This is a genomic window from Geothrix edaphica, assembly GCF_030268045.1.
GTDB classification, from domain to species: domain Bacteria; phylum Acidobacteriota; class Holophagae; order Holophagales; family Holophagaceae; genus Geothrix; species Geothrix edaphica.
Genome location: NZ_BSDC01000003.1, coordinates 1 through 55785 on the forward strand (window position 1 = coordinate 1; position 55785 = coordinate 55785).

The window sequence follows — 55785 nt, forward strand, 5'->3', positions numbered from 1 at the left end:
CCCCCTCGGGCCAATGTTCTGGTCGAAAAATTGTTCTGAATCCCATGCACCGTCCTTAGACGACACACGGAACCCTCAAAGGCTTCCTATCTTCTATCCGGTTTTCAAAGACGCCCACCACGCTTCCGCATGGTCCGAAGTTGCCTTCCGGCACCCTCCAGCACCTCGCAGCCTCAACTGCGCAGGAAATTCAGACTACCACCGCGCAGCCCGCATGCAAGGGAAAATTTCAGGGGATGTCCGGAAACAGAATGGTCCAGCCCGTCCGGAGCCCTGCCGGGGTCTCGAACCCCGAGGGTCCCAGGAGGCCCTGACGTAGAATCAACCTCTCGGGGAGGATGCGTGATCCACATCATCGGGGCGGGTCTCGCCGGCTCGGAAGCCGCATGGCAGTTGGCCTCGCGGGGCCACGAAGTCCGGATCTCAGAGATGCGGCCGACCTGGACGACCCCGGCCCACACCACGGCGCGGGCCGCGGAGATGGTCTGCTCCAACTCCTTCAAGAGCGACGACCCGGATTCCGCGACCGGAATCCTCAAGGCCGAGATGCGCCGAATGGACTCCCTGATCCTGCGCTGTGCCGAGGCCGCCCGGGTACCCGCCGGGAACAGTCTCGCTGTGGACCGCGACGCCTTTTCAGAGGCCGTCACCTCCACCCTGAAGGGGCACCCGCGGATCCACTGGGATGTCACCCGCATCGAATCACCGGAACCCGGGATCCCGACCATCCTCGCCACGGGCCCGCTCACCGCCGAGCCACTGGCGGAGTGGCTTGCCGACATCACGGGCAGCGATCGGCTCCACTTCTACGATGCCATCGCCCCGATCGTGGAGCGCGACAGCGTGGACATGGACATCGCCTGGATGGCCGCGCGTTACGACAAAGGTGGCGCCGACTTCATCAACTGCCCCATGGACCAGCCGCAGTACGAGCGGTTCCTGGACGCGCTGCTCACGGCAGAGCGCGTACCCCTCCACGAGGTGGACACGCCCTACTTCGAGGCCTGCCTGCCCATCGAGGTGATGGCGGACCGCGGCCGCGAGACCCTCCGCCACGGGCCCATGAAGCCCATGGGTCTGGACAACCCGCGCACCGGACGATGGGCCCACGCGGTGGTCCAGCTTCGCCAGGACACACTCGCGGGCGACCTCTTCAACCTGGTGGGCTTCCAGACCCGCCTGAAGTGGGGAGCCCAGAAGGAGGTCTTCCGCCTGATCCCCGGCCTGGAAAAGGCCGAATTCGCCCGCCTCGGCAGCATCCACCGGAACACATACATCCAGGCGCCGAAGGTGCTCGATGCGACACTCGCTGTCAAATCCGTTCCGGGGCTCTGGATCGCGGGACAGCTCTCAGGCGTGGAGGGCTACCTCGAATCCGCCGCAGGAGGCCTGGCCGCGGGCTTCGCCGTGGATCGCGCCATGCGGAGCCTCGCGCCGCTGCCCTTCCCGGCGGACACGGTGCTGGGCAGCCTCCTTCACTATCTGGCCCATGCGGCCAGCGCCGATTTCGGCCCGACCAACGCCATGCTGGGACTGCTGCCGCCCCTGCCGGAGGGTCTCCTGGACCTGCGCGGCCTCAAGCGCGCCGGGGGAACCCGGGCCGTGAAGTCCGCCAAGGGGCGTGCCCACCGGGAGAGGGCCCTCCAGTCACTGGAGGAGCACTTGAGACTCGCAGGAGACCTGCCATGACCCGCCCCACCGCCTTCCTGGGCGTCGCTGTCCTGACCCTCGCCCTCGGATCCGGGGGCTGGTGGCTGTCCCGCCGGAACCCGGGAGCTCCTCCCCAGGAGGAGCTCCTCGAGCCCTTCCGGGCCTCGGCTTCGGGAGCGGGTCAGCTCATCGAGCTCCAGCCCCCGCCCGTGCCGCTGAGGGGGGTCCGGTGGACACTCCCGCTGCCTGGCGGCGCGGCGGTGGCCCAGATCCTGACGCAGACCGGTCGGCAGCAGGTGGTCCTCTTCCTCCAAGGCGTACCTGGCCCTGCCTTCTCCCTGCCCAAGCCCGGGGGTGTTCCCGATGCGTTCTTCCAGTTCGCGGATCTGGTGGACGCGGCTCTGGTCCCTGACGACACCCTGGTCCTGCTCTATCGGAACTCGGATGGCGCCGCCACGCCGGGACTGGTCCTGGCCTGGGATCTGCACGGCCAGCAGCTCCGCTGGTCCCACCGGGCACCTGGGGAGCATCTGGCCCTGGCCCCGGATCGGCACAGCGTGTTCCTCTTCGGCCTGGGAACGCCCGTCAGCATCCTTGATCTGGCGGATCGTTCCGGAACCCAGAAGGCCAAGACGACGACCGTGGAACTCCCCCCAGAGATCAAGGGTGGTTGCAGCCTGCTGCCGCTCGGCTCGCGTGCCTTCCTGCTGGCGCATGATTCGGGGTTGTCGACCTGGCGCAACGGCGGGTGGTCCCATGTGCAGGCCCCGCCCCCGTCGCCCCTGGGCTTCGCCCGCGGGCTCGTTCAGGTCGGCGGCCGAGCAAAGGCAGCCTGGTGGCAGCCCGAACCAGGCGTCCTGATCCCGCTCGGCCCGGATGGGAAGCCCGGCACCCCCCGCGACCTGAAGGTGCTCTTTCCCGAGGCGGACAGCCTGGATGCGAGCCTGCTCCGTCTGATCGGCGAGGAGGCGGACGGACGCCTGTGGTTCGGGCTGGCGCGGCCGACCCTGCCGGCGCCCACGCCGGCAGCGGGCCCAGCACCCGTCCCAGCAGCCGTCCCGGGGGCAACTCCGGCTCCGGAGGCCTCGGATCCCAACCTGCCGGAGGCCGCGGCCCTTCCTCCTCCCCCTGCGATCCTGCCCTCCCGGGAGGCCTGGGAAGCCCACCTCGGCAAGGGACTGGAGCGCCTCTATTGCTGGAAACCCGGCGAGGATCGCATGAAGGCGGTCTCCCTGCGGGAGGCCTGGAAGCGGCTGGCTCCGCCCCCGGGAATCCCCGGCCCTCCGGCCGAGGGGAACCTGCACCCGGAAGCTGGGGCGCTCTTCTGCGGCGGCCCGGATCGGGTGTGGTGGCTCCCCCTGAAAGCCCTTCAGCCCTGATCGTCCTGCCGATCAGTCTTCGACAGGTATTCGCGGATCACGCCTTCAGCGACCGCCCCTTCGTCGGGATGGTAGGTGCCGGCCTCCAGCTGGCGCTTGAGGGCCTTGAGCTTCTCGGTCCGGATGTCGGGTGTTTCGGCCAGCACCTCGTGCGCCACGGCCACGAGATGGTCGGCCGCGGACTCTTTCAACGCCATGGCCTTCCTGAGGTCACCACCACTGTGTGATTTGCCGCCGCCACTCATCTCCACCTCGACAACACCCTATCGGCAGTCCCCCGGGAACTCTCAAGCCCCAGGGGGCCACATTTTCACCAGGGCCCTGGGGGGACGGATCCGCCCGCTGCCGACGACTCAGGCCAGAGCCACGAGGATTCGATCGTGGCCCGCAAAATCCTGATGCACCATGGCCTTCCCCCAGCCCGCCCCGTGGGCCCGGCGACACAGCTCGCCCCCCTGGCCGGCCCCGATCTCCAACAGACAGGCCGGCGCCCGGCGCGCCTTGGCGGAGGTCAGCAGCTCCGCCGACAGGGCCAGTCCCCGGTCGGGAGCGAAGAGGGCCGAAGCCGGCTCGAAGGCCAGTTCCCTCTGCAGCCCCGGCTCGTCCGCGGGGTCGACATAGGGCAGGTTGGCCACCACCAGGCCCAGGGGATCCGGGACAGAATCCAGCAAGTGCCCCTCGAAAAAGGCCACCCTGGCGCCCAGGGCCCTGGCGTTCTCTCTGGCGACGGCCAGGGCACCCGGGCTCAGGTCCGTGGCCGATACCTGCCAGTCCGTCTCCAGCGCCAGGCTCGTGGCGATGATGCCGCTGCCCGTGCCCACATCCACACAGCGATCCACGCCCAACCGCCCCCCCACCTCCAGGGCCGCCTCCACCAGAAGATCCGTTTCCGGACGGGGGATCAGCGTATCGACCGTGACCCGGAAGCGGCGGTCGCGGAACAGGCTCCAACCCAGGATGTAGGCCCAGGGCTCGCCCGTCTTCCTCCGGCGCGTCCAGGCTCCTACCTGCCGCCGGACGGATTCCGGGGCCAGGTCACCCCCGTGGGCCGCCATCCAGCTGCGCGACAGGTCGAGTCCCTCCTCGAACCAGCGGACACTCTCCGCGTGGGCCTCGGAGGGATCGAGGAACCCGGCAAGGGCCGCGCCCAGATCGAGGCGGAGCTGTCGGTACGTCTGGACCATCTCTCCAGCCTAGCAAGGGAGGGCCGATTCCAGAACGCCGGGCGGCTCAGGCCATCAGGGCCTTGGCGCGCTCCTGGCTTTGCTGGGCGACGATCTCGTGGAGGCTGCCGCCGTGGCTGTCCATGGTGACGACCAGGGGGAAATCCTCCACCTCGATGATCCAGAAGGCCTCGGGGCTGCCGAACTCCTCCAGCATCTTGACGTCCACCACGCGCTTGCAGCGCTCGGCCAGCAGGCTGCCGGCGCCGCCCGTGGCGTGGAGGTAGACGGCCCCGGTCTTCTGGAGGCCCTCGCTGGTCTTCTTGCCCATGCCGCCCTTGCCGATGACGCCGCGAACCTTGTAGGTCTCGATGACATCGGCCTGATAGGGCTCCTCGCGGATGGAGGTGGTGGGGCCCGCGGCCACGAAGCTGTAGTGGCCGTCCTCGTGCTTCTTCACGACTGGGCCGCAGTGGTAGATGACCATGTTCTCGAGGATGGGCTTCAGCCACTCGGGCTTCTGCTCTTTCATGTACTTGTGGCCCATGTCACGGCTGAGGACGACGCGGCCGTTGAGCAGCACTTCGTCGCCGACCTTGAGCTGGCGGATCTGGTCTTCGGTGATGGGGGTGGTGAGACGGATCATGTTGAGCCTCGTCGTCGCGGATCAGTCGAAGGACACTTCGCCGTTGGTCTTGAGCGTGATCGAGCCCCGGCGGCTGCTCCAGCACATGTAGCTGATGGAGACATAGAAGCTGGCGGGGTGGCGATACATCTCCTCCGCCATGACGCCCAGCACGGTGGTGTTGCCGCCGTAGCCCATGGGGCCGATGCCCAGGGTGTTGAGATCGTTCGTGATCTCCTTCTCGAAGGCGTCCATCTTCGGGTCGGGGTTCGGGGTGCCGAGCTTGCGGAGGATCAGCTCCTTGCTCTTCTCGTAGCTGGAGACGCGATCCCCGCCGATGGCCACGCCGAGGATGCCCGGGCTGCAGCCCTGGCCCTGGGCCTTCACGACGGCGTCGATGATGCACTTGCGCACCCCCTTGATGTCACGGCCCGCACCGATGGCGGCGTCCGGCAGGCGGTACTGGGCCCCCACGTTCTCACAGCCCCCGCCTTTCTGCATGACGGCGATCTCGACTTCCGGCTTGTCCCACTCCTCGAAGTGGACGGCCGGGTGACCCTCATGGAAGGGATCCATGTTGGTGCCCGTGTTCTTGCCGCTGAGGGCCTCGACGCAGTTGGGGCGCAGCCAGGACCGCTTGGTGGCCTCGGCCACCGCCGCCCGGATCTGCTGCTTGGCGGCGCGCTGGCTCAGCCCGAAGGGATGGCGCACCCAGACGATGATGGTGCCCGTGTCCTGGCAGAGGGGCGAGACGTTGCCATCCGCGAGGATGATGTTCCGCACCATGTCGTTGAGCGTGTTGAAGGCCCGGCTGCCTTCCTCCTCGGCGTCGCGGCCCTTCACCAGGGCGTCGATCACATCCTGGGGCAGGCGGCTGGTGGACCGGCGTAGCAGCTCCAGCATGGGCAGGGTGAGGTCCAGGGACTTGAGGTCCTTGAGATTGGGTTTCCATCCGGCGGGCAACACGGACTTGGACGCCACCACCTCATTGGAGGTCAGGGTGGGAATGACGCACTCAGACATGGGCCCTCCGGAATCCAGACCCCCATCATCCGCCCGCCGAAGCTCACGCTCAAGTGATCAATGCCCGCTTCTGCTGCCATCGGCCTGGAACACGCGCCAAGCCAGCCTGGAGGTTCTTCAGCGAGGCTTCCGTCAGTCCCATCCTGGAGAGCCTGCGGGCCGAATGGGAGGCCACCGGCCGCCTGGGGGAGGTGGTGAAGGCCGCGCAGGTGATCAGGGAATCTACCGCCCCCAGGCCCGGCAAAGCGAAAGCGTGAGATCCAGCAGGGGCGCCTCGCTGCGGGACAGGGCCATGCCCTTGAGGTCCCGTTCGCACTGGTTCAGGCGCCCCAGGAGGCCCTTCACGCCCTTCGGCTTCAGCTTCTCGTAGGCATTGCGGTAGCCGTCCAGCAGGAAGGCCTGCTTGGGGGACAGGCCCAGGGCGGACGTCAGCTCAGCCCCTTTCAGTCCGGCCGCCTGGGCTTCGGCGTAGCGCAGGAGCCGGTCCACCTCACGGCGGGCCTGGCCGAGCATCATCAGAGGCTCGTCACCATCTTCCAGGGCCCCGCGAAGGGCCTTGAGGGCGCTCGCGGCATCCCCCTTCTGCCAGGCCCCGGACCAGGCAAAGGCCTTCTGCTCCGCCAGCCGGAAGGTCACCTGGTCCACCATGTCCTCGGTGACACGCCGATCCTCCGCCAGCAGGTCCAGCACCTCCAGAGCCCGCTTGAGCAGCCCGGGGTTCCCGCCCTGCCGCTGGGCCAGCAGGGTGCTGGCGGCGCCCTGGAGCGACAGCCCGAGCCGCCGGGCTTCGGCCTCGATGAATCCGGGGATCTCGAGGGCCTCCAAGGCCCCCACCTTGAGAATCCGGCCGGCCTTGGTCCAGTCTGTCCAGGGCTTGGCGCCCAGGGCCTTCCCCGGTGCCGCCGGCAGCGTGTTCCAGGCCACCAGCAGCAGGTTCACGCCCTGGGGCGGCTTCTCCAGCAGCGCCTTCACGGCGCCCGGCAGTTCCTTGGCGCGGGTGAACAGGTTGTCCGCCACGGGCACGATCACCGTGCGGGCCTCGGCGCCCAAGGGTGCCGCTTCCTGCAGGGCGGCCATCACCTCGGGCCAGGGACAACCCTCCGCGCAGACGGTCAGGCTGAAGTCCGCCCATTCCGGATCCACATGGCGCCGAGTCCATTCCGCCACGGCCTTCCGGCGGCCATCGCCGTCTTCGCCGTGGACCAGTGCGAAGGTATGGTCCAGCCAGACCTGGGCTGCGGCCATCAGTCCGTGCCTTCCAGCAGCTGGGTGAGGAAGCTTTCCGCGAAATCATCCGCGAGGCTCTCCAGCACCTGGAGCTCCCGGCTGTCAAAGCTGGCGAAGTTCTGGTCCACCCGGTACTGGTTGGAGAAGGTCAGACCCCGCCGGGACAGCACCACGGCGCCGGTCTGCCCATCCAGCAACTCCACGCTGGCCACCACGGCCACCTCGACCCGGGAGGCGGATCCGGCGCTGGCCTTCAGCCGGTCGTTGCCCAGGGACAACCCCAGGGGACGGGAGGTGTAGCCCTCCAGCGTGCCCTGGAGCACCCAGCGGGAGGGCTCGCCCGTCCCCACCAGGCGCCAGGGGCTGGCCGCGACGATGCGGTTCTCGAGGGCCTTGGTGAAGCGGTCCTCCAGCCCCAGCCGGGGGGTCAGGTTGCGGAACCGTGCCAGGCGGATCGTCTCGCCCTGCTTGGCCCACGCCGCCGACCGCGGCTGCCGGTCCAGGCGGTGGTACCCGCAGCCGGCACAGACCGCAACCATGATGGCGACAAGGGACAAGCGCAGGGCAGCAGGCACGAAGATCCTACGGATGATAAACACCGACATAAGGCAGGTTGCGGAGCTTGCCGTCGAAGTCGAGGCCGTAGCCCACCACGAAGTGGTCCTCAATGGTGAAGCCGATGTAGTCCACGGACACCTCCACCTTGCGGCGGCTGGGCTTGTCCAGCAGGGTGCAGATCTTCAGGCTCAGGGGCTCCCGGTCCTGGAGCAGGTTGCGGACCTTGAACAGGGTGAGCCCGGTGTCCACGATGTCCTCGACCACCAGGGCGTGCCTCCCCTGGATGGAGCGGTCGAGGTCCTTGAGGATGTGCACTTCCCCCGTGCTTTCGGTGCCTGCGCCGTAACTGGAGACCTGCATGAAGCTCACGTCGATGTCCAGGTCCATGGCCCGCACCAGATCCGCGAAGAAGGGGAACACGCCGTTCAGGAGGCCGATCACCACCACGTCCTGCCCCGCATAGTCCCGGGTCAGCTGGGCGCCCAGCTCCTGGACCCGGGTCCGGATCTGGGCCTCCGTGAGCAGCGGGGTGATGCGGTCGCGCATGGAAACTCCTGAGGGCTGAAGACTGAGGACTTGCACCATTTCCATTCAACCCCAGAAGGGCTTCCCGGGTCCATCCATGGACGGCGTTTCTCCTCCACTGTCCCCGGCGCCGGAGCCTAACATGATGGCGGAAGCCACCTTGAACGAACCCCTGATGCCCCAGACGGCGCTCCGCGCCTCCGATCGGATCCCCGATCCGGCTTCGCCGTACCACACGCCCGAAGTGCTGGGATGGGTCGAGTCTGCCCAGGAAGGCGACCAGGCGGCCTTTGCCAACCTGGTCCGCCTGTTCTCCCGGGACGTCTACGGCAAGGCCTATTCCATCGTCAGGAACCATCAGGACGCCGACGATGTGGTACAGGAGACCTTCATCCGCGTCTTCCGGGCCCTGCCCGGCTTCCGCTTCGAGTCCTCCTTCCGCACCTGGCTGATCACCATCGCCACCCGCCAGGCTTTGAATTTCCGCGAGCGCATGGCCCGGGAACACGAGAGCCTCGAAGGACCGGAGGGCACGCTGGAGCATCCGGCCCTGCGGGTGGAGGAGACCCAGGTGTCCTCCTTGTTGGATCAGGAGGCCAGGCGGCTCCTGCATGAGGCGCTCCCGAAGCTGCCCCGCCGCCAGAAGGAAGCCCTCACCCTGAAGCTGCAGCACGACTGGAAATACGAGCAGATCGCCCAGCAGATGGGCACCTCCGTGGGCAGCGTGAAGGCCCACATCTTCCACGCCATCCAGAACCTCACCCGCCACGTCAAAGGAGGCCGCCCATGAACCCCGGGCCCCTTCCCCTCCCAGCAGCCTGTGCCGCCGCCCTTGCGGACATCGAGACCGATCCCCTGGATCCCGGTCCCGCCGCCGAGGCCCACCTGAAGGTCTGCACCGCCTGTTCCGAGGCCCGGGTGGTCTTCCTGGCCCAGGAGGACAGCCCGGACGCGCTGGCGCCGGTGGGCTATTTCGACCACCTCCCGGGCCGGATCCTCCGGAAGCTGCCTGCCCGCCCCACCCTGCGCCGCCACCTGGGTCCCCTGGGCTGGGCCGCCGCGGCGGTGGTGCTCATGGCCGTGGGCACCGGCGCCTTCCTGGCCGGCCGCGCGAACCGGACGCCCTACGTGGAGGCCACCCTGCCGCGACAGCCCGACATTCTCGAGGTATCCACCTCCGACACCCCCTTCCACAACCGCGAGGAGGAGGCCGCCCAGATCCAGGCCCTCAGCCCCGAGGAAATGAAGGCACTCTTGAAGCGCCTGGATGCGGCTCCGGCCCCGACGAGGTGATCCCCATGTTCCGCCACCCCCTGATGATGTCTCTCCTCCTGCTGCTCGTCGGCTTGCCGGTCCGCGCCCAGATGGAAGACGAACGCCCCCTGGTCCGATTCCGCATGGAGCAGCTCCAGCAGACGGTGGGCCTGCCCGAGGACCAGGCCCGCACGGTGGTGGAGCGCTGGTCGCGCTATGACCGGGAACAGTTCGAAAAGACCCGGCAGATCCAGCAAATCCGGCGCCGCTTCAACGACATCCTGATGGGTCCGGGCTCGGAGGAGGAGAAGAACGCCAAGGTCCGCCCCCTGCTGGAGCAGTTCGTGGAGCTGCGCCGCCAGCAGGCGGAGCTCAAGTTCAAGTTCGAGGAGGACATCCGCGCCCGGCTGAGTCCCGCCCAGCAGGTGCGCCTCATCACCCATGTCGAGGAAATGCAGCGGCGCATGGTGGAGGCCATCCGGCAAGGCCTTGGCAATCGGGCCGAACCCGGCCTTCGTCCCGGAGCAGCCATCCGTCGCGGCCGTCGATAACCGCTAGGACTGGGGCGCCTCCAGGATCACCGGAATGACCAGGGGACGGGTCTGGGTGGTCTTGCGGATGACCCGCCGCAGGGCCAGGCGCAGGGTGTCCCGCAGGGCCTCGCCATCCTTGCGGACCGACGGCGGTGCCTCGTCGTAGGTCTTGCGGGCCACGCCTGCCAGCAGCTCGGCGTAGGCCTCGTCATCGGACAGCACCACGAATCCTCGGCTGAGGATGGTGGGCTCCGCCGCGAGCTCGCCGGTCTGCGGATCCACCAGCAGCGTGGCGAACACCACGCCATCTTCCTGGAGGATGAGGCGATCCTTCACCACGCGGGCATCCACCATGTGGTCCACGCCCTCGCTCACGAAGCACTTGCCCACGGGCACCGCGCCCGGCATGTCCACCCGGCCGTCCAGGAACAGGCGCAGGCAGAGCCCGCCATCCAGCAGGGAGATGCGCTCCGGCGTCCAGCCCAGCGACGCGGCCAGCTTGCCGTGGGCCCGCAGGTTCCGATAGGTCCCGTGTACGGGCACCATCTGGGCCGGCCGCACCGCCCGGATGAGGTCTGCCAGTTCATCGCGGCTGCCGTGGCCCGAAGCGTGGACGGGCCCCAACCCCTCCAGCGAGGTCTCCGCGCCCAGGCGCTCGGCCTCATCCAGCATCCGCGAGATGGCCACCTCATTGCCGGGAATGGAGCGCGCGCTCACCACCAGGCGATCGCCCGGTTCGATGCGGAGGCCCTTCACCTCCCGGCGCAGCAGTCGCGCCAGGCCGCTCATGGGCTCTCCCTGGCTGCCGGTGCAGAGGATGAGCAGATCCTCGGGATCGAAGAGCTGCGCGTCTTTGACATCGATGAGGATGTCGTCGGGCAGCGACAGCCGCTTCAGAGACCGGGCCAGTGTGAGGTTGCGGTCGAGGCTCCGCCCCAGGAGCACCACGCGACGGCGGAACTCGTAGGCCAGGTCGATCAAGGTCTGGAGGCGGTGGATGTTGGAGCTGAAGGTGGTGACGAAGAGCCGCCCCTTGGTCTGCTCGAAGGCGGCCTCCAGTCCCTCGCGGCAGGCTGATTCCGAAGGGGACCGGCCCGGGCGGCCCACGTTGGTGGAGTCTGCCATGAGCAGCCGGACGCCGGCATCGCCCAGGGCCGTCAGTCGCTCCATGCCCGTGAGCCGACCGTCCAGGGGCTCGGGATCGATCTTGAAGTCGCCGGAATGCACCAGCACACCCTGCGGGGTGTGGAGCGCCAACGCACAGGCGTCCGGAAGGCTGTGGGTGACCGGGATCCACTCGGCCTCGATCTCCCCGTCACCCACCTTCACGCGGCCGTAGTCCCGCACCACATGGAGCAGGCCCGGATCCAGGCCGTGCTCACGCAGCTTGCCTTCCACCAGGCCCAAGGTGAAGGCCGTGCCATAGACGGGCACCGGCCAGCGGCGCAGGAAATAAGGCAGCGCGCCGATGTGGTCCTCGTGGCCGTGCGTGAGCAGCACGGCTTGGAGGCGGTCTGCGAAGGGCTCCAGGTAGGCGAAGTCCGGCACGATGGAATCGATGCCCGGCTGGTCATCCGAAGGGAAGAGCTGGCCGCAATCCACCAGGAAGAGACTGCGGGCGCTGTGCACCACCAGCGCGTTCATGCCGAACTCGCCGAGCCCGCCGATGGGGATCAGCCGGAGTTCACCGGCAGCGGGGACCTCCGTCCAGGTTTCAAATTCGGGAGCGACGGGCATTACGATGGGAACACCTCCGGGTGGTGGATCAACAAGTGGCGCGTGGCCGAGAGCCAGTCGGATGGCGTGATCACTTCGGCGCGCAGCATCGGGGCCAGCCCCGCCTCAGCCAGTGCCTCGGCCGGCAGGCAGCCCTGCCAGTTGTTGGCCAGGGTCTTGCGGCGATGAGCGAAGGAACGGTGCAGCACGCTGAGCAGCGCCCTGCGCTCGGCGAGGCTGGGCGCATCTGGTCGGGGTTCAAACTGAACCACCGCCGAATCCACCTTGGGGGCGGGCCGGAAGGAACCGGGCCCGAGCTTCACCAGGCGGGTCAGGCGGGCGCAGAGCTGGGCCAGCACCGACAGCGGCCCATAAGCCTTGGTGCCGGGCTCACCCATGAGCTTCTGGGCCACTTCCAGCTGGAACATCAGGGCCATGCGGTTCCAGGGAATGCCTTCCGTGAGCAGCCGCGCCAGGATGGGGGTGGCGGCGTTGTAGGGCAGGTTGCCCACCACCGACCAGGGCTCGCCCTCAGGAAGGCGGATGCGCACCGCATCGCCTTCCTCCAGGTGGAAGTGGGGCGTGGTGGCGAAGCGCTCCCTTAGCAGCACACAAGCTTCGGGATCCAGGTCCACCGCCCACAGCGGGCGTCCATCCGCCAGCAGGCGCTCTGTCAGCACGCCAGGACCCGGACCGATCTCCAGAAGCCGGGGTGCCGTCGAACCCAGCGCCGCGCCCACGATGGTGGCGATGGCCCCCTCGTTCACCAGGAAGTTCTGGCCGAGCCGCTTTTTTGCCCGGAGTCTGGGAAGCTGGGCGGAATCGGACACGCTTCAGGTTAGCACGTGCATTCCCGGGCGCAGGTCTCCGTTGAAGGTGTGTGTATACTTTTTATACACTCTTTTTGCCAGCCCGGTTTTTTCACCACAGGTCTTCTCTCTACCAATTCATTCGATTCAACTTAAAATTTCCGCCGGCCACCGCATTCCCTTCCTACCATTTCCTACCGAGGCGCCTATGGAACCCATGCCGCACGACACCTCTCCCAGTCGGGGGTACACCTTGATTGAACTGCTGGTGGTGCTGGTCATCATAGCGGTGCTCGCCGTGGTGGGAGCAAGCACTCTCCAGCCGAAATCCCCTAGAGCGACTCAGAACGGCCTCACCGAAATTCGCGGTGTCTTCATTCATGCCAGAAACTTGGCCATGAGTTCAGGCAGGACCGTGGTCATCACGGGCGACTGGTCAACGGGCCCCCTGCAATTCCGCCAAATGGCCGATGACCTCACACTTATCACCCCTCCGATGGGTCAAATGGCCTTCGAAAGCACTTGGCAGCGCTACGCCCAGATGAAAACCACCGCTGATGGAACTGGGCTGGTAACTGGTGAAATTTCGAAGCCTACCCTCGTCGCTGGAATCACGACCGTATTTAAGAGTGCTGGATGGTCGTCACCCGTGCAGAGTGCCAATGGCAGCTATGGATTCAGCCCTTCGGGGGTCCCGCTGCTACTTGCTAACGGTGGTGCTGGAACAACGCTTACGACCCTTACCAATGGCGCTTGGTTGGGAGTTGTAGGCAAAACCCCCAAGGACAGCGGCCCCCCTTATGGGGTCGTGATTATCACTCCCCAGGGAAACGTCCTGGCTTTCTACAAACCCGATTCGAAACTCGACACACCCGCGGAGAACCAATGGAGACGCCTCGATTGAAGCTCACAAGACGACCATCGCCCATTCAAGGTGGCTTCAGCATGATCGAGTTGCTGATAGCAGCCTTCATCCTGTCCATAGGCTTACTTGGCCTGCTTTCACTTCAACTTGCGGCCACCGCCCAATCTGGCAATAGTCGCGAGCGTGGAACCGCGGTTTTGCTGGCCCACAATCTGCTGGATCGAATTGCCGCTGAAGGTGCTTTGAGTGCGGGAGAGCGGATGGATAGCTCGACCGGAACGGTAACTTCCAGCGGGTTCACTTACATTGATCCAGATTTGTCAGAAAAATCTGATGGCAGCAATCTCTACTTCGACATTGGTGGAATTCCCGTCATCGCCACTGCTCCCAACAAAATCTTCACCGTGGGTTGGATCCGAAAGCAGGGGTCACTAGCCGGACCGTACAACGCAACGGCAGAATTCATTGTAAATATCCAATGGGACGAATCGGTCTCAAAGACGAACGTAAAACAAACAAGGTATTTCTCGGTAAGCCGCAATGTCCGACTCTAATCGCACCCTTTTATCACGTCGCTGTCGCGGCTTCTCCCTAGTCGAAATGCTGGTGGCAGTGGTGTTCACCTCCATTCTAATGGCGGGGATGTTCCGCGTCTTCGCGTCGTCCACAGCCTCTTTTGCGGCATCGACGGAAACCCTTTCTGTACAAAGGAAGGCTCGCTGGGGCCTTACCCTTCTTCAGGATGAAGTACTCGAAGCGGGGCATCTTTTTTTCAAGCGAGTCGTCGGCGAACTCATTCCCAATAGCGATACAGCTCAGCCCCCCATCCTAATGCGCACCACAGACTTCACGCCACCAGGTGGTGTCAGTCCCGTCGATGAGTTGCAATTCGTCATGGATCTTCCCTTGAATGTCCAAGGGACTCTCAGAACTGCCCCCGTGATTGGAGACTCTAAGCTGTCGGTCAATGTGCTTTATGGGGGCGACTCCTTAAAGAAGGATGACTTGATCTTCATCCAGGATTCCAACTGGGAGGTTTACCGAATAAGCGCAGATCCATCCACCTCAGGTAATACGAATTTCGATATTGATATTGTGGGGACGCAATCCGCGCTTGTGGATCAATACGGCAACGAAACAAGCAGCATCGTTCACGCCCTTGTACAAAAAACTCACCGAGCAAAGGCACAATTTACGGCATTCAGGCCTCTTCAAGTGGTCCGATACGCTGTAGTCCCAAGGAAACTGGATCCAGCTAGCCCCACAGCAACTGTCCCCTGTTTGGTGCGACAGACCCAGCCCTTGGCCGGCAACGCGAACGTCATCTTTTCGCCTGCCCAAGCTACCGAAGTCAACGGAGAGCAGATCCTTTTGGAGAACGTCTCCGGATTCTACGTGAACTGGAGCCTCGACGGCGGAAATACGTGGCTTCGAACCAGTGCGACTGCGGGGAGTACAGAACCCCCCTGGGCCGCAAGCACCGATTGGGGAACCCTTCGTGCCGCCTTGAACGCCAAGCTTGCATCGAGTTCGAGCCCACTTACCCAGCAAGCGCTCGGGGGCACAAGCACTGAGGATCCGTTCTGGATGAACTACACCCCCGTGCTGATTCGGATCGACATCGAAACCCGTTCTGAAATCCAAAGGACGGAATTCAATGCGTCTTCTTCAGCGACCAATCCTCAACTCGCCTTCCGTAAGAGACGGGAAACCCTTTACTTGTCTCCCAGGAATTTTTCCCTGGGCCGTCCTTAGAGAAACCTATGATCCAGCATCGAGCCAACCACCAGCGCGAATCAGGGGGCATCACCATCATCCTTGCCCTTATTTTGCTCACCACGGTCACCGTGGCGGCTTTCGGCTTAGGCCGTACCTCCCTGCGGGAAATCATGATCACCGGCAACGAGTCCACCGGACGTAAGGCATTTGAAACGGCGGACTCCGGGCTCGACTGGGTGATCACCTGGGGCAGCCCTTACGCCACCACCACCACAGGGTCCGCTGCAGCTACCCTCCATGCCCAGATGTCTGGCCTCATCAGCGCCATTGATACCGTCGATGCACGCACTGCCAGCTACATGGATCCAGATACTGGAACCATGCGCGTTCATCTCGACTCGGCCACGATTGGCGACGCCCTTACCCCTTCCCGTGCAGATTGGCTCCAGTTCACAAAGGGTGCCACCGAAGTTGTCCCTGCCTTCGACTTGGAAGTGCGCTACCTCGGTCCCAATGAACTTGCAAACACGGGTCGCGGGGCGCTCATCAAGAGCAATCGCAGCCTGTGGCTCGTCCGATCCACCGGGCGCGCCAACATCGGCACCACGGGGCAAAGCTTTGTTTCCCGCCGCGAAGCAATTGTCGAATACATCAACTAACTGGAGAATCCGCCATGAACATGCGCTCCGCTCTCCATCGCGGCCTCCGAGGCATCTTGGTCGCCTTCCTGTTTGTCCCGTTTGCCCAGGCTCAAATCGAGCCTCAGCTCATGACCAAGACCGATCTGCTCGATGTCTATCAGGCAGATGCCGGCCATCCCCAGTTGGTCACCGTGCTCGACTTCACCACGGGAAGCCGGGCCGTCTTCGAACCTGGGAAATACCTTACCCAACCCACCCGCACCGGTTGGTTGGGGGGGGTCCAGTCCTTTGGTGATCCCATCGGCCTAGGTGCGGCAGGCATTACGGACGGCAAGGATTACGGGTTCATTTTTGTCATGAAGTCCGGCACTCACGAGGTCTACCTCCAACGTTGGCCTAATTCGAAGCAAATTTACGGCACCACCGCGGGTGTTCCCTACGTGGGTGTTCCCTACGATTTCCGGTCCTCCTTCGTCGGGACCCCCGTCACGGACACAGATCCCGCTGTGGCCATCCCGAAGATCACTCATGTCCGCTTCACCATTAACGGCCGCAGCGTGGACCTTCCCTGCCCAAGCCGACTGTTCGACAGCCCCTACACCTTCACCTCGAAGGATGCCTACACCCTCGGCACCTCCACCAATGTTTCGAAACACGCGAATGGCACGGTCATCTACGACAAATGGTCAGATTCCCACCCGACCCTCACGGACGATGACCCCGCCCTGGCCCTTGCCCTTAACGGAACAGTCCTTACTGGTTACACCGCCATCGGGAATTTTTTCTACACTTACGACTACCTCAGCTGGATCTTTGGAGCAACACAGGTCCGGAATGCCGATGGCACAGGCGTGGTTAACGCCCCCACAAGTGGGGTCTACGCCTCTCCAAGGGGATATGCCGTCCCGGACACAACTGAAAATGTCAGCTACCCGACAGGACTGGCATTGACTTATGACACAAATGGAAAAGTCGTCAGCGGCACTGTTCAGACCTCTGTTGGTAGCGCAGAAGGTTGGAAGAATGGCCTACCTGTCATGACCCGCTACCAATCGGAAAAAGTGGCGGGGATCAACGTATTCCTCAACATCGGGTCAGACAGCAATGTCGATTGGATCTACCGTTTCCTTGATCCCTATGTGGACAATGCTTTGGGTTCCGAAGAAGGCGGCTCTTCCAACTCCGCCGGCATCCCGGCCAATCCGAACCAGAGCGCCATCTGGAATGACGCGACCAGGGGCAACCGGAAATTCGTCCGCAAATTGCTGAGCGCCGACCTCGCCAGCAATGACACGGCCCTCCAGAAAATGGGGCCCAGCGGATGGTTCAGCATCGGAACAACGGTCAAGGTTAGGGGAGTAGATGTAACCACCTACGACGCCATGGACCTCTTCAACTTTGGAGGTCGCAGCAACCCTGACCCCCGCACACCCCAGCCTTGGGCTTATGCCTTGGCCAACACTTACTACCGGGCCACCGTCGAGAAGAACAGCAGCATCTTTACTGCGGGCTCTAACGCTTGCCCTGGAAAAGCCTATGTTCTTATATTCCCGACGTTGGGGGTCACGGATTCCTACGGGACCGCGAGTGTTCCCCTCACTACGACGAATGTTAACCAAGCCGCAGCGGCGGCTTACATCACCTACACGGAGCACGGCAACAAGTATCTGATGGGCGGGTCTTACCTGGCGATGCCCACCGCCTCCTCCCTCCTCCCAGGGACGGAGTTTTTCCATCCGCAAGCCCTCGCCAGCGTCGCTGCCTACCAGGATGGTTCCGCTAACAGCGGGCCTTGGGGTGCAGCCTGGGAAGTGAACCCGGCCACCACTCGTGGGCCTTCCAATCCAGGCACACAAACGATGGTGATCAGCCTAGGCATCCCAGGGTCCTACAAGCTGAAAGCTGGAAACAATGCCCGCAACCCTGAGGAGGCCTATTTCCGCATCGCCCAGGCCTCTGACCCTTCCAGAACGGATCTGGGTTATGGAAAATGGCAGAGTGCAAACGGCAGACCTGATGATGCTTCCGTCCTGGACGGAGGGAAGGTCTACTACTACTACTCCACGGATCCCGCTGCCCTGGAAAAGAATTGGGATGACGTGCTCCAAAAGATCGTGGCTGGTTCAGCTTCCCTGTCCGCCCCTGCCACCCCATCAACTGGCGCCCGTACTACCACCCAGGCTTACTTTGGGATTTTTAAAACCAGCCGCACCCCTGTCTGGTCGGGCAACCTCTATTCGGTCGGCATCAAACGCGTCATCGACCCAACGACCAAGAAGGAAGTCTTTTCCTTCTATGGAAACACGGGTGAGAGCACCATTGGTTGCGTCCCCCTATTTGACACCGACGGCAATCCAATCCTGGATGCAAGCGGCAAACCTGTGACTCAATGTGGCCTCAATAATTTTGATGATCACCATCTCTGGTCCGCATTCGACATCTTTGGCAATTACCTGGCGACCGAACTCCCCGCAGGCACCACAGTCCATACTGAAAACGTCCTTGGATCTCCCAAACTTTGGAGCAACCGAACGATCTTCACCCTGCTGCCAGGTTCCACCCCCACCAAGGTATCGTTCGAGTCGAATTACACCAGCCCAGACAGTGATCCCTTGATCAGTGCACTCCGAACAACCTTTGCGGGCCTCTTCCCGGCTGGTACCTCGGACACGGACAAGAACACGGCCATCAATGGATTCATCGACTTCTATAGGGGCAAAAACATCACCGACCCGTCGAAGAATCGTATTGGCATCTTCGGAGACATCATCAACTCGGCACCTCTGGCGGTGGAGCTCAGTAGTGACAACCTTCCTTCCGGCGTTGCTTGGCCATCCACGGCGATCATTAATAGCAGCCCGGTCTCAACGAAAGACCCACACGTTCGCCTCCTTCTGGTGGGCACGAATGGGGGAATGCTTCATTGCTTCGTCGAGCAAGCCTATGCCCTTCCCACCGCAGACCCGACGTTCGATCAGGTCACGGCCAAAGCAAATGAATTATGGGCCTTTGTGCCCCCAGACATGCTCAGCACCATGTTCAGCATCTACTTGAACCGCGGTGTAAAGGACGCCTTCAAACATCGCTACTTGGTGGACGGAGATCCCTCCCTCTTCCACGAGGATAAAGCTCCCACGGGACAAATCCTGGGCGACACCCGAGTCAGCGCCAACGAGGACGCCATCGTTGTCTTCGGAATGCGGAAGGGCGCCCGGAGCTACTACGCGTTGGGATTGACGTCTTCTTCTGATAGCGCCGTCCAACCCGATGCGCCAAAAATCCTCTGGATCCTGGATCCCCAAAAGGCCTCGTCTTCGGATCAGGTCAAAAAAATGGGTATGAGTACTGCTGTCCCAACTTTCGCCTACGTCAGCACGGACGGCACGGTGGCAACCAGAAAAGCCGCTGTTTTCCTGTCTGGTGGCTATGCCAACGCCCAGGTGAACAGCGGTTACCTCGCCAGTGGCACAATCACCAATGGTGAAGGCATGGGTCGCTCCATCATTGCCCTCCAGGTAAAGGATGGCAGTGTTCTCAAGTCGTGGGACTGGTCTAGCAGCGCGTCTGTTGGTGCTATTCCTGCCGGCGTGACGCCAGTCGCCATTTTCCAGAACTCCGATCTCATTCAGAGAATATATTTTGCTGACATGAACGGTAATGTCATGGCCCTGAATGGAGACCCAACCCAGACCAACATCGTTGCTGGAACTGGTGTCACCAACGCCACGGCCCCTGGGTTCAGGGTAGATTCCAGCGACATAACCAAGTGGCTCTCAGGAACAAATTCGCCGCGTTTCATCTACAAGAACTCCGCATTCCGCTTTACAACCCGCCCCGATGCTTTCCGGCTTAGTGGAAATTATCCCGTGCCCATCGTGGATCCGACTGGGGGGACTAATCCGACCATCAAACCAATCACTGTGATGGTTTCCATTGGATCTGGCGATTGGAACAACCCAGCTGATATGAGCGAGACCTATACTGGAAATACTACCGTCCAGCCACCCTCAACCAACCGCATGTTCGTCTTCGCTGATCGCCAGGACAGCGCCAACCTCGACGGGGGGAACCGGGATACAAACGGCATCCTAGATTCGAATCTCCAAGAAATCACCGACAACACGAAAAACCTCCCATCTCCTCCAGGAGTAAACAACTCCACCAACTGGGTCACCACCTATAGTTCAAGCAAGGTTACGCCCGGCAGCAGCGACTATATTTTTAAGTTAAAATCCGGTTATTACTACTCACTACTTGATGGCACGCTTCCTAAGGCCGTCGGAGGCAAAACCCACGATAAGTTGTTGGTCAGTCCGCTCACCAAGGAAGGGACCATTTTCTTCTCCCTTTTCAACATCAATGGAAATAGTGGATTTGGTTGTGCCTCCAATGCCTTCACTCGTACCTTCCGCGAGTGCGACATTCTTCGCCCCCTTGCCATTGCAACCGAAGTAAATGCGCCTTCGACGGTGAGCGACATCAGCTCTGTGGATAAGGGACAAGACAGTTGCACCGGACTTGCCTTCTTCTTCAACTCTTTGAGCAGCCAACTGGCAGATGCAGGCGATCGGGTCGTACAGGGTGGAGCGGTCAGTTCCAAAACTGGTTCCTTCGACCAACAGACGGGTGCCAACACTCCTGATATTAAGTTCGTCAAGGACTCTGATATCAACCGCGGATTCAAATTGCGCACTTGGCGCGTCATTCGCTGAAGCACCTGATTTGTCATAGAAAGGGCCCCTTCGGGGGCCCTTTTTTCATCCGAACTGGATGGGGTCCCGGTCCAGGCTGATGGGACCGGCGGGAGCCAGCGGGTGGCGGGCGAGGACTTCGCCGAGGGCTCCCCGGGGTCCCTTGAGCAGCAGGTGCATGCGCCAGCGGTCCCGCACGCGGGGCACGGGCGCCTCCAGGGGACCGAGCACCCGCAGACCCGGGACGGACAGGCGCTGCCGGAACCCCTCCAGGGCCTCCCGGGCCTCCTTCAGCGTGTCGGCCTCGGCACGGTAGAGGGTGAGGGCCGTGAACGGCGGATAGCCCAGGCCCTCGCGGAAGGGCAGCTCCGAGGCCGCGAAGCCTTCGAAGTCCTGGGCCAGGGCAAAGGTGATGGCGGGGTGCTCCGGTGAGTAGGTCTGGAGGATCACGCGACCCGGCAGCTCCGCACGCCCGGCCCGGCCCGCCACCTGGGTGAGCAGCTGGAAGGTGCGCTCCGAGGCCCGGAAATCGGCCACCTTCAGGCCCTGGTCCGCGTTGAGCACACCCACGAGGGTGAGCTTCGGGAAGGTGTGGCCCTTGGCCAGCATCTGGGTGCCCACCAGGATGTCCACTTCCCCGGCCTCGGCGGCCAGCAGGCCGGCTTCAAAGGAGCCGCGGCGACGGGTGGTGTCCCGATCCAGGCGCAGGATGCGGGCGCTGGGGAAGACCTGCTTCAAGTGCTCCTCCACTTGCTCCGTGCCTTCGCCGACCCCCCGCAGGTGCTCGGCTCCGCAGTCGGGGCAGGCTTCCGGCGGCACAGTCTCGTGGCCGCAGAGGTGGCAGCGCAGGCGGAAGTCACCCCGGTGGTAGGTGAGCGAGATGGCACAGTGCGGGCAGCCCAGCGTCTTGCCGCAGGCCCGGCACATCCAGAAGTTCTCGTAGCCCCGGCGGTTCAACAGCAGGAGCGACTGCTCCCCCTTCTCCAGCACGTCCACCAGGGCCTGCATCAGCGGCGGCGCCAGGATCACCTTCCGGCGCAACTGCCGGTAGGCGTCCCGGAGATCCACGATCTCCACAGTGGGCAGGGTGATCCCCGCGGGGCGCTGCTTCAGCTGGAGCAGCTGGTAGCGGCCGGCCTGGGCCGCCTGCCAGCTCTCCAGGCTGGGCGTCGCGCTGCCCAGGAGGATGGGGCAGCCTTCAAGCTGGGCCCGCTTGATGGCCAGGTCCCGGGCGTGGATGCGGGGATGTTCCTCGGACTTGTACGAGCCCTCGTGCTCCTCGTCCACGATGATGAGGCCGATGTCGCGCAGCGGGGCCAGCACGGCATTCCGGACGCCCACGAAAAGATCCGCGCCATTGAAGAGCAGGCGTACGACATCACCATGCTTCTCGCCGGCGTTGAGACCCGCGTGACCCACGGCGATGCGGCCGGGGAAGCGGGCCTCCAAGCGGTCCAGGAGCCGCGCGGTGAGGCCGATTTCCGGCACCAGCCACAGCACGCGCCGCCCCTGGGCCAGCACCCGCTCCGCCAGGGCGAGGTAGACCTCCGTTTTCCCGGACCCCGTCACGCCGTGCAGCAGGTGGACACCGAAGGTCCCGAGCGCCACGGCCTCCAGGGCGGTCCGCTGCTCCTCGTTGAGGACCACCGTGCGGTCCAGGCCGGCCTCCCGCCGCTGACCCAGCAGGTCCACCCGCTTCATCCGCTCGATGAGCCCCCGCTTCTCCAGAGTGCCCAGCACCGAGGCCCCGACGCCCGCCGCCTCCAGGAGCTCCGGCTCCATCATGGCCCCGCCCCCATCCTCCAGGGCCAGCAGCACCTTGGCCTGGGAGGGTGTCACCCGGGGGGGATGGGGCGCGCCGGTGAGCCGGACCTCCGTAAAGCCGGCGCCACGAAGGAGGGGCCGGTGGAGGAGCGTGGGGAGGAGGGAGGGATCCCGGTGCCAGGCCTCGCCCAGGTCCGCGAGAACTCCCCAGGCCCCGCGCTCGCGGTGGAAGGACAGCCGCTGCCCGTCCTCGTCCGCCTCCCAGTGGGGCAGCAGGGCCTGGGGCAGGCTCAAGGGCAGCAGGTGGGCCTCCAGACAGCCGTAGTAGCGGGCCGCGAAGGCCTGCAGCTCCCGCAGCTTCGGCGGCAGCAGAGGGAAGGGATCCAGCACCGCCTCGATGGGCCGGAGCTTGGCCGCGGGCGGGGCTGGGTCGGGCCCCATGGCCAGTCCCACCGCCAGGCTGTTCCGCACCTTCACCCGCACCCGCACCCCCGCGGGCAGGCCCTCCGGCGCCAGGTAGGTGAGCGGCGGAAGCGGGCGGTTGAGCTGGATGCGGGTGGGGACGAGGCTCATCGGCCCTTCACGGCGAGAGCGCCCCAGCGGGCCGCGAGATCGGGGCGGTTCAGCCGCGTGGCAAGGTCCCGGGCCTTTCCCGGAAGGCCAGGCCAACCCACCACCTCAGCCGCTTCGCTCAGCATCTGATCGGCGGCCCCGATGTCTCCCTGGGAAACCTGGGCCTCCAGCAAGGGATCCAGCCAATCCCAGGACAAGGCGTTGCTGCCCCATTCCATCTGCCCGTCCATGACGGCATCCCGGAGGCCGCTCCAACGGGGTTCCAGCACCTCCCGGACCGTCGTCCAGTCGCTCCGGGATTTCGCGTCCTTCAGGTATTCCTCGAAAATGCCCTGTGGCGGCCATAACCCCGGCGGCGTTCCGGGCAAGACTGGAATGGTCGCGAGCAGGGGCTGGAGAGGCCACCCGCCGCACTTCTGGGAGGCGGCAATCCAGAGCTGCCAGGTCGTGAAGCTCTCCGGCGACCGGCGAAGCGTCTCCTCCAGGGTCGCTTTGTGGCGCACCAGCACCGCGATCATGGACGGAGACTGCTCCGCCGCGGAACTCCGCAGCCGCGGGCTGAACAGAAATCCCAGGGACCCATCGGGAGAGCCGATGGCCTCCCGAAGGATGAGGTCCAGCTGCTGGGCCGCCGCAGCCCAGATTTTCAGGTCCACCTCGGGATCCAGCGGCTTCACGGGGGCCGGCTCGGATGGCGCCGGTTTGGATCCGGGGAGGCTCAGGGCCTTCTGCGTCCGCCGGGTTGCCACAACCAGGTATTCCCGGCACAGCGCCGCCCGCGCGTCCAGGCGGTCCGGGTTCTGCCGGAGGAAAGCCTCCAGTTCCTGCGCCCGGGAAGAGGGTCCAGCCTGCTCCACGGCCCGGCCCAGAGCCCCCGGCATGGGAGTCTCGGCCCCCTCGGCCTTCACGCGGCCCTTCGCGTCCACCAGGGCCCAGTGGGCTCCCTTCGCCCAGCCGAAGCGCTCCCGGAGGACCGGGGCCAGGGCATCGGCCTTCTTGCCCCCCGCCACCACCTTCAGCGGCAGGTTCAGCAGGATCATTGGCTCCTCGTCCAGGCCGGACCGCATGGCCGCGCCCCAGGCTGCGCCCTCGTCCTCCAGCACCAGCCAGGTGCCGAACCGGTTGCGCTTCAGTTCCCGGTTGAAGGCATCGGCGGGGGAGGCTGGTGGGCGCTGGGCCATCAGAATGGCCGGCAGCAGCAACAGCATCAGACTGCGCATGAGGTAGGCTCCAGGTGCCAAGTTACACTATCCGGATGCTGGTCCTGGGCCTGGAATCCTCCTGCGACGACTGCTCCGCCGCCGTGGTGGAGGAAACGCCCTCTGGACCGGTGCTCAGGTCCCTGGTGCGCGAGAGCCAGGACGCCATCCACGGCCCCTTTGGAGGCGTGGTGCCCGAGCTGGCGGCCCGGGAGCACCTCCTCCAGGTGCGCTCGGTCATGGCCGGGGCCCTGGCCCAGGCCGGAGTCGGGCTGGACGAGCTCGACCGCCTCGCCGTCACCCGCGGCCCCGGGCTGGTGGGCAGCCTGCTGGCCACCTTCAGCGCCAGCAAGGCCGTGGCTTGGCGGGAAGGCCTGCCCTGGGTGGGTGTCCACCATCTGCTCGGCCACCTGAACGCCGCCCGGTTCGCCGCGCCGGACCTGCCCTTCCCGGCCCTGGTGCTGCTGGTCTCCGGAGGACACACCCATCTCTACCTGGCCAGGGACTGGACCTCGCTCCAGCTGCTGCAGAAGACCCGAGACGATGCGGCGGGCGAGGCCTTCGACAAGACCGCCCGCATGCTCAACCTGGGCTACCCCGGCGGCCCGGTCGTGGACACCTGCGCCCAGGCCGCGCCCCGCGCCGCGGAGCCCTTCACGCCGCCGAAGTTCCGCGACGGCAAGGCCTCCTGGAGTTTCTCCGGCCTGAAGACCGGTGTGAAACTGCGGGTGGAGCGGAACCCCCGCCTGGCCGGGGCGGGGGCCGCGGATCCTGAGGTGCAGGCCCTCTGCCGCAGCCTGCAGGAAGCCATCTCCACCTGGCTGCTGAAACCGGTTCCGGACCTGGCCCGGGAACACGGGGCGCGAAGCCTGGTGATCAGTGGCGGCGTGGCCTGCAACTCGCGGTTGCGGAGCGACGCCGCGGCCCTGGCAGCCCGGGAGGGCCTCACCCTGGCCATCCCCGAGCCGCGCCTCTGCACCGACAACGGCGCCATGATCGCCGCGGCGGGCGCCCTGCTGCCGACGGATGCGGAGCCCTGGATCCAGAACGCCGACGCGGACCTCAAACTCGGAGCCTGACATGGACGTGACCCGCGAGGATGTGCTGCGTTGTGCCGCCCTGGCCCACCTGAGCCTGCGGGAGGACGAGGTCGAGCCCATGCGCCTGGCCATGGCGCGCATGCTCACCCACGCGGCCAGCCTGGACGGACTGGCCCTGGACCAGGTGGAACCCATGCTCACGGGTCTGGATCGCCCTCTGCCCCGCCGGGAGGATGAGCCGCATGACACCTTCACCCAGGCCCAGGCTCTGGCCAATGCGCCAGAGCAGGACCGGGGCCACTTCGTCGTCCCCAAAGTGCTATGACCAACAGGGTAAGCGGCCCCTGCAGGGGCCGCTTACCGTTGAACCACAACTGAGGTCAGAAACTATAGCGAACTCCCAAGCGGACGGACCGCGGAGCCTGGAAAGAGAAGGGACTCTTGTAGTTCTCGTTCGTCTGGCCCACATCGGCTTGGGCGAAGTTGTAACGTTGGTCGATGACCGTAGCGGTCTGGGAGTCCAGCAGGTTGGTGATCTCCGCCACGAAGCGCAGGCGCTGCTTGTTCGGTAGTTGCATGGTGTAGGCCACGTTCACGTCGAGGCGCGTATTGTCGGGAGTGCGGCCTTCGGTGCCCCGAGGGACGAGGAACAGTTCATAGCGTCCGTAGCCGTCGTGGTAGCCCAGCCGGCTGATGGGGGTGCCCGTCTGGTAGGTGATGGAGGCGCCGGCGGTGAGCCCGAAATCCCATTCGTAGGAACCGTTCGCCTTGACCTGGTGGGTACGGTCGCCGCTGAGGCGGCCGTAGCTATTGGTGATGAACTCGGGCAGGTCGAAGGCGCTGTTGATGTTGGGATCCAGCTGGCCCGTGCCGTCCACGCCGCCGATGCCCTGGTAGGCGCCCTCGTAGTTGCCCTTGAGCTGACTCCAGAGGTAGCTGAACTGCCAGGTGTAGTGGTCCGCGAGCTTACGCTGGGCCGTCAGTTCCACGCCCGTGAAGTCGCGCACGGCCTTGGGGTAGGTCACGCCCGCCGGGGAGCTGACGCCGGGGTTCATGATGAAGTAGTCCCCCAGGGGGGAGTTCACGTCCAGGCCGTCCTCGATGGCCCGGCCCAGGTAGCGGCGGATGTATTTGGCCCCCAGGACGTAGAGGTTCCGGAATGTGGACTCCGCGCCGAGGATGATCTCGTCCGTGTACGAGCCCTTGAGGTTGCCGTCCACAGGCTCGACGTAGGAACCAACGATCGACGAGGTCGATCCGGCGGCGGCCTCAGCGGCGGGATCCGGCGCGTAGCTGGTGGGGCTGTAGTTGTAGGTGGTGGGATTCCGCTCCACGCTGAAGGAGCGGATCACCAGATCCAGGGGCAGCTGCTCGAAGTAGCGAGAGAAGCTGGCGTAGACCTTGTCCTGGCCCTTCCCTCGGAAGTCGTAGATGATCCCCAGACGCGGCGCCCACTCGTTCTTGAGCGAGATCACCTTGGCGCCGAACTGGTCCTTGATGTCCGTCTGGTCCGTGCGAACGCCCAGGTTCACGGTCAGCGTGGGCATCACGGTCCACTTGTCCTGGATGAAAAAAGCCTGGCTCTCGTGCTTGGGCTTCGACGCGAAGACGATGCTGGGGGCATCGAAGGTCGGTGTCAGCTGACCCGCGGCGGTGGTCCACCAGTAATGGGAGTATATCTTTGACGTGGCGGTTCCCAGGCCGTCATTGAACAGGAGCGTCACCAGCTGACCCCCGGTGTAGCTGCGGTGGATGTCCGCCTTGTCGTACTGGAGGTCGAAGCCGGCCTTCACCTCGTGCGCGCCGAGGAAGCCCGTGAGGGAGCCGGCGATGTTGTCGCGGGTGAACTTCTTGTCATCCCAGCGCCCGAAGCCACCGCTCTGGGCGCCCCCGCCCGCTTGGTCCACCAACTGCGTCTGGCTTCCGCCCAGACCGGGGAGGATGGAACTGGTCTGCTGGTGCCGGCTCACCTGGATCTGGCCGAACCAGCGCTCGCCGGTGACCTCGTACCGCAGGCTCAGGTCCGTGCCGCCCACCTTGTTCTCGCCATCCCAGGTGCCGACGCTGCCTTGGGGCGACTTTACAGCGCCGGTGATGGTCTCGGGATCACCGACGATGGAGGCGATGAGGCTCTGGCTGTCGGTCACGCGCCAGGTGAGCTTGGCCGCGAAGAGGTCGCGCTTGGAGTTCTGGGGGGCCTTCTGGCCGGCTTCGGGGCCGATGCGGATGCCGTAGGTCTGGTCCTCCTTGCGGCGGTCATAGGCGATGAAGTACCAGAGCCTGTCTTTGATGACCGCCCCGCCCACGTCGAAGCCCAGTTCCAGGGTCTTGTCCTCGAGGACCAGCGGCTTGGACAGGTTGCCGTCATTTTGGTGCTTGTTGCCGGTCTTGAGGAAGGCCCCTTCCGAGTAGACGAACACATCCCCGGTGAAGTCGTTGCCGCCGGACTTCGTGATCACGTTGATGATGCCGCCCATGGCCTTGCCGTACTCGGCTTCGTAGCCGCCGGTCTTCACCTGGAATTCCTGGATGAACTCCATGGGCACCTTCTTACCCTTGGTGCCGAACTCCACATCTGTGGCGTTGATGCCGTCCACCACGAAGTTGTTCTCCGCGCCCGTGGCGCCGTAGACCTTGAAGCCAGCGTTGTCCTGGCTGACGCCGGGGGCCAGCAGGGCGATGTTCGCGAAGTCGCGTGAAACGTTCAGCTTCGCCAGGGTGTCAGAGGTGTAGTTCGCCCCCGATGTGGTGGCCTTCATATCCATCGTTGTGGTCGCGTCGGTCACCTCCACCGTCGCCGTGGCCACGGGATTCATGGTCAGGTCCACCGAGGAGGTGCGGTCCAGGCCGATCTGGAGCTGGGACTTCGCGGTGTTGAGACCCTCCTTGGTCGCGGTGATGACGCACGGGCCCGGTGGCAGCAGGCCGAACCGGTAGGACCCGGTCTCGTCCGTGACGGCCGTGCGCCCGCCCTGCATGCCGGCGCCGCTCAGGACCACCCGGGCCCCGGCCACGGGCCGCCCCTTGGTGTCCAGGACACGCCCCTGCAGGGACCCCGTGGTCTGGGCCGACAGGATCGCCCCGGCAGCGAGAAGCAGAGTCAGATAGCGCATGCGACGGCAGGCCATGGCCGCTCCAAATGGAATGGCCACCACCAGATGGCCAGGATCAGAAAGAAAGTGGCTTCATAGTGGACATTTGAATGTCCATATCAAGGAAAATCTCCAAAAGCCTCATTCACGATACAAATGTCGCCATTTTTACGGGTAGACGTATCCTCCTGATCCAGAAAGGGATCAACAGAATCTCCTGCCGGGATTTCAGCGGCCGGAAACTACCAGTCTCCGCCGGAGTCCCCGCCACCGGAATCGCCACCGCCCCAGTCCCCGCCACCGGAATCACCCCAGTCGCCGGAACCGGAACTGGATTCGCCCCAATCGCTGGAGGAGCCGTCGGAGGATCCGCCGCCCCAGCCGTCGCCGTTGTTCTGCCCATCGTGGTGATGGCCGCCGCCCATCATGCTGCCGATCATCATGCCCGTGAGCAGGCCACCCATGCCGCCGCCGGGCTGGCCGTAGCCACCCTGCTGCATGGGGACCGAGCCCTGCATCGGCGCGTCCATTCCTAGGCGCCGGCGCGCGGAGGGAGGGAGCTCCTCGTCCTTGAGGGTCTGCACGCCCACGAGGGCCCCGCAGTAACCGCAGGTCCACTTCACCGCCCGCAGGCCATCCCAGTCCTGCTTCATCTTGTCGCCCGTGGCTCCACAGGCGGGGCACTTGGGATAGGGACAGGGGAAGGTGTACGCCTCCAGCGGCCCCGTGGGCAGGGCACGGCGCGAAGCGCCCAGCTGTTCCGCGCGGTCCTTCTTCCCGCGCAGGACGAAGAAGAGCACGATGCCGACGATGAGGATGATCCAGAACATGGGGAACCCCCGGGGGCATCCAGAGTACCCGCAATCCGGTCTCCTGCACTTGCTGGCATGATCAGCAGCATGCGCTTCCGCATCCCGCTCCCGGAGGACCGTCCCTGGCGTGTGCTGGGCCTCATGTCCGGCACCAGCGCGGATGGCGTGGATGTCGTGGCCGTGGAGGTGGACCCCACCGGGTTTCCGGATGCGCGACCCTTCCGCGCCCTACTCGGCCACCACGCCGCGCCCTACCCCGAGGCCCTGAAGGCGGCGGTCCTGGCGGCCGCCTCGAACCGCCTGGATCCCGCGGGACTCTGTGTCCTCCAGCGGCGCCTGGGGGACCACCACGCCCACGCCGCGGCGGAACTCTGCGCAACCCTGGGGCTGCAGCCCGACCTGGCCTCCCTCCACGGCCAGACTGTCCAGCACCACCCCGCCGAGGGTGCCAGCCTCCAGCTGGCGGATCCCTACGTGCTGGCCGAGGTCCTGGGCTGCCCGGTGGTGTGGGACCTCCGCCGCCGCGACCTGGCCCTGGGCGGCCAGGGCGCGCCCCTGGTGCCCCTGCCCGAGCGCTGGCTGCGCGGAGCAGAGCCCTGGCTGGCCCTGAACCTCGGTGGCATCGCGAACCTGGCGTACTGGGATGGTTCCCGCCTGCAGGCCTGGGACACGGGCCCGGGCATGTCGCTCCTGGATCTGGCCGCCCGGCGCTGGCTGGGGCAGGCCTTCGATCCCGGCGGTGCCGCGGCCTCGGGCCGCGTCCACAGCGACCTGCTGGAACGCTGGATGCAACACCCCTACTTCCGGCAGGCGCCGCCGAAATCCACGGGCCGGGAAGTGTTCGGCGAGGCCTGGCTCGAAGCGCAGGCTGGCACGCTGGAGACCCTTGCCCTGCCGGATCGGCTGGCCGCCCTGGCGGCCTTCAGCGCCGAGGCCGTGGCCCGCGAGGCCGCCCGCCTCGATCCCCTGGCCCCGGGCACCCATGGCCTGGTGAGCGGTGGCGGGGCCCAGCACCGGCGCCTCCGTACCGAACTCGCCACGCGCCTGCCGCTCCCCCTGGAAGACGACACCGCCTTCCCGGCCGGCGCCCGGGAGGCCGTGAGCTGGGCCCTGCTCGGCGCCGCCAGCGCCCTCGGCCTGCCGGGGAACCTCCCCGAGGTGACCGGCGCCGCGCGCCCCGTGGCCCTCGGGAGCTGGGTCTGGCCGTGAGGTGGGCGCGCTGGATCGACCACCTGCCCCTCTGGGTGGCCTACGGAGCGGCGATCTCCACGGGCATCTACGAGCCCGGGGAGCTGGCGATCATGGCCCTGCCCCTGGTGGGGGCCGCCATGGTGGAGGCTCTGCGCTGGGATCTGGGCCGGCATCACCGCTGGCTGGAGGTCGGCGCCCTCGCCTTCTTCCTGGCCGATCTCGCCCGGGGGCACGGCATCTTCCCCGTAGCCATCCACACCCTCTTCCTGCTGGCGGGACTGAGGCTGGTCCTGCCCCGGGAGCTGCCCCAGCGCCGCCAGCTGGTGCTCATGGGCTTCCTGCTCTTCCTTACCACCGCCGTGAGCACCACCGATCTGGTGTTCCTGCTCTGGGCCCTGCTCTGGCTGGGATCGGCGGCGGCGGCCCTGCTCCAGCAGAGCTGGGAGGCCTCCGCCAGCCTCCGCCGGGGCACGCCTTCCCGCCCCCCGTTCGGGCGCATCCCGGCCTGGATGGGGGCGACGCTGGTGCTGGGCGTGGGGTTCTTCCTGATCCTGCCACGCCTCAACGCCGGCTTCCGGCCCAGAGGCTTCCTGGGCACCACCGCCCTGGCCGCCCGGGCGGGCTTCGGCGACCAGATGGATCTCGCCAGCGGCGGCCCCATCGAGCCGAATCCCGAAGTGGTCCTGCGGATCGCTCCGCCCCCGGGGACGGACCCGGCGACGCTGCCCGGCCTGGACCTGCTGCGCGGCGTGGCCCTCGAGACCGTCCAGGGGATGCGCTGGAGCACCTCTGACCTGACGCCGCCCGTCCTCCGCGGCCCGCGCCAGGGTTCCGGAACTCGGCGCGCGGAATTCCTGTTCTATCCCAGCGCCCAGGGCATCCTGACGTTGCCCTACGGAACCACGGGTGTGGAGCCGAACGCGCCCCTGCGCCGGGGCGGCGGCGGCAGCCTCCGCTGGCAGTTCCCCCGGACCCGCCCCGTCCCCCTGGAAGTGACCTGGAGCGCCGGGGGCCCTGACCCCTCGGAGCCCTGGCTGTCCCCCCGGAGGCTCGGGCATCTCCTGGAGCTGGGACCAGAGCACGAGGCGGCCCGGCGCTGGAGCCTCCGCCTGGCCCCGGGGATCCTGGCCACGCCGGAGCTGGCCCACGTGCTGGAGCGGGACTTGCGGAGGTTCCGGTACACCCTGGACAACCCCTCGGGCCGCGCGGCGAATCCCCTGGAGGACTTCCTGGAGCGCACCCAGGCCGGTCACTGCGAGTATTTCGCCTCGGCCATGGCGCTGATGCTCCGGGCCCGCGGCGTGCCCGCCCGGGTGGTGAACGGCTTCCGCCTGGGCCCCTGGATCCCCGAGGGCGGCTACTTCCGGGTGAGCCAGGACCAGGCCCACAGCTGGGTGGAGTACTGGGACCAGGGTGGCTGGCACGTGGCGGATCCCACCCCGGCGGGCGCCGGCCAGGGCCCGCACGGAGCGCCTCTCGACCTCGGCATCCTCACCCGCTGGCTCGACAACCTGCGCTACCAGTGGGACCGCCATGTGGTGCGCTTCTCGGACCAGGACCAGGTCGCCGGTCTCTCCTGGCTCCAGGCCCGGCTCCAGGGCTGGGAGTGGCGGTGGAAGGCGCCGCCGGCCGGCCTCTCCTGGGGACTCGCCCTGCTGGTCGCAGGCTGGATCGCCTGGCGCACCCGCGCGCTCTGGCGGCCCGTCGCGCCCGGGCCCGGGAGCATCCGCGCCCTGCGCCCCCTCCTGGCCCGGACCCGGCGGGTGGCGGCCCCGCAGGCGGGCGAGACGGCCCGGGCCTGGCTGCTGCGACTGGGCACGCTGAGGCCGGAGAGGGTGGGCGACCTGCTGCGGCTCGCGGAGGCCGTGGAGGCCGAGGCCTATGCCGGTCGAGACAGCGCAGCCTCCGCCCTGGCGAAAGCGGAGGCCGCAGTGTGGCGGGGTTGGAGGCCCCCTACTTCTCCGTGAGCTTCTCGAAGGCCTTCATGATCTCCATGGGCAGCGGGAAGACGATGGTGCTGTTCTTCTCCACGGCGATCTCGGTGAGGGTCTGCAGGTAGCGCATCTGGATGGCCGTGGGGTTCTGGCTGATCTTGTTGGCGGCCTCCAGCAGCTGCTGGCTGGCCATGAGCTCGCCCTCGGCGGCGATGATCTTGGCCCGCTTCTCGCGCTCGGCCTCGGCCTGCTTGCCCATGGCGCGCTGGATCTGCTCGGGCAGGTCCACGCTCTTCAGTTCGACGCTGCTCACTTCCACGCCCCAGGGCTCGGTGGAACGGTCGATGATCTCCCGCAGGCGGGCGCTGAGCTTCTCGCGGTCCGCCAGCAGCTCGTCCAGACTCACTTCGCCCAGGATGGAGCGCAGGGTGGTCTGAGCGATCTGGCTGGTGGCGTAGTAGTAGTTCTCGACGCCGATGATGGCCTGCTTGGGATCCAGCACCCGCGAGTAGACGACGGCGCTCACCTTCAGGCTCACGTTGTCACGGGTGATCACGTCCTGGCTGGGGACTTCCAGCACCGTCGTGCGCAGGCTCACGGTGATGGCCGTCTGGAAGGGCCGCCACACGAAGCAGAGGCCCGGGCCCTTGGGCTTGTCTTCCACCTTGCCCAGGGTGAAGACCACCAGCCGCTCGTACTCGTTCACGACCTTGAGGCAGGCGAAGAGGTAGATGATCAGGAAGATCGCGATCGGGCCGAAGCAGCCGAAGGAGGAGGCGAGCAGGGTGTCCATGGAGGATCTCCGGAGGGTTGACCCATCATGCCACCAGTGCCCCGGGCAACCATCGAAAAGCAACCTTCGCCTCTGCTATTCTTGGGCCGCCTTCTTCTGGAGGAACCATGCGCTCCCTCGCCCTTCCCCTGCTCCTTCTGGCTGGCTCCGGCCTCCTGGCCCAGTCGCCCACCCTCAATGGCGGCCTGCAGGCCGGCCTCAACTTTCCGGTCGGTGATTTCGCCGACAAGAAGGATGGTGGCTATTACGTCGGGGCCAACGGGGGCCTGGGCGTGCACTTCGGGGGCCACCTCGACCTCAACTTCACCCAGCACCACCAGCTGCGCCTGATCCTCAACGCGAACGGCTTCGCAAGCAAGGAGCAGACGCTCTTCGGCAGCACCCAGCAGAACACCTTCAGCGTGGCCCAGCTCGGAGCCGACTATGTGTTCAATGCGACCTCCCCGGTCCAGGGTGGGTATTTCCTCGTGGGCCTGAACGTGAACAAGGTCAAGGCCACCTATGAGCTGGCGGGCTACCCCGATGTGGAGGCGAACCAGTCGGGGCGCCTGGGCCTGCGCGTCGGCGGCGGCTACACCTTCAACCGCATCTTCAGCCTCGAAGGCCACCTCAACAGCGTCTCGGTAGAGAAGAACGGGGCCGATGGCCTGGGCATGGATTCGCTCACCTGGCTGTCGGTGAGCGCCGTCTTCCGCTTCGGCCGCTGACCTATCTCCGCACGAACGGGTTCGTCTCCGCCTCCACCCCGAGGGTGGTGGCGGGGCCATGCCCCGGGATGACCAGGGTGGCGCCATCCAGCACGTAGAGCTCCCGCCGGATGCTCTGCTCCAGGTGTTCCCAGCTGCCGCCCCAGAGGTCCGTGCGCCCCACGCCGCCGCGGAAGAGCGTATCCCCCGCCAGCAGCACCTGGCCCTGGGCGAAGGCCCCGTGAAAGCAGCAGGAGCCCGGCGTGTGGCCCGGCGTGTGCAGTGTCGAGAGGTCCAGGTGCCGATCCCCGGCGCTCAGGCCCGTCATCTCGGGCTGGGGGATGGCGGGCATCCCGAACATCCCCGTCTGCTGCGGCAGCGCCTCGATGAGGAAGGTGTCGTCGCCGTGCAGGTGGGCTGGGCACTGCCAGAGATCCTGCAACTCCCTCGTGGCGCCCACATGGTCGAAGTGGGCGTGGGTGTGCAGCAAAGCCGCGACCTTGAACCCCAGGACTTCCACGCGCTTCCGGATCTTCGCGCCGTCCCCGCCCGGATCCACCACCACACCCATACCCGTGGCGGGGTCCCACAGCAGGGAACAGTTGCAGCCCAGCGGGCCCACGGGGAAGGTCTCGAGGTTCAGCATCCCCCCATTGTCCCAGATCCGCCCCCACCGATAGCTGACAGCCGATAGCTGATAGCTGATAGCTGATAGTCGATACCTGACAGCTACACTGAACCGTGGCCGCGATCCGGAACAACCTCGACAAGTCCCCCGCCCTCCAGCGCAAGCTGTCGGACCTGCCCCTGCGGCCAGGCTGCTACCTCTACCGGGACCCGAAGGGGAACCTGCTCTACATCGGCAAGGCCAAGGTGCTGCGGAACCGGGTGAAGTCCTACTTCCAGAACAAGCACCTGGACGCCAAGACCCGCCGCCTGGTGGCCCGCATCTGGGACCTGGAGTTCATCGTCTGCGAGACGGAGCTCGAGGCCCTGGTGCTGGAGAACAACCTCATCAACGAGCACCTGCCGCCCTTCAACATCCTGCTGCGGGACGACAAGAGCTACCCCTACGTGAAGCTCACCTGGAAGGAGGCCTTTCCCAAGGTCTTCGTCACGCGCAAGGTGCGGAAGGACGGCGGCCTCTACTACGGGCCGTTCTTCCCCGCCAGCACGGCCTACCGCACGGCGGAGCTGGTGTACCGCTTCTTCCAGATCCGCGACTGCGACATCGACATCGACGGCAAGCGCGGCCGGGCCTGCCTGAAATACCAGCTTCACCGCTGCACGGCGCCCTGCATCGCCGCCGTGGACAAGGAAGCCTATCGGGAGCAGGCGAAGGAGGCGCGACTCTTTCTGGAAGGCAAGCGCGACGAGCTGAAGGCGCGGCTGGAGGCCGCCATGTGGAAGGCCGCCGAGGCCGCCGCCTTCGAGCAGGCCGCCCAGCACCGGGACGCCCTCCAGCAGGTGGACGCCTGGTTCACGCGGCAGAAGGCTGCCGGTCCGAACCTGGAGGACATGGATGTCTACGGCAGCGCCGTGCTGGACGGGCGCGCCTGCGTCCACCGCCTCATGCTCCGCGATGGCCGCATGATGGGGCGCCAGGAATACGTGCTGGAGGATGTGGAGGCCTTCGACGGCGCGGTGTTGGCCGAAGTCCTTCAGCGGGTCTACAGCGCCGATCCCGTGCCCGGCCGCATCCTGGCCGAGGTCGAGCCGGAGGACCTGGAACTGCTCCGGGACTGGCTGGGCGGCATGCGCGGGTCGCGCCCCCAGGTCCAGGTGCCTCGGAAGGGCGAGAAGGTGGATCTGCTGGCCATGGCCCAGGAGAACGCGCGGCTGGCGCTGGAGCGCAAGTTCGAACCGGCGCGGCTCAACGAGGCGGTGCTGGAGGGGCTCCAGGCCTTCCTGGGCCTCAGCCACCTGCCCCGCCGACTGGAGTGCTTCGACATCAGCCACGGCCAGGGCCGGGAGGTGGTGGCCAGCTGCGTGGTGTTCAGCGACGGCGTCCCCGACAAGGCCCGCTACCGCCGCTTCAAGATGACCAACGAGCAGAACGACGACTTCGCCAACATGTTCGAGGCCGTCACGCGGCGGTACAGGCGGATGCGGGACGAAGGCCAGGAATTCCCGGATCTGGTCCTCATCGATGGCGGGTTGGGCCAGCTGCATGCCGCCGAGGCAGCCCTGAAGGAGCTGGGGCTGGAACAGCTGGAGCTGGGCAGCCTGGCCAAGAAGGAGGAGCTGGTGTTCCGCCCGGGCTCCAGCGAACCGCTGAGGATTCCGAAGACCTCACCGGTGCTGCAGCTGCTCCAGCGCATCCGCGACGAGGCCCATCGCTTCGCCATCACCTACCACCGGGCCCTGCGGGCCAAGCGCACGCTCCAGACCGAGCTGACCCAGATCCCCGGCATCGGTCCCACCACCGCCAAGAAGCTGCTCCAGGCCTTCGGCAGCGCCACCCAGGTGCGCATGGCCGAAGAGGCGGCCTTGGTCGAGGCCATCGGCAGGGCCGGCGCCAGCAAGGTGCTTGCCTGGCGGAGCGCCCCGGAACAGCAGCCGGCTACTTCCCGACAGCCTCCAGCCGGCTGAGCTCGGTCCGGGCCACCTCGCTGCCCGCCTCAGCGGCCTTGCGATACCAGGAGAGGCCCTTCTCGCGGTTCGGGGGGACATCCAGCCCGTAGTAGTACATCGCCCCCAACATCCGCATGGCGTTGGCATCGCCCGCCTTGGCCTGGTCCAGGTAGGCCCGCGCCGCGCTGGGAACCTCCGCCTCCGACTCCGGCGCCGCGGCCCGGGCGGCGGGCGCCTGGAGCGCGGGTCCGCGCGAAGACACGAGGAAGACCGCGCCGCCGAGCACGATGAGGCCCCCGAGGACCAGGGACAGCTTCCATCCCCGCGACCGGGAAGGCGCCGGAGGGTGGGGCGTCTGGGTCTGCCCCGCCGTCCCGGCGGGCAGGGAGATCTTCTGGGTCCGTTGCGGGGCCTCGGAGGTGAGGGGAAGGACCAGCTTCTGGGTCTGGTCCGGGGAACCTTCCTGGCCTGGCTGGGTCTCGTGGTCACGCATGGGGCCCCCCTGAGACGTCGAACCGCAATCCCCAGGATAATGCCAGCGGGCTCACGGGGCCTCCCCAGAGCGAGGTTCCAGGGCCTTCACCCAGTGCCCGAGCCGGGGCACGAGGCCCAGGAAGAGGAGTGGCGCGAGGATGATGAAGCCGAACACGTGGCGGGCCGCGTGCTTCCCCACCAGGAGCCAGTAGACCAGGCCGTAGAGGCTGCTCAGCTCGAACAGCGCGGCATAGATCAGGGTCTCCCGTTGCACCTGCGCCGGTCGGCGGGACTCGGGAGTCTGCCGGAAGGCCCTCAGCACGGTTCCCCGGCGCCAGAGGACCCAGGCGGCCGACAGCAGGACCAGGCCCGTGAAGATATGGCCGATCTGGAGATAAGTGCCCTCCGGTAGGTTGTCGCCGGGTGGCACGAAACCCAAGAGGACCAGACCGCCGATGAGGGCCGGCGTGCCCAGGCACAAGGCGAGTCCCACCAGCAGGGCCTGGCGGCAGGCGGCGCGCAGTGGTTCCGGCGCGTCGTTCACGCGGCCTCGGCGGCCTTGACGCGGATCTCCCCGAAGGTCTCGCCCTGGACCAGCGCGATGCGGCCCGTGCGGACCAGCTCCAGCAGGGCCAGGAAGGTGAGCACCAGTTCCTCGCGGCTGCGGGCCTGGCCCAGCAGGCCCTGGAAGGGCTTCCACAGGCCATCCTGGAGGTCGCGCAGCACTTCCACCACGCGCTGCTCCAGCGTCTTGGGCTGGGTCCGGACCTCCACCGGGGGAGGGGGGAGCAGGCGCTTCAGGGCGTCACGGTAGGCTCCCAGCAGGTCGAAGAGGGTCGCCCGGATGGGCTCCTCCTCCACGCGCTTGTGGTCCGCCAGGTCGAGGCCGGGCGCGAAGGCGATCTTCTGCCAGTCCGACTCGCGGTCTGACAGCACCATGGCCGCGGCCTTCACCTGCTGGTAGTCCAGCAGCCGCTGCACCAGGGCCTCGCGGGGATCCTCCTCGCCGGTCTCCTGGGGCGGGCGCGGGAGCATGAGCCGCGACTTGATCTGCAACAGCTGGGCCGCCATGGCCACGAACTCCGCCGCGATTTCCAGGTTCAGCTCCTCCATGAGTGCGAGGTAGTCCATGTACTGCCGCGTGACATCCGCCATGGGCAGGTTCAGGATGTCGAGCTTCTGCTCGTGGATGAGGTGCAACAGCAGGTCCAGAGGCCCGTCGAAGGCGGACAGGTGCAGGGCCAGCCCCCGGAATTTCGTTTCGAAGCCCTTGGGAGCTTCGAAGGTCCTTGGAGCCTCCGACGCAGGCGCGACCACGGATTCGGGAACTTCCTGGGGAGTGTCGGACATGGGTTCATTCTAGCGGAAGAGATGAGGAGGAATTAGCCACAGATGAACACATATAAACACTGATTAAGAACTAGATAATCCAGGTACAGCCATCCATATCCATGTTCCTCCCCCCGGCAACGCATGCCTGGCCAGGGATCTTAGGTTGTGTTTATCCGTGGCCATTCCCCCCACAATGGAAGGCTATGGCCCGCCCTCCCGTCCTCCCCGGCCCCCGCCCCGACTGGCTGAAGATCCGCGTGCCGGCGCCGGAGGTGGTGGCGGAAGTCGAGGGACTGATCCGCGAGCAGCGGCTGGTCACGGTCTGCGAGGAGGCCCGCTGCCCGAACCTGCATGAGTGCTGGGGCGTCCACCGGACGGCCACCTTCATGCTCATGGGCGACATCTGCACGCGCCACTGCGGGTTCTGCAATGTGGGCAAGGGACGTCCCGGCGAGCTGGACCCCGATGAGCCCCAGCGCGTGGCCGAAGCGGTGGCCCGGCTGGGACTGAAGTTCGCCGTGGTGACCTCCGTGAACCGCGATGACCTGCCGGATGGCGGCTCGGCGCACTTCGCCGCCACCATCCAGTGGATCCGGACCCTGTCGCCCCAGTGCGGCATCGAAGTGCTCATCCCGGATTTCCGGGGCAGCGAGGCCGCCCTGCTCACGGTGCTGGAGGCCCGGCCCGACGTGCTGAACCACAACGTGGAGACGGTACCCCACCTCTACCGGCGCGTGCGGCCGGACGCCGACTACCTCCAGAGCCTCGCAGTGCTGCGCCGCACGGCGGAGTGGCGGGATGCCCACGCCCCGGGCATGCGCGTGAAGAGCGGCATCATGGTGGGCCTGGGAGAGACGCCGGAGCAGGTGCTCACCCTCATGGCCGACTGGCGCGCCTCCCGCGTGGACATCGCGACCATTGGGCAGTACCTCCCGCCTTCAGAGCTGCACCTGCCGCTGGACCGCTTCGTGGAACCCGCCGAGTTCGACATGTACCGCCGGAAGGGCCTGGACATGGGCTTCCAGCGCGTGGAATCCGCCCCTCTGGTGCGCTCCAGCTACCACGCCAAGGAGAGTTTCGAGGGCTGATCGCCCCGAAACTCTCCCGTCAGGCCACCCTTCCCTCAGGCCTTGGCGTGATCGCCCAGGCCCAGGAACTGCTTCTCGAAGGAGGACCAGTCCACGGCACCGGTGGCCTGGGGCGCATCCGCGGTCCGGAGACGGGTGATCTCATCCTGATACCAGTCGATGACCGGCTGGCCGATCTTGAGGGCCGGCAGCTCGCCCGCGAGATCACTCGGCGTCATCAGGCAGACCCAGCCGCGGTCATAGGGGCTGTGCATGAGCTCGGCGGGATCGGAGAGCAGGCCCGCATTGTCGTGCTCGATGCGGCCGCTGAGGGGCGCAGCCACATGCACCTCGCCTGCGGCGCCCTTCAGGGTGAACAGGGTCTCGCCCTGGCGGAAGGTCTTCCCGCGCTCCGGGAGGATCACGCCCTTCACCTGGCCGAGGGCCTTGCGCACGAAGTCGTCGATGCCCACGCGGACCTGGCCTTCCGGCTCGATGCGCACCCAGGCATGGCCCGTGGACAGGAAGGCGCCGCCCGGCACGCAGAACTCGCTGGCGGACACCACCTCAGCCATTTCCGGAGCCACCACGCGGACGTTCGGGCGCCGCTGGGCCTCGATGCGCGCCTCGCGCTTGATGAGGAGCTTCTTCGCGAACTCCGCGAGCTCGTCGGCAGTGAAGGGCTTCTGGACGTATTCGCAGGCACCGTGCTGGAGCGTCTGCACGGCGGTATCGATGCTGCCGTAGCCGGTGATCACGACCACATCGACATCCGGCCGCAGGTGCTTGGCCGCCTTCACCACCTCCACGCCATCCATATCCGGCATCTTGAGGTCGGTGAAGAGGAAGTCATAGTCGTGCCGCTGGATCAGGCCCAGGGCCTCGGGACCGTGCTCCACCGTGTCCACGCTGAAGCCCTCGAGCACGAGGATGCGACGGAAGGAGTCGAGCACCACGGCCTCATCGTCCACGGCCAGGATGCGGGCCCTGGGATTGGGGACCTCCACCCGTTTGAGGCTCTTGGCCTCGTGGGTGAAGTCGAGGTGGATGGAGGTGTTCAACACGGCTTCCCGGGCCTGCCGCTCGCGGGTTTCACGCATGCGGCGCAGGCTCGTGCGCACCAGGAAGTCGATGCCCACGAAGGCGACGAACATGAAAAGGATCAACAGGGCGGTCATGGGAACCTCCTAGGTGGTGGTGGGGATGAGGGGCTGGCCGCCCCCGCCGCTTTCAGTGGATGCGGGAATGCGAAGGGTGAAACAGGTGCCCTGGCCGGGGTCGCTGCGGACCTCCAGGGCCCCGCCATGAGCTTCCACGATGCCCCAGCTCACGGCGAGTCCGAGCCCCGTGCCGTGGTTGCCCTTGGTGGTGTAGAAGGGCTCGAAGATCCGCGGCAGGTCTTCCGGCGGAATACCCCGGCCATTGTCCATGACCAGCAGCTCCACGGAACCACCCTCCCCGGTCTGCGTGGCGACGCGGATGGTGCCGCCGCCATCGCCGATGGCATCCCCCGCGTTGAGCAGCAGGTTCACGGCCACCTGCTGGATCTGGTTGCCATCCGCCGGCACCACGGGAAGCTCCGCCGCCAGGTCCAGCGACAGGTCCACCTGGTTGAGCGAAAGCTGGGTCATCACGACGGACACGGCCCGCCGCACGACCTCGTTCAGGTCCATGGGCTTCCGGGCGGGCGGTGTGGGCCGCGCGAAGTCCAGCAGGCCCCGGATGATCCCGCGGCAGCGCACCGTCTCCCGCACGATCACATCCAGGTCCTCCGCAGCCTCCGCATCATCGGCGAGACGCTTCCGCAGCAGGGAGGCGTAGCTGAGCACGCCGGTCAGCGGGTTGTTGATCTCATGGGCGACCCCCGCCGCCAACCGGCCCACTGAGGCCAGCTTGTCGGCCTGGGCCAGCTGCCGCTGGGTCTCGGCCAACCGCTGGGTCATGGTATTGAAGGCCACGGCCAGCTCACTCAGTTCATGGTTGCCGCTCACGGGGATGGTCGTGCCGAGGTCGCCCTCGCCCACCCGCCGGGTGCCGGCCACCAGGGCCGCCACAGGCCGGACCACCAGCCGCCGGTTGAGCCACCAGAGAATCAGGCTGCCCGCCAGGATGGCGGCGGCGGCCGAGAGCATGATCAGCATCCGGCTGCGGGCGATCTCGCGATCCACCTCCGCGAGGGAGATGTTCACATCCAGGACGCCCAGGAGGCTCTGCTTGGCGCTGTGGGCGTGGCAGGCCGCCGTCGAACAGGAAGGCTCGTTGGGAATGGGATTGATGAGGCCCAGGACGCGGGTTCCATCCGAGGCCCGGAAGGTCCGGGCGCGGGCCTGGATGCCCAGGCGCTCCAGGGGCCGCCCCTCGGCGTGGCAGGCGTAGCAGGCCTCTCCCCGGATATCGAGGCTGGTGCCGATTTCCTCCTCGGCGGAGGAGAACATGATGCGCCCCTCCTTGTTGAAGACCCGGACCTTCTGGATGCCCTCGCCCCGGAGGCCGCCCACGGCGCGGATCTGCCGGTGCAGGTTCTCCCGGCGGTTCTCCAGCATGTCGAAGTGGGTGGCGCTCTTGATCGTCTCACTCAGCTGATCGGCACTGCGGGTGCGCTCCGCCAGGAGCTGGGCGGTGTGCGACCGGAGGAGGGCGAAGGCCATGCCCCCGATCACCGCCGCCGTGGCGAGGCCGGCGCCGAGGATCAGACGAGTGCCGATGCGGGTCCGCATGGCTCAGGCTCCCACTGCGGGTTCCTTGGATCGACCGGCCACCGGGCCATCCGGGAAGATCGAGAAGGTCCGCACGGCGAAGGCGAAGACCGCCATGCCCGTGGCCACCAGGCCCAGGGAGACGATGATCTCCATGGCCGAGGGGAGATACCGCGTGCCGGAAGCCGCCTCCATGCCCGTGATACTGACGTTCAGCCGGTTCATGACGAAGCCCAGCACCGCCAGGAAGGCACCGCCCACCAGCCAGTCCGGGTTGGTGCGCAGCCGCCGGAAGGACATCAGGACCACGGGCAGCACCACGCCGAGCAGGAACTCCACAAGGAACATCCGGCCTTCGTAGCTGCCCAGGGTCCCGAAGGCATGGTTGCGGGCGATGCCCTGCAGGCGCATGAGGCCGTAGATGCCCAGCGCCACCACCATGCCGCGGGCCAGGGGCTCCAGGAGGTCCATCTCCAGGTGGCGGTGGAAGGCCCGCTTGCTGAGGTAGGACTCGAGGATGACCATGCCGATCCCGGCCCCGATGGCGGAAATGTAGAAGTACAGCGGGAGCATGGGCGAGTACCACAGCGGGTGCAGCTTGCTGGGGACGATGAGGTACAGCGAGCCCAGCGAGGACTGGTGCAGGGTCGAGAGGAGCACGCCGAGGATCACCAGGGGCGTGATGAGCCGGTGGATGAGCCGCGCCGGGGCATGGAAGCCGAACCGCTCGAAGACCACCGGGGAGAACTCCACCGCCAGCACCGTGGTGTAGAGCATCACGCACCAGGCCACTTCGAACATGACGGAGTGAGTGTTCCAGTAGACGATGGCATGCCAGATGCGCCAGGGCTGCCCCAGATCCAGCAGCAGGGCCACGATCACGAAGGCGTAGCCGAGGAACCCGGTGAGGATCGTCGGGCGGACGATGGGCTCGAATCGCTTGAGGTTGAAGAGGTGCACCACGGCGGTGAGGGTGAACGCCCCAGCGGCCAGGCCCACGCCGCAGAGCAGGTCGAAGCCGATCCAGAGGCCCCAGGGGAACTGGTCGCTCAGGTTGGTGACCGCGCCCAGCCCCTTGGTGTAGCGGATGACGGTCACGGTGCAGAACGCCAGGAAGAGGACGACGAAGACCGCGGTCCAGAAGCCGGGGCGGAACCGGCGGGGCGCGGCGAGCGCAGCGAGGGTGTTCATGACCGGTCCTCCCGTCCATTGCCTTGTCCATTGCGGCCGTGCCCGTTGCCATTGGCCCCGACCCTGGCCACCTCCTCACGCCTCGCGGTGATCCAGTGGACCCCGTACAGGAAGACGGCCCACACCGCGACGAAATCGGGGATGTTGGACAGCACCTGCCAGGTCTTCATGGCCGGCGGCTCGCCGGGCAGGTTGGACTTGAGGCCCAGCTTCTCGAAGGGCACGTTGGAGATCATCAGCACCGAGGTGCCCCCGGCCTCCGTGAGCCCGTAGATATGGTCCACATAGGCACCCGGCTTCTGGCGGATGCGGGTCCGGGCCTCCCAGATCAGGTCCTCCTTCTTGCCGAAGATGGTGGCCTCTGCCGGGCAGGCGGCAGCGCAGGCGGTGGGCTGCCCATCCTTGACGCGGCCCGCGCACATGATGCACTTGCCGACCACAGGCACGGGCCGGTCCCACTGGTATTTCGGAATCTCGAAGGGGCAGGCCATCATGCAGTACCGGCAGCCCATGCACCGCTCGGCGTCATAGACCACTGGTCCTTCGGGCGTCTTCTTCAGCGCGCCCACAGGGCAGACGGAGGCACAGGTGGGCACCTCGCAGTGCATGCACAGCTTGCGGACGTTGAGGCCCTCCTTTTCCTGGACTGTCGTCCAGGTGTAGGCCGTCAACACCTCCTCTACCTTCCCGGGTAGCTTGTTCTGCTCCTTGCAGGCGGAGCTGCAGGCGCCGCAACCGATGCAGCGCGTGGCGTCGAAGAGAAGGCCCATGCCCACGGGTTCTCCTGCTTTTTCAAAGTTCCCGGGAGACATTCCCGGGGATTCGCAAGAAGCATCCATTCGAGCGGAATCATAGTCAACCCCTTGGTAGCAATTAAAAATGACTATGTTGTCTTGTATAAGAAAAAAGCCCCGCCTCTGCGAAGCACTTCCAAGGAACTACGCGGGTTAAGCCATATCGTTCTTTCCGCTATCTGCGCATATTTTCCGCTTTTCGCGCTCAGCCCCCCTACTGGTGTTTTTTTGTCACTTCGCAACGCATTCTTGGGACCTCAAAGTCCCCTTAACCCAGCCCGAGACGAAGGAACGCCCCGCGACCGCGGGGCGTTCCTCTGACAGCTGATGGCTGACAGCTCTTAATACAGGTCGCGACCCACAGAGAGCGAATCACCACCGTCAGATGAGCCCCTCCAAGCGCTCCCTGCGAACATCAAAAAGGCCCCGCTCGCGCGGGGCCTTTCCACGAACCGCAGTCGCGGCTGATTAATACATGTCTTCCATGCCGCCCATGCCGGGACCCGCGGGGGCGGGAGCCTTGGGCTCGGGGAGCTCGGTGATGATGGCTTCGGTGGTCAGCATCATGGCGGCCACGGAGGCGGCATTCCGCAGGGCGGACTTGGTCACCTTGGCGGGGTCGACCACGCCGAACTTCACCATGTCGCCGTACTCGTTGGTGGCGGCGTTGTAGCCGTAGTTGTCCTTGCCCTCACGGACGGCATTGACGACCACGGAGCCTTCTACGCCGGCGTTGTTGGCGATCTGGCGGAGGGGCTCCTCCAGGGACTTGCGCACGATCTCGATGCCCGTGGCCTGGTCGCCGGTGGCCTTCAGCCCGGCGAGCTTGGTCAGGCTGCGGAGCAGCGCGACGCCGCCGCCGGCCACGATGCCGTCCTCAACGGCGGCCTTGGTGGCGTGCATGGCGTCTTCGACGCGGGCCTTCTTCTCCTTCATCTCGGTCTCGGAGGCCGCACCCACCTTGATGACGGCGACGCCGCCCACGAGCTTGGCCAGGCGCTCCTGCAGCTTCTCCTTGTCGTAGTCGCTGGTGGAGACCTCGACCTGGGCGCGGATCTGCTTCACGCGGCCCTGGATGGCCTCGCTGGCGCCGGCGCCCTCGACGATGGTGGTGTTCTCCTTGTCGATGACGATCTTCTTGGCGCTGCCGAGATCAGCCAGCGTGAGGTTCTCGAGCTTGAGGCCGAGGTCCTCGCTGATGGCCTTGCCGCCGGTCAGGATGGCGATGTCCTCAAGCATGGCCTTGCGGCGGTCGCCGAAGCCGGGGGCCTTCACGGCGGCCACGTTCAGGGTGCCGCGGATCTTGTTCACCACGAGGGTGGCCAGCGCCTCGCCGTCCACGTCCTCGGCGATGATCAGCAGGGGGCGGCGGCTGTTGACGACCTGCTCCAGCAGGGGCAGGAGGTCGCGCATGTTGGAGACCTTCTTCTCGTAGGCGAGGATGTAGGGGTTCTCCAGCTCGACCTTCATCTGGTCGGGGTTGGTTACGAAGTAGGGGCTGAGGTAACCGCGGTCAAACTGCATGCCCTCAACCACGGTCAGCTCGGTGTCGCGGCCCTTGGCCTCTTCCACCGTGATGACGCCGTCCTTGCCCACCTTGGCCATGGCTTCCGCGATGATCTTGCCGATCTCGGCGTCGCCGTTGGCGGAGATGGTGCCGACCTGCGCGATGGCGTTGCCCTCGACGGGCTTCTTGATCTCATCGATGGCGGCCACGACGGTATCGACGGCGAGGTCGATGCCCTTCTTGATCTCCATGGTGTTGGCCCCGCTCACGACGGCCTTGATGCCTTCGCGGTAGATGGCGCGGGCCAGCACGGTGGCGGTGGTGGTGCCGTCACCCGCGACGTCGGAGGTCTTGGAGGCGACCTCACGCACGAGCTGGGCGCCCATGTTCTCGTGCTTGTCCTTGAGCTCGATCTCCTTCGCGACGGTGACGCCGTCCTTGGTCATGAGCGGGGAGCCGAACTTCTTCTCGATGAGGACGTTGCGGCCCTTGGGGCCGAGGGTGACCTGCACCGCGTCGGCGAGCTTGTTCACGCCGCGCAGGATCGCCTGGCGGGCATCTTCGGCATAGATGATGGACTTGGCCATGTGTGTCTCCTTGGTCTCTTGGGTGTCTTAGCCGACGATCGCGAGAATCTCGTCTTCGCGCACGATCACGTGGTCGACGCCGTCGATCTTCACTTCCGTGCCGCTGTACTTGCCGATCAGCACCTTCTCGCCGGCCTTGACGGACATCGGGTTGCGGGTGCCGTTCTCGTTGATCTTGCCTTCGCCGACGGCCACCACTTCAGCCTCCATGGGCTTCTCCTTGGCAGTGTCGGGAATGATGATGCCGCCCTTGACGGTCTCGGCGGCGTCGACGCGCTTCAGCACGACGCGGTCGGAAAGAGGCTTGATGGCCATGGGACCTCCTTGGAAAGAAGAGTAATGAAACGGATGGAGCTGTTAGCACTCAGCCACAGCGAGTGCCAAGTCTGGCACCGGGGCCCCAACCGGTCAAGAAGGATCTTCGAGGGTTTCCATAAATTTTAGTGTAAATGATTCATATTTTCTTCATTTCAATGTTAAATATTCAAACCCGGGCTGAAGGCCTCTGGCGGGTGTAGCCTTCAGGTATGGAACACCTTGCCATCCTGCGCGACCTGCAAGCCACTCTGGACTACCTTCGGACCATTGAGCGCGACCTGGCGGCCCTGCCCTCCGATCTGGCGGCCCTGGACACCCGGCTCAAAACCATCGAAAAGCAGGTGGCGGAAAAGACCAAGGCGCTGGATACGGCCCGGACCCACATCCAGGTGAAATCGAAGGAACTGGTCCTGGCCCAGAAGGACGAGGATCGCGCCCGCGCCGCGGTGAAGACCACCAGCCAGAAGGTGCAGTACACCGCGGCCATCCGCGAGCTGGACGAGAAGGAACGCCTGCGGGCCTCCACCGCCCGGCCCCTGAAGGCCCTGGAAACCGAGGCCGCCTCCCTCGAGCAGGCCCTGGCGGCCCTCGAGTCCGAGCGGGCCACCCTCAAGGCCCAGTTCGACGAACTCCACGCCATCTTCCTGGAGGAGCACGCCAACCAGGTGGAGGGGCGAAAGAAGCTGAAGGCCAAGCAGGCCCAGCTGGAAGCCAAGCTCGCTGTGCCCGAAGTGACGCGCTTCCATCGGCTCGCCGGTGCCCGTCAGGGCCGGGTGGTGGTGCCCGTGGAGAACGGCGCCTGTTCGGGGTGCCACGTGAAGCTGCGCGGTCCCTTCCTCTTCCAGCTGAAGGAAGCCAAGGACGCTGTGGCCTGCGAATCCTGCCAGCGGATCCTCTTCCTGCCGTGAGCCTGGCGGACCGCGTCGAAGGCCTGCGCGCCCGCATCGCCCGGGCCTGCGAAGCCGCGGGGCGCGATCCACAGAGCGTCGAGCTGCTGCCGGTTTCGAAGAAGCAGCCCCTGGCACTGATCCAGGAGGCGGCGGCCATTGGTTTCACGCGCTTCGGCGAGAACTACGTTCAGGAGGGCGCCGACAAGGCCGTCGCCGCACCGGGCCTGGCCTTCGTGCTCCTCGGCCCGCTGCAGCGGAACAAGGCCAAGCCGGCCCTCCAGCATTTCGCCGAGCTCCAGAGCCTGGATCGCCCGGATCTGGCGGAACGCCTGCGTCGGCTGGCGGAGGAACTGGACGTGACACGCCCCGTCTGGATCCAGGTGGATCTCTGGGACGAGGCCACCAAGCTGGGCGGCTGCGCCGGGGCCGATCTGCCCGCGCTGATCGCGGCCCTGGGCGGCGACCCCCGCCTGCCTCTCCGGGGCCTCATGGCCATCCCGCCCCCCGAGGACGGCTCTGCCTTCGCCCAGCTGGCGGCCCTGCGCGACCGGCTCCAGCAGGACCTCGGCCAGCCGCTCCGCCTCAGCATGGGCATGAGCGCCGACCTGGAAGCCGCCGTGCGGGCCGGCAGCGATCAGATCCGCATCGGCACCGCGTTCTTCGGTGAGCGGTTGTACTGACCCGAAGGAAGGGGCTGACTCACCACGACGACGGGAAGACCACGAAACCCACCAAGGTTTTTCTTCGTGGCCTTCCGGTCTTCGTGGTTCAGTCTTTAGGAAATCTGGAGTCCCCATGACCACGATCAAGACCGCCACCGCCACCCTGCCTGTCTCCGCCGACGCGCTGTTCGCCTTCCTCTCGGATCTCTCGAAGCACCGGGCCTTCCTGGAGCCCGCGGCCCTGAACTTCCAGGGTGACGCCGACAAGCACAGCTACGTCATCGAGGTCATGGGCATGAAGATGCCCCAGGAACTGGTGGTGAAGGAGCGCGTGCCCGGCCAGCGGGTGGTGCTGGTGCCCGGCGCCCGGAAGATGTTCGATCACGAGCTGCGCTTCGAGATCACCGCCGCTGGCGAGGGCAGCACCCTGCGCCTGGTGGACGAGGCCGACATCCCCATGATGATGGCCATGATGGGCGCCGAGAAGCTGCTCCAGGGCCAGCTCGACAGCGGCCTGGCGCGCATCCAGGAGCTGGCCGGAGCCGGGCAGATCTGAAGGTTCACGGAAGAGTAATGAGCGGAGGAGAGCAGAGGGAAACATCCAGGTAAGGCTTCCCTTCTCCGCTCTCCTCGGTTCCTCCGCCTTCCTCCGTGTACTTCCTTTCCTTTCCTTTCGTGAAAGGATGTCCCCGATCCCGGCATGACCCTATATCGGGCGCCCCGCCCGTACCCTGGAGGTCCCATGCGCCCCGCCCTGCTCCTCGCCGCTCTGCCCTCACTCCTGGCCGCCCAGGAGTCCGTCACCACGCTCAAGGACCAGAAGGCCCTGGCGGTAACGATCTACAACGACAACCTGGCCCTGGTGAAGGACACCCGGGAGGTGCGGCTGCCGAGGGGCGAGTCCCGCCTGGCCTTCCAGGAGGTGTCCGCCCAGATCCGACCCGAGACGGCCCTGCTGCGGAACCTCACCCATCCGAAGGACTTCTGGGTGGTGGAGCAGAACTTCGACTTCGACCTGCTCACGCCCCAGAAGCTGCTGGAAAAATACGTGGGCGAGAAGGTGACCGTGGCGCGCAGCGTGCCCAACGAATCCGGCGCAGGCGCCAGGGAGATCCGCGAGGAGGCCACGGTGCTGGCCACCAACGGCGGCACCGTCCTGCAGTTCGCCGATCGCATCGAGACCAGCGCCCCCGGCCGCCTCATCTTCCCGAAGGTGCCCGGCAACCTGCGGGCCCGCCCCACCCTGGTGATCAGCCTCAACAGCGGGGCCGACCGGGAGCAGAAGCTGGAGCTGAGCTACCTGACGGGCGGCCTGTCCTGGCGGGCGGACTATGTGGCCAACCTCGCCGCCGACGAGAAGACCCTCGACCTCAGCGGCTGGGTGACCCTCACCAACCAGAGCGGCGCCGCCTATCCCAATGCCACCCTGCAGCTGGTGGCGGGGGACGTGAACCGGGTCCAGCAGCGCCCCGACCGAGCCTACGCGGTGGGCGCCATGATGGAAAGGGCCGCCGCGCCCGCGCCGAAAATGGCCGAGGAAAGCCTCTTCGACTATCACCTCTACACCCTGGACCGCCCCACCACCCTGGCCGTGAACCAGACCAAGCAGGTGGCCCTGCTCAGCGCGAGCGCGGTGCCCGTGCGCAAGGAGTACCTGCTCCAGGGCCAGTCCTACTACTACTCCGGCAGCTACGGCGATCTGGGCGACAAGCAGAAGGTGGGCGTGTTCGTCGAGTTCGACAACAAGGAATCCAGCCGCCTGGGCATGCCGCTACCCAAGGGCATCATCCGCGTCTACAAGCGCGACAGCGAGGGCCGCGCCCAGTTCGTAGGCGAGGACAGCGTGGACCATACGCCGAAGAACGAGCTGGTCCGCCTGAAGCTGGGCGACGCGTTCGATGTCACGGCCCGGCGGAAGCAGACCGACTACAAGAGCCTGGGCCGGCAGGGGAAATTCGGCTTCGTCCACGAATCCGCCTTCGAGATCGAGCTGAAGAACGCCAAGAAGGAGCCCGTCACCGTCACCGTGCTGGAGCCCCTGCCCGGCGACTGGGAGGTGCTCCAGAGCAGCCACCCCTGCACCAAGGCCGCCGCCGGCACTGGCAAGTTCCAGGTGACCGTCCCGGCCGAAGGCAAAGCCACGCTGACCTATCGGGTGCGGGTGCGGTGGTAGAACGAAGAGGGGCATGAAGGCGGTGCGGACCTAGGCCATACTGAACCCCCATGCCCCTCCCCGCCCGCTTCCTTGCCCGTCTGCGACGCCTGCCCCTGCGCCTGCGCGGACGCCTGGGCGGGGGGACCGAGGGCCTGCATCCCTCCAAGCTCAAGGGCTCCGGCCTCACCTTCGTGGAGAACCGGCCCTACGTGCCGGGGGATGATCCCCGCTTCATCAACTGGCCCCTGACCGCCCGGACGGGCGAGCCGATCATGAAGCGCTTCGAGAGCAGCCGCGACCTGGTGCTGTGGCTGGTGGTGGATCCCTCGCCCTCCATGTTCCTGGGCGACCCGGTCTCACCGCTGCGCTGGGCCATGGAACTCTGCGGCGCGGCCTTCGCCACGCTCCAGGCCACCGGCGACCGGCTGGGGCTCATCGTCCCCGGAGACGGCCGCACGCCCGCCCTGCGCATCGCACCCAAGCGAGGCCGCATCCATGGCCTGCGCATCCTGGAGACCCTCGCCGAGCGGGGGCCGGCCCTCCCCACGGAAGCCGCCTGGCGCGAGGCCCTGGGCCACTGGGGCGAACACGGGAAAGGCCATCGCCTCTGGCTCTTCAGCAATGGCGCGGGACTGCAGGGCCTGGCTCCCCTGCTGAAGCCCCTGGCCACGCGGCACCGGCTCGTCTGGTTCCAGCCGGAGACTCCGGAGGGGCCCAGGGCCCCGGCCTGGCCCGATCCGGGCTTCTCCCCCGCCATCGAGCGGCAACGCTGGGACCTCCTGGAGGACCCCATCGTGAAGCTGAACGCCTGGCTGCGGGCCGGAGGGGCGTGAGCATGGCAGGTTCCCCCGAGCGCCTGTCCTGGCCCGGAATCCGCGTGCGGATTCCGAGATATCAACAAATCGCATGCTTGATGGCGGTGGGCCTCTGGGCCGGGGCCGCGCCCGCATGGAAGGCACCGGCCCAGCTGGGCCTCGGTGAGCTGCAGGTGCTGGAGCTGCGGGAGGCGGATCCCGCCAGGCCCGGCCTTCCGCGGCCCACGGTGGAGGACCGCCTGGGACCCCTGCGCCTGCGTTCCCTGGAGCCCCTGCCGGACGGGCGCGGCTGGCGTTTCCAGGTGCAGGCCCTGGAACCCGGACTCGCGGTGATCCCCGCCCTGGATCTGGGCAACGGGCAGCGGAGTCCCGAGCTGCGCCTCGACGTGCCCCGCACCATCCCCTTCGGCGGTCCCTGGGTGGGCTTCGGCGGCGGGAACGAGGACCTCCTGCCCGCCATCCCATTCCCCTGGGCCTCGGCCAGCCTGTGGTTGCTGCCCCCCCTGGGGCTGGCCGCCTGGGCCGTCCGCCGGTGGCGGAAGGGCTCGGCCAAGCGGCATCTGCATCACGTGGCCCATACCTTCCGCCGGCATTGGCCGCCAGCCGGGCGGGATCGCGCCGCCCTTGATGCAGCCCATGCCCTGGGCCGCGACCTGCTGGCGGCCCGCTTCGGAGACGCCGCCCGCGCCTGGGGTCCGGCCGAGTTCCAGGCCCGCGACCTCGACCCCTGGGACCAGTGGGTCAAGAGCCTCGATGCCGCCCGCTTCGGCCGCACCGAGCCACCCTTCCCGGCCCCGGAGCCGCTGGTGGCTGCGCTGGACGCCCGCGGGAACCGGAAGGGGAACGCATGATCGCCCTGCGCCATCCCCTGCTGCTGCTGCTGGCTGTGCCCCTGCTCATCTGGGCCTGGCGGGTCGTCTACCGCTGGGGCATCCCCTCCTCGCGGCCCTCGAGCGCCCTGGCGCGCGTCAGCTCCCACTGGCTGCCCCCCCTCCTGGCCCTGGCGCTGGGCTTGGCCGCGGCGGGCCCAGAATGGCGCCGGCCCGTGCGGGGCGAGGCCCCCGTGGTCGACTTCGCCGTGGTGCTGGACGGCAGCAGCAGCATGCAGATCCTCGACCGACCGGAGGAGGATCGTTGGCATGCGGCCCGCCGCACTCTGGCTCAGTTCGTCCAGCGCCGCCCCGATGACCGCTTCGCCCTCATCCTGTTCAGCGCCCACCCCGTGACGCTCAGCCCCCTCACCGCCGATCACACGCGCCTGCTCCGCATGCTTGCCCGGCTCGATCTGGACAGCCGGGACGACGGCACGGCCATCGGCTCGGCCCTCATGACGGCGGTGCGGCGGCTGGAAGAGAGCCCCGCCCGCAGCCGCGTCATCCTGCTCATCACGGACGGCGTGCAGAACCGGGGCCGCGTCACGCCCCAGGAGGCCGCCGAGGAGGCCCGCCGCAACGGCATCCGCATCCACGCCGTGGCCCTCGGAACCGACGGCGAGAGCCTGGTGCCCCTGGAGGGCGGCGGCTTCGCCCGCCTGCGGGTGGAGGTGGACCACGCCACGCTACAGCAGGTGGCCCACCTCACCGGCGGCGAGTCCTTCAGCGCGGAGGATCCCGTCGGCCTGGCCCGCAGCCTCGCCTCGGTGGATCAGCTGGAGAAGACGCTCCTGCCGGTGGACCAGCCCACCGAAGGCCAGCCCCTGGCCCGCTGGTGCCTCCTGGTGGCCGCCCTGCTGGCCCTGCCCCTCGCCGCCGACCTCGCCTTCAAGCGCGGCAGGCCCCGGCCCGCCTGGGTGGAGGCTCCATGAACCTGCCCTTCACCCATCCCTGGCTGCTCGCCCCCTTCGGCGGAGCGATCCTGGTGGCCCTGGCCTTGGCTCTGCGGGCCCACCTGCGGCCGGGCCTCGGCGTGCAGGTGGTGGGCCAGCGTCCGCTCTGGCAGGGCTTGGGCATGGCGCTCATGCTGGCGGGCCTGGGGCTCGGCCTGGCGGAACCCCGCTGGGGCCTGCCGGAATTCCCGAGGCTGACGGTCCACGTGGTGGTGGATGCCAGCCGCTCCATGGCCGTGCCCGACGCCGCCGGGCGCTCCCGGTGGGACGCCGCAGTGGGGGCCCTGGACCGCATCTGGTCCCAGCCCCAGGCCGGCCTCCGGTGGAGCCTGGACCTGCTCACGGGCGACGCCATCCCTGTGCAGCCTCCCGGCGAGGATCGCACCCTGCTGCGCGAAGCACTCCGGGCCGTCGCACCGGGCGAAGTGGGTTCCCCGGGCACGAGCCTGGGTCGTGATCTGCCCCAGGTGGCCGCCCAGGTGGACCGGGGCACCCCTGCCGTGATCCTGCTGCTCAGCGACGGTGAGGAGACCTGGGAGGCCCCTGAGGCCGCCCTGGACCGGGCCGTCGCGGCACTGAAGCTGGCCAAGCTGCCCGTCTGCGTGCTGGCCTTCGGAGACGGCCAGCCCCACCCGGTGCCAGCCAGGCCCAGCCCCGGAGGCCAGATCCCGGCCCAACCCGCCTCGGCGGAGCCCACCGTCAGCACCGCCCACCCGGAGTTCCTGGCGCGCCTGGCCGAGGCCACCGGAGGCCAGGTGTTCACCAACGGCGAGACCGCCGCCGCCGGCCTCCAGGCCCTGGCCGCCGGCAGGCTCCCGCTCCCGGCCCAGCGCTCCCTTCAGCCGGCCCACCCCGAGGCGGGCGCCTGGCTGGCCCTGGTGGGACTGGCTCTCTGGCTGTTCTTCGCCGGCAAGCCCATGGCCCGCTGGCGACCCGCCCTGCTCCTGCTGCTGGCTCTGGCCGCCCCCCTCCGCGCCCAGGCGGGGAAGGTGTGGGCCCCCCCCAGCGTGAAGGCCTGGCTCGCGCAGCGGGCAATGGAGAATGGCGACCTGCCCGGGGCCCGCCGCTGGCGCCCCGGGGATGCCAAGCCCTCCCACGTGCTTCTGGCCGCGCAGATCGACCTGCGGACCAACCTCCCCGAGGAGGCCCTGAAGGCGCTATCCCCCCTGGTGGGCCAGGGCGCCCCGCGGCCCCTGCCCGCCTGGCGCGCCCCGGCCCTGCTCCTCGCCGCGCGGGCCCACTTGGAGGCCAAGCGTCCCGACGAGGCCCGGGCCCTGCTGGAGCGCCTGCTGCTGGAGCAACCCGGCCAGCGCGACGCCATCCATGACCTGCAGACCCTGGTGAAGGATGCGACACCGCCGCCTCCGCCCAACCCCAAGAAACCGCCCCCGCCACCGCCCCCCCGCCCCAGCATGGGGGCCCAGCAGGACGAGCTGGAAGGCCTCAAGCAGCGCCTGCCCAAGCCGCCGAAGACACCGGCGGGCGTGAAGGACCTTTAGAAGCTGTCAGCCATCAGCTGTCAGCTTTCCGCTAAAGAAACGGCGGCCCGCAGGCCGCCGTGCTTTGACTGACAGCCGATAGCTGATAGCCGAAAGCTATTTCGCCCCCAGCCAGGCCGCAAACTCGGCGCCGGTGCGGAAGGCGCCCACCTGGCGGCGCAGTTCCTTGCCGTCGGCATCGAGGACCACCATGGTCGGGTAGGCATCGAGGCCGAACTTGTCGGCCAGCTTCTTCCCCTCGGGCAGGGGAGTGCGATCGCGCTTCTCGACCAGGGCGGAGAAGGGCACCACCTTGGCCAGGGCGGCCTGGCCCTCGGGGCTGGGGAAGACGTTCTTCTGCAGGTACTGGCAGGGCGGGCACCACTCGGTCCAGAGGTCCATGAAGATGACCTTCTTTTCGGCCTTGGCGCGCTTGAGGGCGGCCTGGTAGTCGTGCTCCCACTTCACGGGTCCCTGGGCCACCAGGGGCGCGGCGATGAGCAGGAGGGCGGCGAGGGCTTTCATGCTGGGACTCCGGGAAGAGGGCGGACGGGCCGCCTATGGACTTGGATGGAGCCAGGTGGGCTTCCGTTCCATCGTCCTTCCAGGATACCCGGGCTAACCTGCCAGACCGGCGGTCCGTAATATCATTCGACCCGGCGAGTGCCGACCCATTCCTTCCAAGGAGGCCGCCCATGCGCGCCATCATGATCCCGCTGGCCCTGGCGGCCAGCCTCAGCCTTCCTCTGGCCGCGCAGAACGCGCGGTTCATCAAGGTCGACATCGTCTCCAAGACCATGATGCAGCACCACCACAAGCAGAAGGGCGTGGATGGGCCCACGGAAGTCCACGTCCGCATGCCCATCAGCCTGGCCAACGGCATCCTCGACATGGCCGGCGAAGGCGAGATCAAGATCAACGGCGAAACCAAGAAGGGCATGAAGCCCGAACAGCTCCAGAAGCTCCTGGCCAGCTCCAAGCCGGGCGACCTGCTGCTGGAAGTCACCACGGACAAGGGCGATCACATCCGCGTCACCGTCGAGTAGCCGGGAGCCCGGTCCGCCGCAGCCCAAGCCCCGCTCCGGCGGGGCTTCTCGTTGTACGCTGGAGGCATGGAATCCCTGACCGAACTTCGAGTGCGCTATGCCGAAACGGATGCCATGGGCATCGTCCACCACGGGGCCCCATCCGCGATCGCAAGCGCAGCGCCGCGGGAGCGGGAGGACAGCGCCGGGCGCTGTCCGATATGGGGGTAGTCAGAGTGGTGGATAATCCAACCATGGAATCCCTGACCGAACTTCGAGTGCGCTATGCCGAAACGGATGCCATGGGCATCGTCCACCACGCCACCTATCCCGTGTGGATGGAACTGGGCCGCAGCGACTTCCTGCGCGAGCTGGGCCAGAGCTATGCGGACTGGGAGGCCCGGGGCGTGCGCCTGGTGGTGAACGAGATCCGCGTGCGCTTCCGCGCCCCGGCGCGTTATGACGAGCTGGTGCAGGTGAGGACCTTCCTGCGGGAGTCCGGCCGCCGCCGCATCGTGTTCGGCTATCGCATCGAGCGGGATGGCCTGCTGCTGGCCGAGGGCGAGAGCGTCCATCTGGTGGCCGGGTCCGACAATCGCGCGAGGGTGCTGCCCGAGGATCTCCTGGCCCTGGTTCAGGGGCGCTGAAGGGTCTCCTGCGGGCTCATGCAGTTGGACATGAGCGCCGCCAGGGCATCCATCACCCGCCGCCGGCTTTCGCTGAAGGCGTCGGTCTGGAAACTCTGGAAGCTCACGAGTCCGGTCGGCCGGGGCCCCATTCCCAGCGGAACGCCGTACCAGGAATGGGGGATGAGCCCGGTGGCCTGCTCGGCGGCGGTCAGCAGGCTGCCGGAGGCCTGCCCCTCCTCCATGGTCCGGATGTAGATCGCCCGGCGGTTGGAGAGGACCCGCTCGGACAGGCCGGCCCGGTCGG

53 protein-coding genes (1 of these 53 only partly in view) are annotated in these 55785 nt (G+C 66.7%); 27 read left to right on the forward strand and 26 right to left on the reverse strand.

The window, feature by feature from the left end; all coding sequences use genetic code 11:
- Positions 1-342 precede the first annotated feature (342 nt).
- The gene (gene trmFO / locus QSJ30_RS10810) at positions 343-1689 is read left to right on the forward strand and encodes a methylenetetrahydrofolate--tRNA-(uracil(54)-C(5))-methyltransferase (FADH(2)-oxidizing) TrmFO (protein ID WP_285609110.1); all 1347 of its coding nucleotides are present in this window, start codon (positions 343-345) and stop codon (positions 1687-1689) included.
- On the forward strand, positions 1686-3029 hold the full coding sequence (locus tag QSJ30_RS10815) for a hypothetical protein (protein WP_285609112.1): 1344 nt from the start codon (positions 1686-1688) through the stop codon (positions 3027-3029). The genes trmFO and QSJ30_RS10815 overlap by 4 nt, the downstream gene beginning before the upstream one ends.
- On the opposite strand, the gene QSJ30_RS10820 is transcribed toward QSJ30_RS10815, so the two are convergent.
- From QSJ30_RS10820 to hpt, 7 genes are all read right to left on the reverse strand, one after another.
- The gene (locus QSJ30_RS10820) at positions 3020-3226 is read right to left on the reverse strand and encodes a flagellar biosynthesis anti-sigma factor FlgM (RefSeq protein ID WP_285609114.1); all 207 of its coding nucleotides are present in this window, start codon (positions 3224-3226) and stop codon (positions 3020-3022) included. The two genes, QSJ30_RS10815 and QSJ30_RS10820, sit on opposite strands and share 10 nt — an antisense overlap.
- Before the next feature lie 156 nt (positions 3227-3382).
- On the reverse strand, positions 3383-4213 hold the full coding sequence (locus QSJ30_RS10825; protein ID WP_285609115.1) for a N5-glutamine methyltransferase family protein: 831 nt from the start codon (positions 4211-4213) through the stop codon (positions 3383-3385).
- Between the two features lie 46 nt (positions 4214-4259).
- Positions 4260-4838 carry a FumA C-terminus/TtdB family hydratase beta subunit gene (locus QSJ30_RS10830; protein WP_026852856.1) on the reverse strand — a complete coding sequence of 193 codons (579 nt, stop codon included), beginning with the start codon at positions 4836-4838 and terminating at the stop codon, positions 4260-4262.
- Between the two features lie 21 nt (positions 4839-4859).
- Positions 4860-5840: a fumarate hydratase gene (locus QSJ30_RS10835; protein WP_285609118.1), complete on the reverse strand. Its 981-nt coding sequence runs from the start codon at positions 5838-5840 to the stop codon at positions 4860-4862.
- A gap of 222 nt (positions 5841-6062) precedes the next feature.
- Complete coding sequence (gene holA, locus QSJ30_RS10840; RefSeq protein WP_285609120.1) at positions 6063-7085, reverse strand: DNA polymerase III subunit delta; 1023 nt, start codon at positions 7083-7085, stop codon at positions 6063-6065.
- Positions 7085-7642: an LPS assembly lipoprotein LptE gene (lptE, locus tag QSJ30_RS10845; RefSeq protein ID WP_285609122.1), complete on the reverse strand. Its 558-nt coding sequence runs from the start codon at positions 7640-7642 to the stop codon at positions 7085-7087. The genes holA and lptE overlap by 1 nt, the downstream gene beginning before the upstream one ends.
- A gap of 7 nt (positions 7643-7649) precedes the next feature.
- Positions 7650-8171 (reverse strand): hypoxanthine phosphoribosyltransferase, encoded by a 522-nt coding sequence (gene hpt, locus QSJ30_RS10850; RefSeq protein WP_285609124.1) that lies wholly within the window; start codon positions 8169-8171, stop codon positions 7650-7652.
- A 139-nt stretch (positions 8172-8310) separates the two neighbouring features.
- Between hpt and QSJ30_RS10855 the strand changes: the two genes are divergently transcribed.
- From QSJ30_RS10855 to QSJ30_RS10865, 3 genes are read left to right on the forward strand one after another with little or no spacing between them, the layout of a single operon-like run.
- On the forward strand, positions 8311-8940 hold the full coding sequence (locus QSJ30_RS10855; RefSeq protein WP_285609126.1) for an RNA polymerase sigma factor: 630 nt from the start codon (positions 8311-8313) through the stop codon (positions 8938-8940).
- Positions 8937-9443, forward strand: a complete 507-nt coding sequence (locus QSJ30_RS10860) for a hypothetical protein (RefSeq protein WP_285609128.1) — start codon at positions 8937-8939, stop codon at positions 9441-9443. The genes QSJ30_RS10855 and QSJ30_RS10860 overlap by 4 nt, the downstream gene beginning before the upstream one ends.
- A gap of 5 nt (positions 9444-9448) precedes the next feature.
- Positions 9449-9955 carry a hypothetical protein gene (locus QSJ30_RS10865; protein WP_285609130.1) on the forward strand — a complete coding sequence of 169 codons (507 nt, stop codon included), beginning with the start codon at positions 9449-9451 and terminating at the stop codon, positions 9953-9955.
- Between the two features lie 3 nt (positions 9956-9958).
- On the opposite strand, the gene QSJ30_RS10870 is transcribed toward QSJ30_RS10865, so the two are convergent.
- Both QSJ30_RS10870 and rsmA read right to left on the reverse strand, forming a co-directional pair.
- Entirely contained in the window at positions 9959-11674 is a 1716-nt protein-coding gene (locus tag QSJ30_RS10870) for a ribonuclease J (protein ID WP_285609131.1), read from the reverse strand.
- The gene (rsmA, locus tag QSJ30_RS10875) at positions 11674-12483 is read right to left on the reverse strand and encodes a 16S rRNA (adenine(1518)-N(6)/adenine(1519)-N(6))-dimethyltransferase RsmA (RefSeq protein WP_285609133.1); all 810 of its coding nucleotides are present in this window, start codon (positions 12481-12483) and stop codon (positions 11674-11676) included. The genes QSJ30_RS10870 and rsmA overlap by 1 nt, the downstream gene beginning before the upstream one ends.
- Positions 12484-12679: 196 nt before the next feature.
- Here rsmA and QSJ30_RS10880 point away from each other — a divergent pair, with 196 nt between their 5' ends.
- The 5 genes from QSJ30_RS10880 to QSJ30_RS10900 are packed head-to-tail and all read left to right on the forward strand — an operon-like array spanning position 12680 to position 20399.
- Positions 12680-13366: a pilus assembly FimT family protein gene (locus tag QSJ30_RS10880; protein WP_285609134.1), complete on the forward strand. Its 687-nt coding sequence runs from the start codon at positions 12680-12682 to the stop codon at positions 13364-13366.
- The gene (gene pilV / locus QSJ30_RS10885) at positions 13348-13881 is read left to right on the forward strand and encodes a type IV pilus modification protein PilV (protein WP_285609135.1); all 534 of its coding nucleotides are present in this window, start codon (positions 13348-13350) and stop codon (positions 13879-13881) included. The genes QSJ30_RS10880 and pilV overlap by 19 nt, the downstream gene beginning before the upstream one ends.
- Positions 13868-15082 (forward strand): PilW family protein, encoded by a 1215-nt coding sequence (locus QSJ30_RS10890; protein ID WP_285609137.1) that lies wholly within the window; start codon positions 13868-13870, stop codon positions 15080-15082. Before pilV ends, QSJ30_RS10890 begins: the two co-directional genes overlap by 14 nt.
- A gap of 8 nt (positions 15083-15090) precedes the next feature.
- On the forward strand, positions 15091-15705 hold the full coding sequence (locus QSJ30_RS10895) for a PilX N-terminal domain-containing pilus assembly protein (protein ID WP_285609140.1): 615 nt from the start codon (positions 15091-15093) through the stop codon (positions 15703-15705).
- A gap of 14 nt (positions 15706-15719) precedes the next feature.
- Positions 15720-20399: a pilus assembly protein gene (locus QSJ30_RS10900; protein WP_285609142.1), complete on the forward strand. Its 4680-nt coding sequence runs from the start codon at positions 15720-15722 to the stop codon at positions 20397-20399.
- A 45-nt stretch (positions 20400-20444) separates the two neighbouring features.
- Here QSJ30_RS10900 and priA read toward each other — a convergent pair whose 3' ends face one another.
- The gene (priA, locus tag QSJ30_RS10905; RefSeq protein ID WP_285609143.1) at positions 20445-22715 is read right to left on the reverse strand and encodes a replication restart helicase PriA; all 2271 of its coding nucleotides are present in this window, start codon (positions 22713-22715) and stop codon (positions 20445-20447) included.
- The gene (locus tag QSJ30_RS10910) at positions 22712-23935 is read right to left on the reverse strand and encodes a hypothetical protein (RefSeq protein WP_285609145.1); all 1224 of its coding nucleotides are present in this window, start codon (positions 23933-23935) and stop codon (positions 22712-22714) included. The genes priA and QSJ30_RS10910 overlap by 4 nt, the downstream gene beginning before the upstream one ends.
- Positions 23936-23949: 14 nt before the next feature.
- Between QSJ30_RS10910 and tsaD the strand changes: the two genes are divergently transcribed.
- Both tsaD and gatC read left to right on the forward strand, forming a co-directional pair.
- Positions 23950-24993 carry a tRNA (adenosine(37)-N6)-threonylcarbamoyltransferase complex transferase subunit TsaD gene (gene tsaD, locus QSJ30_RS10915; protein ID WP_285609147.1) on the forward strand — a complete coding sequence of 348 codons (1044 nt, stop codon included), beginning with the start codon at positions 23950-23952 and terminating at the stop codon, positions 24991-24993.
- 1 nt (position 24994) lies between these two features.
- Positions 24995-25279 (forward strand): Asp-tRNA(Asn)/Glu-tRNA(Gln) amidotransferase subunit GatC, encoded by a 285-nt coding sequence (gatC, locus tag QSJ30_RS10920; protein ID WP_285609149.1) that lies wholly within the window; start codon positions 24995-24997, stop codon positions 25277-25279.
- Between the two features lie 55 nt (positions 25280-25334).
- Here gatC and QSJ30_RS10925 read toward each other — a convergent pair whose 3' ends face one another.
- Positions 25335-28082 (reverse strand): TonB-dependent receptor, encoded by a 2748-nt coding sequence (locus QSJ30_RS10925; RefSeq protein ID WP_285609151.1) that lies wholly within the window; start codon positions 28080-28082, stop codon positions 25335-25337.
- 206 nt (positions 28083-28288) lie between these two features.
- Complete coding sequence (locus QSJ30_RS10930; protein ID WP_285609153.1) at positions 28289-28876, reverse strand: hypothetical protein; 588 nt, start codon at positions 28874-28876, stop codon at positions 28289-28291.
- 69 nt (positions 28877-28945) lie between these two features.
- Between QSJ30_RS10930 and QSJ30_RS10935 the strand changes: the two genes are divergently transcribed.
- Together QSJ30_RS10935 and QSJ30_RS10940 are read left to right on the forward strand one after the other, a co-directional pair.
- A complete protein-coding gene (locus QSJ30_RS10935; RefSeq protein ID WP_285609155.1) occupies positions 28946-30067 on the forward strand; it encodes an anhydro-N-acetylmuramic acid kinase in 1122 nt (373 codons plus the stop codon).
- Positions 30064-32016, forward strand: a complete 1953-nt coding sequence (locus QSJ30_RS10940; protein ID WP_285609157.1) for a transglutaminase TgpA family protein — start codon at positions 30064-30066, stop codon at positions 32014-32016. Before QSJ30_RS10935 ends, QSJ30_RS10940 begins: the two co-directional genes overlap by 4 nt.
- Here the strand turns inward: QSJ30_RS10940 and QSJ30_RS10945 are convergent.
- A complete protein-coding gene (locus QSJ30_RS10945; protein ID WP_285609159.1) occupies positions 32003-32776 on the reverse strand; it encodes a slipin family protein in 774 nt (257 codons plus the stop codon). The two genes, QSJ30_RS10940 and QSJ30_RS10945, sit on opposite strands and share 14 nt — an antisense overlap.
- A 107-nt stretch (positions 32777-32883) precedes the next feature.
- Here QSJ30_RS10945 and QSJ30_RS10950 point away from each other — a divergent pair, with 107 nt between their 5' ends.
- On the forward strand, positions 32884-33483 hold the full coding sequence (locus tag QSJ30_RS10950) for a hypothetical protein (protein ID WP_285609161.1): 600 nt from the start codon (positions 32884-32886) through the stop codon (positions 33481-33483).
- A 1-nt stretch (position 33484) separates the two neighbouring features.
- On the opposite strand, the gene QSJ30_RS10955 is transcribed toward QSJ30_RS10950, so the two are convergent.
- Positions 33485-34108 carry an MBL fold metallo-hydrolase gene (locus QSJ30_RS10955; protein ID WP_285609163.1) on the reverse strand — a complete coding sequence of 208 codons (624 nt, stop codon included), beginning with the start codon at positions 34106-34108 and terminating at the stop codon, positions 33485-33487.
- 95 nt (positions 34109-34203) lie between these two features.
- Here QSJ30_RS10955 and uvrC point away from each other — a divergent pair, with 95 nt between their 5' ends.
- Positions 34204-36054, forward strand: coding sequence for an excinuclease ABC subunit UvrC (gene uvrC, locus QSJ30_RS10960; protein WP_285609165.1), 1851 nt, complete (start codon positions 34204-34206; stop codon positions 36052-36054).
- On the opposite strand, the gene QSJ30_RS10965 is transcribed toward uvrC, so the two are convergent.
- From QSJ30_RS10965 to QSJ30_RS10975, 3 genes are read right to left on the reverse strand one after another with little or no spacing between them, the layout of a single operon-like run.
- Positions 36026-36529, reverse strand: coding sequence for a tetratricopeptide repeat protein (locus QSJ30_RS10965; RefSeq protein ID WP_285609167.1), 504 nt, complete (start codon positions 36527-36529; stop codon positions 36026-36028). The genes uvrC and QSJ30_RS10965 overlap by 29 nt on opposite strands.
- 51 nt (positions 36530-36580) lie before the next feature.
- Positions 36581-37054: a hypothetical protein gene (locus QSJ30_RS10970; protein WP_285609169.1), complete on the reverse strand. Its 474-nt coding sequence runs from the start codon at positions 37052-37054 to the stop codon at positions 36581-36583.
- Complete coding sequence (locus QSJ30_RS10975; protein WP_285609171.1) at positions 37051-37860, reverse strand: segregation and condensation protein A; 810 nt, start codon at positions 37858-37860, stop codon at positions 37051-37053. Before QSJ30_RS10975 ends, QSJ30_RS10970 begins: the two co-directional genes overlap by 4 nt.
- Positions 37861-38045: 185 nt before the next feature.
- Between QSJ30_RS10975 and lipA the strand changes: the two genes are divergently transcribed.
- On the forward strand, positions 38046-38930 hold the full coding sequence (gene lipA, locus QSJ30_RS10980; protein ID WP_285609173.1) for a lipoyl synthase: 885 nt from the start codon (positions 38046-38048) through the stop codon (positions 38928-38930).
- A 35-nt stretch (positions 38931-38965) separates the two neighbouring features.
- Here lipA and QSJ30_RS10985 read toward each other — a convergent pair whose 3' ends face one another.
- From QSJ30_RS10985 to QSJ30_RS11010, 6 genes are all read right to left on the reverse strand, one after another.
- Complete coding sequence (locus tag QSJ30_RS10985) at positions 38966-40087, reverse strand: response regulator (RefSeq protein WP_285609175.1); 1122 nt, start codon at positions 40085-40087, stop codon at positions 38966-38968.
- Between the two features lie 9 nt (positions 40088-40096).
- Positions 40097-41626 (reverse strand): sensor histidine kinase, encoded by a 1530-nt coding sequence (locus QSJ30_RS10990; RefSeq protein ID WP_285609177.1) that lies wholly within the window; start codon positions 41624-41626, stop codon positions 40097-40099.
- A gap of 3 nt (positions 41627-41629) precedes the next feature.
- A complete protein-coding gene (nrfD, locus tag QSJ30_RS10995; RefSeq protein ID WP_285609179.1) occupies positions 41630-42796 on the reverse strand; it encodes an NrfD/PsrC family molybdoenzyme membrane anchor subunit in 1167 nt (388 codons plus the stop codon).
- Positions 42793-43566: a 4Fe-4S dicluster domain-containing protein gene (locus QSJ30_RS11000; protein WP_285610030.1), complete on the reverse strand. Its 774-nt coding sequence runs from the start codon at positions 43564-43566 to the stop codon at positions 42793-42795. The genes nrfD and QSJ30_RS11000 overlap by 4 nt, the downstream gene beginning before the upstream one ends.
- Before the next feature lie 492 nt (positions 43567-44058).
- Entirely contained in the window at positions 44059-45684 is a 1626-nt protein-coding gene (gene groL / locus QSJ30_RS11005) for a chaperonin GroEL (protein WP_285609181.1), read from the reverse strand.
- Between the two features lie 27 nt (positions 45685-45711).
- Entirely contained in the window at positions 45712-45999 is a 288-nt protein-coding gene (locus tag QSJ30_RS11010; protein ID WP_243304081.1) for a co-chaperone GroES, read from the reverse strand.
- Between the two features lie 212 nt (positions 46000-46211).
- Between QSJ30_RS11010 and QSJ30_RS11015 the strand changes: the two genes are divergently transcribed.
- The 8 genes from QSJ30_RS11015 (at position 46212) to QSJ30_RS11050 (ending at position 53848) form a co-directional block, all read left to right on the forward strand.
- A complete protein-coding gene (locus QSJ30_RS11015) occupies positions 46212-46910 on the forward strand; it encodes a zinc ribbon domain-containing protein (RefSeq protein WP_285609185.1) in 699 nt (232 codons plus the stop codon).
- Complete coding sequence (locus tag QSJ30_RS11020; protein ID WP_285609187.1) at positions 46907-47572, forward strand: YggS family pyridoxal phosphate-dependent enzyme; 666 nt, start codon at positions 46907-46909, stop codon at positions 47570-47572. Before QSJ30_RS11015 ends, QSJ30_RS11020 begins: the two co-directional genes overlap by 4 nt.
- Before the next feature lie 115 nt (positions 47573-47687).
- Positions 47688-48110 carry an SRPBCC family protein gene (locus QSJ30_RS11025; protein ID WP_285609189.1) on the forward strand — a complete coding sequence of 141 codons (423 nt, stop codon included), beginning with the start codon at positions 47688-47690 and terminating at the stop codon, positions 48108-48110.
- A 186-nt stretch (positions 48111-48296) separates the two neighbouring features.
- Positions 48297-49727: a DUF4139 domain-containing protein gene (locus QSJ30_RS11030; protein WP_285609191.1), complete on the forward strand. Its 1431-nt coding sequence runs from the start codon at positions 48297-48299 to the stop codon at positions 49725-49727.
- Between the two features lie 50 nt (positions 49728-49777).
- Positions 49778-50542: a DUF58 domain-containing protein gene (locus tag QSJ30_RS11035; RefSeq protein WP_285609193.1), complete on the forward strand. Its 765-nt coding sequence runs from the start codon at positions 49778-49780 to the stop codon at positions 50540-50542.
- Positions 50543-50622: 80 nt separating this feature from the next.
- Complete coding sequence (locus tag QSJ30_RS11040) at positions 50623-51375, forward strand: hypothetical protein (protein ID WP_285609195.1); 753 nt, start codon at positions 50623-50625, stop codon at positions 51373-51375.
- Positions 51372-52328 (forward strand): VWA domain-containing protein, encoded by a 957-nt coding sequence (locus tag QSJ30_RS11045; RefSeq protein WP_285609197.1) that lies wholly within the window; start codon positions 51372-51374, stop codon positions 52326-52328. The genes QSJ30_RS11040 and QSJ30_RS11045 overlap by 4 nt, the downstream gene beginning before the upstream one ends.
- Positions 52325-53848, forward strand: a complete 1524-nt coding sequence (locus QSJ30_RS11050) for a vWA domain-containing protein (protein WP_285609199.1) — start codon at positions 52325-52327, stop codon at positions 53846-53848. Before QSJ30_RS11045 ends, QSJ30_RS11050 begins: the two co-directional genes overlap by 4 nt.
- Before the next feature lie 96 nt (positions 53849-53944).
- Here QSJ30_RS11050 and QSJ30_RS11055 read toward each other — a convergent pair whose 3' ends face one another.
- Positions 53945-54352: a thioredoxin family protein gene (locus QSJ30_RS11055; protein ID WP_285609204.1), complete on the reverse strand. Its 408-nt coding sequence runs from the start codon at positions 54350-54352 to the stop codon at positions 53945-53947.
- Between the two features lie 170 nt (positions 54353-54522).
- Here QSJ30_RS11055 and QSJ30_RS11060 point away from each other — a divergent pair, with 170 nt between their 5' ends.
- Entirely contained in the window at positions 54523-54873 is a 351-nt protein-coding gene (locus tag QSJ30_RS11060; RefSeq protein WP_285609207.1) for a hypothetical protein, read from the forward strand.
- Positions 54874-55106: 233 nt separating this feature from the next.
- Complete coding sequence (locus QSJ30_RS11065; RefSeq protein ID WP_285609209.1) at positions 55107-55499, forward strand: acyl-CoA thioesterase; 393 nt, start codon at positions 55107-55109, stop codon at positions 55497-55499.
- Here the strand turns inward: QSJ30_RS11065 and QSJ30_RS11070 are convergent.
- Positions 55487-55785: the final stretch of a GAF domain-containing protein gene (locus tag QSJ30_RS11070; RefSeq protein ID WP_285609211.1), read on the reverse strand. Its footprint extends 346 nt past the window's final position; 299 of the gene's 645 nt are visible here — the last part of the coding sequence; its start codon lies beyond the right edge, outside the window; the stop codon is at positions 55487-55489. The genes QSJ30_RS11065 and QSJ30_RS11070 overlap by 13 nt on opposite strands.

Bases quoted from the DNA above. Each gene is read 5' to 3' on its own strand.
- QSJ30_RS11000 (WP_285610030.1), bottom strand. From the start codon at position 43,566: ATGGGCCTTCTCTTCGACGCCACGCGCTGCATCGGTTGCGGCGCCTGC.
- pilV (WP_285609135.1), top strand. From the start codon at position 13,348: ATGGAGACGCCTCGATTGAAGCTCACAAGACGACCATCGCCCATTCAA.
- gatC (WP_285609149.1), top strand. From the start codon at position 24,995: ATGGACGTGACCCGCGAGGATGTGCTGCGTTGTGCCGCCCTGGCCCAC.
- groL (WP_285609181.1), bottom strand. From the start codon at position 45,684: ATGGCCAAGTCCATCATCTATGCCGAAGATGCCCGCCAGGCGATCCTG.
- QSJ30_RS10820 (WP_285609114.1), bottom strand. From the start codon at position 3,226: ATGGCGTTGAAAGAGTCCGCGGCCGACCATCTCGTGGCCGTGGCGCAC.
- QSJ30_RS10865 (WP_285609130.1), top strand. From the start codon at position 9,449: ATGTTCCGCCACCCCCTGATGATGTCTCTCCTCCTGCTGCTCGTCGGC.
- QSJ30_RS10935 (WP_285609155.1), top strand. From the start codon at position 28,946: ATGCGCTTCCGCATCCCGCTCCCGGAGGACCGTCCCTGGCGTGTGCTG.
- QSJ30_RS11030 (WP_285609191.1), top strand. From the start codon at position 48,297: ATGCGCCCCGCCCTGCTCCTCGCCGCTCTGCCCTCACTCCTGGCCGCC.
- QSJ30_RS10825 (WP_285609115.1), bottom strand. From the start codon at position 4,213: ATGGTCCAGACGTACCGACAGCTCCGCCTCGATCTGGGCGCGGCCCTT.
- QSJ30_RS10955 (WP_285609163.1), bottom strand. From the start codon at position 34,108: ATGCTGAACCTCGAGACCTTCCCCGTGGGCCCGCTGGGCTGCAACTGT.
- QSJ30_RS11015 (WP_285609185.1), top strand. From the start codon at position 46,212: ATGGAACACCTTGCCATCCTGCGCGACCTGCAAGCCACTCTGGACTAC.
- QSJ30_RS11065 (WP_285609209.1), top strand. From the start codon at position 55,107: ATGGAATCCCTGACCGAACTTCGAGTGCGCTATGCCGAAACGGATGCC.
- QSJ30_RS11060 (WP_285609207.1), top strand. From the start codon at position 54,523: ATGCGCGCCATCATGATCCCGCTGGCCCTGGCGGCCAGCCTCAGCCTT.
- QSJ30_RS11040 (WP_285609195.1), top strand. From the start codon at position 50,623: ATGGCGGTGGGCCTCTGGGCCGGGGCCGCGCCCGCATGGAAGGCACCG.
- QSJ30_RS10965 (WP_285609167.1), bottom strand. From the start codon at position 36,529: ATGCGTGACCACGAGACCCAGCCAGGCCAGGAAGGTTCCCCGGACCAG.
- QSJ30_RS10990 (WP_285609177.1), bottom strand. From the start codon at position 41,626: ATGCGGACCCGCATCGGCACTCGTCTGATCCTCGGCGCCGGCCTCGCC.
- QSJ30_RS11025 (WP_285609189.1), top strand. From the start codon at position 47,688: ATGACCACGATCAAGACCGCCACCGCCACCCTGCCTGTCTCCGCCGAC.
- QSJ30_RS10925 (WP_285609151.1), bottom strand. From the start codon at position 28,082: ATGGCCTGCCGTCGCATGCGCTATCTGACTCTGCTTCTCGCTGCCGGG.
- QSJ30_RS10830 (WP_026852856.1), bottom strand. From the start codon at position 4,838: ATGATCCGTCTCACCACCCCCATCACCGAAGACCAGATCCGCCAGCTC.
- QSJ30_RS11010 (WP_243304081.1), bottom strand. From the start codon at position 45,999: ATGGCCATCAAGCCTCTTTCCGACCGCGTCGTGCTGAAGCGCGTCGAC.
- QSJ30_RS10835 (WP_285609118.1), bottom strand. From the start codon at position 5,840: ATGTCTGAGTGCGTCATTCCCACCCTGACCTCCAATGAGGTGGTGGCG.
- priA (WP_285609143.1), bottom strand. From the start codon at position 22,715: ATGAGCCTCGTCCCCACCCGCATCCAGCTCAACCGCCCGCTTCCGCCG.
- QSJ30_RS10930 (WP_285609153.1), bottom strand. From the start codon at position 28,876: ATGTTCTGGATCATCCTCATCGTCGGCATCGTGCTCTTCTTCGTCCTG.
- QSJ30_RS10815 (WP_285609112.1), top strand. From the start codon at position 1,686: ATGACCCGCCCCACCGCCTTCCTGGGCGTCGCTGTCCTGACCCTCGCC.
- holA (WP_285609120.1), bottom strand. From the start codon at position 7,085: ATGGCCGCAGCCCAGGTCTGGCTGGACCATACCTTCGCACTGGTCCAC.
- QSJ30_RS11045 (WP_285609197.1), top strand. From the start codon at position 51,372: ATGATCGCCCTGCGCCATCCCCTGCTGCTGCTGCTGGCTGTGCCCCTG.
- QSJ30_RS10895 (WP_285609140.1), top strand. From the start codon at position 15,091: ATGATCCAGCATCGAGCCAACCACCAGCGCGAATCAGGGGGCATCACC.
- QSJ30_RS10890 (WP_285609137.1), top strand. From the start codon at position 13,868: ATGTCCGACTCTAATCGCACCCTTTTATCACGTCGCTGTCGCGGCTTC.
- QSJ30_RS10910 (WP_285609145.1), bottom strand. From the start codon at position 23,935: ATGCGCAGTCTGATGCTGTTGCTGCTGCCGGCCATTCTGATGGCCCAG.
- QSJ30_RS11035 (WP_285609193.1), top strand. From the start codon at position 49,778: ATGCCCCTCCCCGCCCGCTTCCTTGCCCGTCTGCGACGCCTGCCCCTG.
- nrfD (WP_285609179.1), bottom strand. From the start codon at position 42,796: ATGAACACCCTCGCTGCGCTCGCCGCGCCCCGCCGGTTCCGCCCCGGC.
- QSJ30_RS11050 (WP_285609199.1), top strand. From the start codon at position 52,325: ATGAACCTGCCCTTCACCCATCCCTGGCTGCTCGCCCCCTTCGGCGGA.
- QSJ30_RS10945 (WP_285609159.1), bottom strand. From the start codon at position 32,776: ATGGACACCCTGCTCGCCTCCTCCTTCGGCTGCTTCGGCCCGATCGCG.
- QSJ30_RS10870 (WP_285609131.1), bottom strand. From the start codon at position 11,674: ATGCCCGTCGCTCCCGAATTTGAAACCTGGACGGAGGTCCCCGCTGCC.
- lipA (WP_285609173.1), top strand. From the start codon at position 38,046: ATGGCCCGCCCTCCCGTCCTCCCCGGCCCCCGCCCCGACTGGCTGAAG.
- QSJ30_RS10975 (WP_285609171.1), bottom strand. From the start codon at position 37,860: ATGTCCGACACTCCCCAGGAAGTTCCCGAATCCGTGGTCGCGCCTGCG.
- QSJ30_RS10860 (WP_285609128.1), top strand. From the start codon at position 8,937: ATGAACCCCGGGCCCCTTCCCCTCCCAGCAGCCTGTGCCGCCGCCCTT.
- QSJ30_RS11055 (WP_285609204.1), bottom strand. From the start codon at position 54,352: ATGAAAGCCCTCGCCGCCCTCCTGCTCATCGCCGCGCCCCTGGTGGCC.
- hpt (WP_285609124.1), bottom strand. From the start codon at position 8,171: ATGCGCGACCGCATCACCCCGCTGCTCACGGAGGCCCAGATCCGGACC.
- QSJ30_RS10900 (WP_285609142.1), top strand. From the start codon at position 15,720: ATGAACATGCGCTCCGCTCTCCATCGCGGCCTCCGAGGCATCTTGGTC.
- QSJ30_RS10985 (WP_285609175.1), bottom strand. From the start codon at position 40,087: ATGACCGCCCTGTTGATCCTTTTCATGTTCGTCGCCTTCGTGGGCATC.
- QSJ30_RS10880 (WP_285609134.1), top strand. From the start codon at position 12,680: ATGCCGCACGACACCTCTCCCAGTCGGGGGTACACCTTGATTGAACTG.
- QSJ30_RS10950 (WP_285609161.1), top strand. From the start codon at position 32,884: ATGCGCTCCCTCGCCCTTCCCCTGCTCCTTCTGGCTGGCTCCGGCCTC.